The organism is Cellulomonas sp. IC4_254 (assembly GCF_011603975.1).
Classification (GTDB): Bacteria; Actinomycetota; Actinomycetes; order Actinomycetales; family Cellulomonadaceae; genus Cellulomonas.
Genome location: NZ_JAANNB010000002.1, coordinates 1 through 56,817, shown reverse-complemented (window position 1 = coordinate 56,817; position 56,817 = coordinate 1). Strand labels below are relative to the sequence as shown.

The window sequence follows — 56,817 nt, the reverse complement described above, 5'->3', positions numbered from 1 at the left end:
CGCGCGGTCACGGCGTCCGTCGCCCCGGTGCCGGCCGGCACCGCGCGGGTGCCGCGCACCGGCGTCACGCTGCTGGCCTCGTCCCGGTCGCCGGCGGTGCCCGCGCGCTCGTCGGCGCGCTCGTCGGTGTCGTCCGCCGCCGCGTCGTCCGCCGGCGCGGTGGCGTCCGTCGCCGCGTCCTCGTCGGGCACGGCGGCGTCGGGGTCGGCCGCCGCGCGGGCAGCGGCCCGGCGGCCCCGCCGGCGGGCCGGCTCGCCCGCGCGCGCCCAGGCCTCGGGGTCGGGCCACTCCTCGGCGCCCGGGTCCCGCCCGGGCACGCCGCCGCCGTCCTCGGCGCGCGCGGCGGTCGCGAGGCCGGAGAGCACGACGTCGACCTGCTGCGCGCCGACGGCACGCGTCAGCGCGAGCGCCAGCCACGGCAGCGCCGCGTGCACCAGCACCGCCCCCGCCCGGCCCTGGCCCGCGGCGAGCAGCAGGCTCGGCAGCGCGGCCCAGACGACGGCAGCCCAGACCCGCACGCCGACGGACCGGGTGGCGGCGCCGGCGGCGAACCAGGCGCCGAGCCCGGACAGCAGCACCGAGCCGAGCACCAGCACGGCGAGCGCGACGCCGAGGCTGCCGCCGGCGACGACGGTGCCGGGCAGCAGCGCGGTGACGAGCGCGTCGGCCGGCCCGGGCGAGCCGAGGCCCCCGGACACCCAGCCGCTGGTGGCCGCGGCCCAGACGTCGCCGAGGCCGGACGACGCCGCGAGCAGCGCGCCGCCCACCAGCGACTGCCCGGACAGCGTCCCGAGCACGAGCGGCCCGAACGCGGCCGCGGTCACGACGACCAGGGCGACGGCGACCACCGCGAGCCCGGCGCGGCGCCGCAGCGCCAGCGCCGCGAGCTCGCGCAGCTCCAGCTCGCTGGGCGCGCGGACGACCCGGCGGGCCTCGGCGCGGGTCAGCCGGCGGTCGCGCCACTGCCGCCACACGGTGCGCCCGTCGGCCTGCAGCGGCCGCAGCGTGCGGCGCGGCACCGCGCGGGTGCGGCGGGCCTGCGCGCGGGCCCGGACGACGGCGGCGGGGCGGCCGAGGGCGCGCAGGGGCGCGGCGAGCTCGGCGGCGGCGAGGCCCGGCTCCTTGGTCGCGATCCGGACCAGGACGCGGACCAGACCGGCGAGCACGGCCATGACGGCCACGAGCGGGACGATCGGCAGCGGGGCCCAGACCAGGCGCTGGTGCAGCAGCGCGGCGCGGCGGGCGGCGAACGACCGGCGCGGGTCGGCGCCGTCGGGCTCGCCGTCCGCGTCGAGGTCGACGATCGAGGCGGGGTCCGTGCCGGGGTCGCGCAGGCCGTGGTACGCCGCCTGGGCGTGCCGGACGACCGCCGACGGCACCACGAGCACGCGGTGCCCGGCCAGGCGCGCGCGCCGGGACAGGTCGAGGCCGTCGCCGAACGGGCCGAGCGCCGGGTCGGTCCCCCGCAGCTCGGCCCAGACGTCCCGGCGCACCAGCGCGCCGACCAGCCCGACGCCGAGCACGTCCTCGCGCCCGTCGTGCTGGCCCTGGTCGACCTCGCCGGGCTCCATGTCGGTCATGCGCCGACCGGACCGCGAGGTGCGGACGCCGACCTCGAGCAGCCGGGCGGGCGCGGTCCAGGTGCGCTGCTTCACGCCGGCGACGCCGACGGAGGGCGCGGCCTGCACAGCGCGCACCAGCTCGGCCAGCGCGGCCGGGTCCGGGGCGGCGTCGTCGTGCAGCAGCCACAGCCACCGGGAGCCCCCGCCGGGCAGGTCCTCCTCGGCGGCGACGGCGCGGCGCACCGCGTCGCCGAACGTGCGGGCCCCGGGGGCCGTCAGCAGCGTCGTGCTGCCGGCGGGCAGCCCCGCCTCGCGCAGCACGCCGGCGAGGCCGGGGTCGGGGCGGTCGCCGGCGTCGACCAGCAGCACCCGGGCGGGGGCGCGGGGCTGGGCGGCGAGCGCGCGCAGGGTCGTCGCGACGAAGGGGGTGACGCCGCGGGCGACGACCACCGCCGTCACGGGTGCCGCGGCGGGCAGGGACCCGGTGGCGGGCGCGCCGGGGTGCAGCGTGCTGGCGGTCACGACGTCAGGCGCCCCGGCGGGCGCGATCAGACCACACGCCGCTTGAGCTTGCGGCGCTCACGCTCGGACAGCCCGCCCCAGATGCCGAACCGCTCGTCGTTGGCGAGCGCGTACTCGAGGCACTCCGCCCGGACCTCGCAGCCGGTGCAGACCTTCTTGGCCTCGCGGGTCGAGCCGCCCTTCTCGGGGAAGAACGCCTCGGGGTCCGTCTGGGCGCACAGCGCCCGCTCCTGCCACCCCATGATGCCGTCGTCCTCGGGCGTGCCGAAGAGCGGCAGCACGGGCGCGACCGCCTCGGGCTGGGTCGTGCGCGCCTCGGACGGGAAGGGTCCCTCGTCGTCGAGCAGACTCCACATGTGTGCCTCCCCCGTCGTGCTCGTGTCGATGGTCCACCGGTCGTCCGCAGTCCCCCGCGTGCCACCCGTTCCAGGGAATTACACGCGTGTCGTTCCGCGTAGTCAAGCGGAAGACTGGTACTGGAGGCCTGACCGGGCGATATGTCCGGATCCGCGTCAACACGGGCCCCTAGGCTGCTCCCGTGCCCTCCTCGACGCCCCGCCCTGCCGCCTCCGTCGCCGACGTCCTGTCCGCGCTGCTCAGCGAGCCGGGTCGCCCCCGGCTGACCTGGTACGGCCCCGCGGGCGAGCGGATCGAGCTGTCCGGCGCGGTGCTCGACAACTGGGTGAGCAAGACCACCAACCTCCTCGTCGAGGAGCTCGACGCCGGACCGGGGACCCGCGTCCTGCTCGACCTGCCGCCGCACTGGCGGTCCGTGGTCTGGGCGCTGGCGGCCTGGCGGGTCGGCGCGACCGTCGCGACCGACGCGCACGCCGCCGCGGGCACGGCGGACGTGGTGGTCTCGGACCGCCCCGCCGACCTCGGCCTCCCCCGCGGCGCCGGCGTCGTCGCCGTGGCGCTGCCGGCGCTGGCCCGGCGGTTCGACGGCGACCTTCCCGCGGGCGCGCTCGACGCCGCGCAGTCCGTGATGACCTACGGCGACGTCGTCGGCTGGGCCCCGGCCGTCGAGCCGGCGGAGCCCGCCCTGGAGGTCGGCGCGACGCCCGTCCCGCACGCCGGCCTGGTCGCCGCGGCGGCGGGGGCGGCGCCCGTGGACGCGGGGTCGCGCGCGCTGCTGCCGGTGGCCGACGAGCGCGCCGCGACGGCCTCGGTGCTGCTGACCACGCTCGGCGTGCTGGCCGGCGGCGGGTCGGTCGTGCTGCTGCGCCCGGAGCCGGGCGACGCGCCCGACCGGGCGGAGCGGATCGCGACGTCCGAGCGGGTCACCGCCCGCCTCTGACGCGCTCTCAGCCCGCCGGCGCGACGGTGCCGTCCTCCTGCACCAGGCCGACCCACACCTCGCTCCACGTGGTGTCGACGGTCCGCGGGACCCCGGTCAGCGTGCGGCCCAGCGTGGTCGACCCGGTGCCGCCGACGGACGCCGCGGGCGGCACGGTCCACGCGTAGCTGCCCGGGTCGAAGCTGAGCGCCGCGACCGGCCCGCCGCCCCACGCCGCGCGCACGGCGGCGAGGTCGGCCGTGCTCGGCGGGGTCACGAACTCCACCACCTCGACGTCGCACAGGACCCGCAGCGTCGCGAGGTACCGGAACGGGCTGGAGTGCGTCCACACCACGCGGTCGACGCCGAGGTCGGCCAGCTCGTCGCACACGGCGTGCGCCTGCGTCGCCCGGCCGGACAGCTCGACGACCGCGGCGCCCGGCCGCCAGGTGCTGAGCGGGAACGCGACGACCGCGAGCGCGAGCACCCCCGCGGCGACCCGCCGGGCGACGCCCCACGCACCCGCGTGGGACGGGGTGGAGCGTCCTGCCCGACTCGCCGGCGCGTGCCGGGCAGGACGCTCCACCCGAGGCCACCGGCCCGCCAGCGCCGCGAGCGCCGCCGTGGCCGTGAGCAGCAACCCGGGCAGCGTCGCAGGGAGCAGACGGCGCACCGCCCAGATCTGGTCCGGGGTGATGCTGATCCGGACCAGCGGGAACACCGCCGCCACGCCGAGCACCGCGACCAGCAGCGTCGTCGCCGGGTCCCGCCGGGCCACCGCGCGGCGCGCGAGCACCGCCAGCCCGGCGAAGCCGAGCACGACGGCCGGGACGCCCAGGTACCAGCCGACCCAGGCGAGGGTCCGCTCGTCGTAGGACCGGGCGGCGTCCAGCGGCTCCCCCGCCGCGGCCTGCAGCACCTGGACCGCGTAGCCGTAGCCGGACGCCGGGTCGGTGAACCGGCCCTCCCACCACAGCGGCCGGGAGGCCAGCACGACGCCGAGCAGCAGCGCGGCGCCCGCCGCGCACCAGCCGAGCACGGACCCGTTCCGGTGCAGCCGGCGGCGCAGCCACCCGAGCCAGCCGCCGGGCAGCAGCAGCACCACGACGGCCGCCGCCAGGAGCACGGCGGTCGCCGCGAGCAGCGAGGTGAGCTGGGAGTCGTGCTCCCGGACGTACTGAGGGCTCAGCCGCAGCACGTCCAGCATCCCGAGCGTGACCATGGCAGCCCCGGCCCCGATCGCGGCGAGCGCCGCCCGCACCGCGGCCCGCCGGTCCTGCCGGCCGAGCGGCGAGGCCCCGACCAGCAGGTACCCGAGCGCCAGCCCGACGACGGCCACCGCGCCGTCGATGCGCGCCGCGCCGACCGCGCCGACCAGCGCGCCCGCGAGGAGGTGGGGTCCCACGCGCCCGGCCGACCTGCCGCGCCACGCGCCGTGCGCGACGACCAGCCCCGCGCCGAGCAGCGCGACGGTGAGCGGCTCGGTGTAGGCGGCGCGGGTGAAGGTGAGCATCGGCAGGCTCAGCGCGAGCGCGGCGGTGGGCACCAGCGCCCACAGCGGGCCGACGAACGACCGCCCGACCGCGAACACGGCGAGCAGCGCCACCAGCCCGATCACGAGGTTGCCCGCGAGCACCGCGCGCTCGCCGCCGGCCCAGCCCTGCACCGCCAGCAGCGCGGGCAGCATCGAGTTCCCCTGGGCGTACAGGTGCCCGTCCTGCAGCCACCACGCCTCGGTGCCGGCGGCGGCTCGGGCCACGGCGGCGTCGACCGCCGCCGCGCCGCCCACCGGCACCGGCGCGGACGGGTGCCCGGCGAGCCACAGCGCCTTGAGCGTGAGGAACCCGGGGTCGCGGTTCACCACCACGTACTCGGCGACGTACCGGAGGTTCACCAGCAGCCACCCGGTCCCGAGCACCAGGACGCCCGCGACCGCGCCGAGGTGCGCCCGGGTCGGCCGCGGTGCCCGGGGCACCCAGCGCCACGTCACCGCGGCGAGCGCGGCGGCGAGCGGCAGGACCACGACCGGCCGGAACGCCCCGGCCAGGACCGCGAGCAGCGCCGCGAGGCCGAGGCAGCCGAGCAGCACCGGCGCGCGGTCCGGCACGGCGAGCAGGCCGCGGGCGAGCAGGTCCGCCGCCCGCCCGGACGACGGGGACGGCCGGGGCGGCGCTCCGGCCGGGGTCACGCGCCCGGCTCGCCCACGGCGCCCGGCTCGACCGCGGCGCCCCCGGCGCGGCCCGGCAGCGCCAGCACGGCGGTCTCCCGCGGGTAGGGCAGCGACGGCACCCACCCCCGGTACCGCCGCACGACCAGCCCCGACGCGGCGACCGCCGGTGCGTACCGCGGCCGCTGGCTGTCGTCGAGCAGCACGAGGCCGCCCGGTGCGAGCCGCCGCGCCGCCGCCGCCAGGCACGCCCCGCGCGCCCGCCCGTCCACGACCACCAGGTCCAGGTCGCCGTCGACGGCGTCGATCGCCCGGACGTACCGGCCGTAGTCCAGCCCGGCCTCCCCGCGCCGCCCGGACGGCACCACCGGCGCCGTCGACCGCTCGGGCGCGACCTCGAGCAGCTCCAGCCGGTCGGCGACGCCCGCGTCGCGCGCGAGGTCCCGCACCAGCGCGGCGAACCCGGGGTGGTGCTCGACGCTGGTCACCCGCGCGGCCCGCCGGGCGAGCCAGACCGACGACGCCCCCGAGCCGTACTCGAACACCCGCGCCCGGCCGCCGAGCGCGTCGAGGTGCGCGGCGACCCGCGCGGCGGCGCCGTACGTCCACCACGGCACGTCGAGCCGCACCAGGTCGGCGGCGTCGTGGATCGCGAACAGCGACCGCGCGTGCGCCGCCGCGCCCCCGGGCCGGTCCGCGGCGCGCCGGTCGAGCGCGGCGAGCACCCCGGACGCCTCGGCGGCGCGCCGGCCGGACCGCCAGAGCCCCACGTACGCGGAGCGGGCCAGCGAGGACGGTGCGGGCACGGCGGGGCCTTCCTGTCGGGGTGCGAGGCCCGAGCGTAGCCGCCGGGCCGGACGGCTACGCTCGCGGGGTGCGGGGCCGGGTACGACGTCGGGTGCTGGACGCCGCGTTCCTGGTCGTGGCGCTGGCCGGGCTCGGCTGGGCGCTCGCCTCGCAGGCCGGGGCCCTGCGGTCCGCGTGGCACCGGCTCGACGCGGGCGACGTGCTCGCCGCGGCGGGCTGGGCGGCGCTCGGGCTGGTGGCCCAGCTGGTGTCCTGGCGGGCGCTGCTCGCCTCGGCCGGGCCGGTGCCGTCGTTCGCGGACAGCGCCGACGTGTACTTCCGCGCGCAGCTCGGCAAGTACGTGCCCGGCGGCGTGTGGACCGTGGTGGGCCAGGCCCGGTTCGGCGGCGCGCACGGCGTGTCCCGCACCCGCGGCACCGTGGTCGCGCTCGGCGCGCTGGCGGTGCTGCTCGTCGTCGGCGGGGCGGTCGCGGTCGTGGGGCTGCTGGCGGGGTCGCCCGGTGCGGTGACCCGCTGGTGGTGGCTGCTCCCCCTCGTGGCGCTCGGCGCGACGGCGCTCGCCCCGCCGGTGCTCGACCGGCTGCTCGCCCTGGGCCTGCGCGTGCTGCGCCGCCCCGGCGACGCGGTCGAGGTGCACGGCGGCCAGGTGGCCCGCTCCGCCGGCGCGGCGCTGGCGATGTGGGTGGCGTTCGGCCTGCATGCCACCGCGCTGGTGGCGGCGCTGCGCCCGGTGACCGCCGCCGACGCGCTGCTCACCACGGGCGCGTTCGCGCTCGCGTGGGTGGTCGGGCTGCTGGTCGTCGTCGCCCCGGCGGGTGCCGGGGCGCGCGAGGCCGCGCTGGTGGTCGCGCTCGGCCCGCTGCTCGACCGCCCGGACGCCCTGCTCGTGGCGCTGGTCAGCCGGGTGCTCATGGCCGTGCTGGACGCGGCGGCCGCGGGCGTCGCCGCCGGCACCGCGGGTGCGCTCAGGCGCCGGGCCGGCCGTCGTACTGCAGGCGCTTGATCCGCTCCAGCTGCTCCTCCAGCAGCACGCGGTTGGTCCGCAGCAGGTCCGAGAGCACCCCCAGCGCCACCGACAGCAGGCACGCCACCGCCATGATGGCGCCGAAGATCAGCGACTGGACGTTGCCGGCCTCGCCGTTCGCCAGCCACAGCACGAGGAACCGCACCATCGGCACCAGCGCGAGCACCCCGAACACCGCCGCGAGCGTCGCGAACACCACGTACGGCTTGAACATCAGGTACGAGCGCACGATCGCCGACGCGGACCGGGCCATGTGGTGGAACACGTTCCGGAACAGCCGCGACGGGCGGGTCCGCGGGTTGGTCACCACGGGGATGCTGACGATCCGCAGCCGCTTGTGGCCGGCCTGGATGATCGTCTCCATCGCGTAGGAGAACTCGGTGACCACGTTCAGCCGCAGGAGGGCGGACCGGGAGTACGCGCGGAACCCGCTGGCGGCGTCGGGCAGCCGGGTGTCGGCCGCGCCGTTCACCACCGCGCTGCCCAGCCGCTGCATCCGCTTCTTGAACGGCGAGAACTCGGCGATCGTCGCGGTCTGCCGGTCGGCGATCACGACGTCGGCGACGCCGTCCAGGATCGGCCGAACCAGGTCCCCGATCCGGTCCTGCGGGTACTGGTTGTCCCCGTCGGTGTTCACCACGACGTCGGCGCCGTGCGCCAGCGCCCAGTCGACGCCGTCCCGGAACGACCGCGCCAGCCCCATGGTGCGGGTGTGCCGCACCACCGTGGCGCCGTGCGCGCGGGCCACCTCCGCGGTGCGGTCGGACGACCCGTCGTCGACCACGACGACGGCGATCTCGTCGACGCCCTCGATCCGGTCCGGGATCGAGCCCAGCACGGTCGCCAGGGTCTGCTCCTCGTCGAGGCAGGGGACCTGCACGACGACCTTCATGCTGCGCTCACGCCCGCCCACGCCTTCCGCTCCGGGGTCGTCGGTAGCCTAGCCACCGGGTAGGCCGCCCGAGCGGTCGTCGCCCGAGCGCCACGACGAACCGGAGACCACATGGCACGCGCACTGATCACGGGCATCACCGGCCAGGACGGCCTCTACCTCGCCGAGCTGCTGCTCGCCAAGGGGTACGAGGTCTACGGGCTGGTCCGGGGGCAGAACAACCCCAAGATCGCCCTGGTGCGCGAGGCCGTGCCGGACGTGCACGTGCTCACCGGCGACCTCACCGACATGCCGAGCCTGATGGCGGCCCTCGCGACCTCGCAGCCGGACGAGGTCTACAACCTCGGCGCGATCTCCTACGTCGCGTACTCGTGGCAGAACGCGCGGATCACGACCGACGTCACCGGCGCGGGCGTGCTCAACATGCTCGAGGCCGTGCGCCTGCACGCCGGCGACGACCCGGGCCGCGTGCGGTTCTACCAGGCCTCCTCCTCCGAGATGTTCGGCAAGGTGCAGGAGGTCCCGCAGCGCGAGACCACGCTGCTGTGGCCCCGCTCGCCGTACGGCGTCGCCAAGGTGTTCGGCCACTACATGACGATCAACTACCGCGAGTCCTACGGGATGCACGCGTCCTCGGGGATCCTGTTCAACCACGAGTCGCCGCGCCGCGGGCCCGAGTTCGTCACCCGCAAGGTGTCCCAGGCCGTCGCCCGGATCTCGCTCGGCCTGCAGGACGAGCTGGTGCTCGGCAACCTCGAGGCGCGCCGGGACTGGGGCTTCGCCGGCGACTACGTCGACGCCATGTGGCGGATGCTGCAGCAGGACGAGGCGGACGACTACGTGGTCGCCACCGGCGCCACCCACTCGATCCGCGAGCTGCTCGACGCCGCCTTCGGGCACGTCGGCGTCGACGACTGGTCCCACCTGGTGCGCACCGACCCGCAGTTCGTGCGCCCGGCCGAGGTCGACCTGCTGGTGGGCGACGCCTCGAAGGCCCGCGAGCGCCTCGGCTGGGAGCCGAAGGTCGACTTCCGCGGGCTCGTGGCGATGATGGTCGAGCACGACCTGGCCGAGCAGCGCAGGCTCGCCGCGTGACGGTCGCCCTCGTCACCGGCGCCACCGGGCAGGACGGCTCCTACCTGGTCGAGCGGCTGCTCGCCGAGGGCGCCGAGGTGCACGGGCTCGTCCGGCCGGGCGACGACGTCGCCGCCGTCGGCTGGACCCCGCACGCCGTCGACCTCGGCGACCGGCCCGGCCTGCACGCCCTCGTGGCGCGCCTGGCCCCGGACGAGCTGTACAACCTCGGCGGGATCAGCTCGGTCGCCCGGTCCTGGGCCGAGCCCGAGGCCACCGCCGAGCTGTCCGGGCTGGCGCCGCTGGCCCTGCTGGACGCCGCGCTCGCCGTCCAGGACCGCACCGGCCGGCCGGTGCGCGTGGTCCAGGCGTCGTCCGGGGAGATCTTCGGGCACCCCGAGCGCGTGCCGCAGGACGAGACCACGCCGGTCGCGCCGCGGAACCCGTACGGCGCGGCCAAGGCCTTCGCGCACCACCTCGCGGGCGTCTACCGCGAGCGCGGGCTGCACGTCGCGTCCTGCGTGCTGTTCAACCACGAGTCGCCGCGTCGTCCGGAGCAGTTCGTGACCCGGAAGATCACGCGGGGCGCGGCGCGGATCGCGCTGGGCCTCGAGGACCGCCTGGTGCTCGGCAACCTCGCCGCGCGCCGTGACTGGGGCTGGGCGCCGGACTACGTGGACGCGATGGTGCGCGCCGCGCGGCACGACGCCCCGGGTGACTGGGTGGTCGCGACCGGGCAGGCGCACTCCGTCGAGGACTTCGTGCGCGCGGCGTTCGCCCGCGCCGGCGTCCCGGACTGGCGCCGCCACGTCGAGGTCGACCCGGCGTTCCTGCGCCCGGGCGACGCGCCGCTGCTGGTCGGCGACCCCGGTCGGGCCGAGCGGGAGCTCGGCTGGCGGCGCACGCACGACTTCGACGCCCTCGTCGGGGCGATGGTCGACCACGACCTGGCGCTCGCGCGCGCCTGACCGCCGGGCCGCCGGACGGCGAAACCGGTCAGGGCACGTCCGCCTGGACCAGCCGCGCGCACCCCTCGACCTCGAGCGTCCCGTCCGACGCCGGGACGAACGCCGCGTCGCCGCGGCGCAGCGCCACCGACGCCCCGGAGGCCGCGCGCACCGTCGCCTCGCCCTCCAGGCACAGCAGCACCCGGGGGCCGCGGCCGGGCAGCGGGTGGGCGCCCGCGTCCTCGACGCTCGTGATCGACAGCTCGAAGTCGTCGACCGGCGCGTAGTACACCCGGGTCGCGCCGTGGAACCGCTCGGGGGCGATCCGGATCGGGGGCGCCGCGACGTAGTCGACGTTGCGGAGCAGCTCTGCGACGTCGACGTGCTTGGGCGTCAGCCCCGCGCGCAGCACGTTGTCCGAGGACGCCATGATCTCGACCCCGACGCCGCGCAGGTAGGCGTGCACGCCGCCCGCGGGGACGAACAGCGCCTCCCCCGGGTGCAGGGTCACCGGGTTGAGCAGCAGCGACGTGACGACCCCGGGGTCCCCCGGGTACGCCTCGGCGAGCCGGACGACCGTCCGGTCCGCGCGCGGGGACGGCGAGCCGTCGGCCAGCCGGCGGGCGCAGGCGTCGACGACCTGCTGCACCTCGTCCGGGCCGGGCCGGGTGGCCGGGTCGAGCAGCTGCGTGAACGCCGCCTCGATGCCGCTGGCGTCCCGCTGCGCGAACAGCAGGTCGTGCAGCTCCTTGGCGAGCGGGGCGTCCAGCCCGACGAGCAGCTCCGCGGCGCGGCGCGGGGCCCGGAAGCCGCAGACGGCCTCGAACCGGGTCAGCGCGTACACCAGCTCCGGCTTGTGGTTCCGGTCGCGGTAGTTGCGGTGCGGCGCGTCCACCGGGATGCCCGCGGCGTCCTCGCGGTCGAAGCCCTCGGCGGCGGCGGTGAGGTTCGGGTGCACCTGCAGCGACAGCGGGGTGTCGGCGGCGATGACCTTGAGCAGGTAGGGCAGGCGCGCGCCGAACCGGGCCACGACGTCCTCGCCGAGGGCGCGGCGCGGGTCACCGGCGATGGCCTCGCTGAGCGTGCGCGCGGGGGCGTCGTCGGCACCGTCCACGAGCGACGGCCCGGCGTGGTGGGACCCGAACCACGCCTCGGCGACCGGGTCGCCGGTGGCGGGCACGCCGAGCAGCTCCGGGATCGCCGTCGGCGACCCCCACGCGTAGCTCTGCGCGGCACTGCGGATCCGGAACATCACGCTCCCTCGTCTCGATTTCGGACAGATTGGCACAAACCGGACAGGGCGGCCAGCGCCTCACCCGGACGGCCGACCGCCGTTCCTCCATCCGGGCGGGCCGCGGATGCGCCACACTGTATGACCATGCGAGGCATCATCCTGGCCGGTGGATCCGGCACCCGACTGCACCCGATCACCCTCGGCGTGAGCAAGCAGCTCGTCCCGGTCTACGACAAGCCGATGATCTACTACCCGCTCTCGACGCTGATGCTGGCGGGGATCAAGGACGTCCTGGTCATCACCACGCCGCACGACGCCGAGCAGTTCCAGCGCCTCCTCGGCGACGGCTCCCAGTTCGGCATCTCGATCAGCTACACCGTCCAGGCGGAGCCGAACGGGCTGGCGCAGGCGTTCGTGCTCGGCGCGGACTTCGTCGGCGGCGACTCGGCGGCGCTGGTCCTCGGCGACAACATCTTCTACGGGCCCGGCCTCGGCTCCCAGCTCACCCGGTTCGAGGAGATCGACGGCGCCGCCGTGTTCGCCTACCGGGTCGCCGACCCCACCGCCTACGGCGTGGTCGAGTTCGACGCCGACGGCCGCGCGCTGTCCCTGGAGGAGAAGCCGGCGCAGCCGAAGTCGTCCTACGCCGTCCCCGGCCTCTACTTCTACGACAACGACGTGATCGAGATCGCCCGCGACCTGAAGCCGTCCGCGCGCGGGGAGTACGAGATCACGGACGTGAACCGGCACTACCTGGAGCAGGGCCGGCTGCAGGTCGAGGTGCTGCCGCGCGGCACCGCCTGGCTCGACACCGGCACCTTCGACTCGCTGCTCGAGGCCTCGGACTACGTCCGGACCATCGAGAGCCGGCAGGGCCTGAAGATCGGCTCGCCGGAGGAGGTGGCCTGGCGCCGCGGCTTCCTGTCCGACGACGAGCTGCGCACCCGCGCCGAGGGCCTGGTGAAGTCCGGCTACGGCAGCTACCTGCTGGGCCTGCTGGAGTCCGGCGACCGCTGAGCCGCACGACGACGGCCCCGGCCGCGGCGAGGGAGCCGCGACCGGGGCCGTCCGCGTGTCAGAGGTAGTACTTCTGCGCGATGACCAGGACGCTCGTCACGTGCAGCGCGAGCACGCCCACCGCCACCGTCCAGGCCGCGACCGCCGCCGCGGGCCGCCGGCGGCTCAGGCGCTCCGCCAGCAGCGGCGGCAGCGCGAGCAGCGCCGGGACCACCATCAGCAGGTAGCGGCCCTGCAGCAGGTTCGTCAGCCCGGTGGACTGGAAGAACCCGTACTCCACGCCGTACATGCCGAGCAGCACGCCGAGCCCGGAGAGCACGCACAGCGCGATCATCTGGTCGATCCCCCGCACCGCCTCGTCGACCGCCCCGCTCCGGTGCTCGCGGACCAGCAGCACCAGCCAGACGACGGTCGCCAGCGCGAGCACCAGGTAGGTCGCCCAGATCACCTGCTGCGCGCCGAACGGCAGCGGCGTGTTCACCCAGCCGAAGTTGCCCCACAGCTGGTCCACCCACAGCTGGCGGAACTCCGCGAAGTCCGGGCTGACCTGGGAGCGGAAGTACGCGATCGGCCCGCGCGGGCCGTCCTGGGCGCCCTCCGGGAAACCGAGGCCGGTGTCGATGCCCAGCACCCGGGCCGCCACCAGCCACACGCCGTACGTCAGCGCCACACCGACCGCGGCGAGCAGCGGCTCGCCGAGCAGCACCCGCCAGTCGCGCACCCGGTACCGGACCTTGCCGAGCAGCCAGCCCAGCGCGATCGGGATGACGGTCAGCGCCGCGAACGGCTTGCCGAGCGCCGCCGCACCGGCGACGGCGCCCGCGGCGAGCATCCACCACGGCCCGCGGGCCGTCCGCACCAGCCGGGCGCCGATCCACAGCGCGGCGAACCCGGCCGCGATCACCCAGCCGTCGTTGTTCACGAGCGCGAACTGGTGCGCGAGCATCGGCTGCAGCGCGATCGCCGTCACCACGCCCGCGCGGGCCGTGCGGCGGCCGGGCAGCACCTCGCCCGCGAACAGCCAGGCGAAGACGATCGCCCCCACGCCGAGCAGCGCGGACCACAGCCGGACGGCGTACACCTGCGCGACCGTGTCGTCCGGGGCCAGGTGGTAGAAGCCCGCGCCGACCGCGTAGTACGGGGGCGGGTAGGAGGCGGCGGGGCCGGTACCGTCGGACTCGGTGCCCGCGGCGGCGTCCTCGCGCCGCAGCCGCTCGACCGACTCCTCGTCGTAGTCCGGGCGGTCGGTCGGCTGGAACCGCGAGACGCGCATCTCCTGCGCGGCCGCGCCGAGCGAGTCCGAGTAGGCCTGCGAGCGCTCCTCGGTGTTCCAGTTCGGCAGCCGGCCCTCCTCCGCGATGAACTGCACGTTCGCGAAGTGCGCGGGCTCGTCCATGCCCTGCAGCGGCGGGATCAGCACGGTCCACAGCAGGCCGCGGGCCACCACGAGGACGATCACCGTGACCAGGCCCCAGCGGGGTCGCAGCGCCAGCAGCGCCACGCACGCGAGCACCAGCGCCGCGAGGGTCACGACCCAGCCCGGCGAGCCCCAGACGGGCGCGTAGGCGGCGACGCGGTCCAGGACGAGGCCGACCGCGGACAGCATCGGCCGGTCCGGCTCGCCGTACAGCGCGACCGCGGCGGGGTTCCCGTCGAGGGTCTCCCAGATCGCGGGCGGCAGCGGCGAGTCGTCCGAGACGCTCAGCGTGACGGTGAACTCCTCGTCCGCCGAGTCCGGGACCGGGTCGAACTCCACGACCGGGGTGAGCACCGTGTCCGCCAGGTCGGAGCACTCGGTGTCCTGGGACGCGAGCTCGTCGCCGTCGCGGGCGATGGTCGCGGTCAGCGTGCAGTCCGCCGAGTCCGTCCAGGTGCCGAGCACCATGCCGACCGCGCTGAGGTCGTCCTCGGTGGCGGTGAGCTCGAAGCTCACCGGGGCGTCCGGGGCGAGCGAGCCGTCGCCCTCGGTCAGCGTGAAGCCCTGCGTCGCGTCGCCCTGCACCGGGCCGACCCGGGCGGACAGCGCCAGCACGACGCCGAGCAGCGCGATCGCCGCGCACAGGGCCGGCGCGAGCCACCGGCGGCGCCGCGACGGCGCCGGCCGGTCGTCCTCGCGGGGGTCCGCGGTGCGCACCGCGCCGTCGTCAGCGGTCGCCGCCACCTTGCCTCCTCCCGCGCGCGCCCGACAGCACGCACGGCCAGACATCGTGCCACACCGGTGTGCGCGCCCCGGGGAGGCGGCGCGGAGGACGGGTGCGCCGGACCGGCGTCGTCAGGCGGGCCGGGTCGGCGCGGTCGCGGCGCGCGGCGCGTCCGGCACGGCGTCGGCGGCGCCGCGTGCGGCGGGCCCGGCCGGGGCCGCGGGCTCCGCGGGCACCGCTCCCACGGGCTCGGCGGGCGCGGTGCCGACGGGCTCGGCCGGCACCTGCTCCCGGGCGAGCCAGCCGAGCAGCACCGTCCACGCGGCGATCGCCAGGACGGCGCCCACGACGAGCAGCGCCGCCGGCAGCGGCGGCTGCCACGGGTCGGGGACGGGCTCGAACCAGGGCGCCGAGGTGCCGGCGACGTAGCGGCGCAGGTTCTCCGCGAACGACAGCAGCTGCACCACGCCGACGAGCGCGAGCAGCAGCCAGGTCACCCGGCGCGCGACCGCGGCGGCGACCGGCGCCCGGGAGTCGAGCAGCATGCCCGCGATCAGCGGCACCCCCACCGAGACGGCCAGGAGGTACCGGCCCTGCCACGGCAGCCCGACCTGGGTGGCGTTCGGCACCTGCAGCACGACGGGCATGGCGATCACCAGCAGCGCGACGGTCGCGAGCACGAGGGACTCGCGCAGCCGCGCGGCGGCGAGCGCGAGCAGCACGAGCAGGCCGAGCGCGGCCGCGAGCAGCAGGTAGACGCTGCCGGGCGCCGGGGTGTCGTGCCACCCGAACCGGCCGAACTGCTGCTCGACGTACGAGGACGTCAGCCGCAGCACGTCGTTCAGCGCCTTGCGGAGCGTCATGTCCGGGTAGGCGATGATCCCGGCGCCGGAGACGGCCCCCGCGCGCAGGATCCACAGCACCGCGGCGACCGAGCCGAGGACGCCCAGCCCGAGACCGGGCCAGGTGCGCCGGTCGGCCAGCGCGGCGCGCACCCGGCCCCAGCCCGCGAGCACCGCGGCGGCGAGCACGATGATCGCGAGGAACAGCGGGGAGAACGCCTTGGCGTTGACCAGCAGCACGACGAGCAGGCCCGCACGCCACCACCGGCGCGAGGTCAGCGCGGGGTCGGGCTCGCGCAGCGCGAGGACGAGCGTGAGCCACAGCGCGATCCCGGCGGCGGCCTCGACGGAGTTCGGGTTCACGGTGCTGTTCATGAACACGACCATCGGCGTGGTCGCGACGGCGACCGCGGGGACGACCCAGCGCCGGCGGGCCACCTCCGCCACCGAGCGGAGGCCGAGCGCGAGGCAGAACCCGCCGAGCAGCGCGCTCATCAGGCGCATGAGGTACAGCGTGCCCAGGCTCGGCTCCAGCACCGTGGGCAGGCCGACGACCGCGTAGTACAGCGGGTTGTAGTTCCCGGCGGACGTCGTCGCGCCCTGGGTCGCCGTGACGTCGCCCCAGTCGGCGGGCCAGCAGGAGGCGGGCTCGGTGGAGCGGAACGCGTAGCAGCCGGGCATCTCCCCCGTCAGGTAGTAGATGCGCGGCAGCTCCGCCCGCCACACGCCCGTCTGGGCCTCCTCGAGCGGGGCGCCGCGCACGAGCGCCGCGGCGCGCACGATGTGCGCCGGCTCGTCCGGCGACGCGGCCATCGGGCTGGCGAGCGCCCACACGCCCGCCAGCGCCGTGAGCACGGCCCAGGAGAGCCAGAACACCGCGCGCGGCGACCGGGCGCCCGCCGGGCCGGCCGCGAGGCGTCGCCGGCGGCCCTCCGGCACGGGCGTCGTCGGCGCGGGCGTCGTCGCCCGGTCGTCAGCGCTGGTCGTCACCGGTCACGTCCTCCTCCGCCGGGACCGGCGGCACCGCCGGGCGCGGCACGGCCTCGTCGACGGCGATCCGCCGGGCGAGCAGCGTGATCTGCTGCTCCATGTCCCGGAACCGGCGGTAGGTCGTCACCATGTACAGCAGGAACGCCACGATCAGCCCGTAGAGCAGCAGGTCGGTCCCCCGGCCCACCCCCACGAACTCGGCGATCGCGTTCCACGCGTCCGGGAACACCACGGACAGCGTCGCGACCAGGGCCGCCACGACCACGGTCACCCGGCGCAGCGCCAGGTGCCGGGCGCCCGAGGGCGCGCGCAGGCCGAGGACGAACACGGCCGCGATCGCGACCAGGAGCAGGAGCTTGATGAGCACGCGGGTTACCTGTAGATCATCTCGGTCAGGATGTTGACGGCGTTGAACACCGACTGGCCCTTGGAGCGCGAGTAGTCGGTGTACAGGATGTGCACCGGGTGCTCCACCCAGCGCAGCCGCGCTCGGCCCACCTGCTCGATGATCTCCGAGGCGTGCGCCATCCGGTTCTGCCGGATCCGCAGCGTCGACGCGGCGCGGCGGTTCAGCGCCCGCAGGCCGTTGTGCGTGTCGGTCAGGTGCACGCCCGTCGTGGCGTTCGAGTAGACGATCGCGGCCCGCAGCACGGCGCGCTTCACGAGCCCCGGGCGGGTGCGGGCGTCGAGGAACCGGGAGCCGAACACGACGTCGGCCTCCCCGGACCGCAGCCGCGCCACCATGGCCTCGGCGTCGACGCGCTGGTGCTGGCCGTCGGAGTCGAACGTGACCACGTACTCGGCGCCCAGCCGCAGGGCCGTCTCGATGCCGGTCTGCAGCGCCGCGCCCTGCCCCAGGTTGATCGGGTGCTCGACGACGACGGCCCCGGCCGCCCGGGCGACCGCGGCGGAGCCGTCGGTGCTGCCGTCGTCGACGGCGACGACGACCGGGAACGACGTGCGCAGGTCACGGACCACGTCGCCGACGACGGTGGCCTCGTTGTACAGGGGGACGACCACGCACGTGTCGTCGTGCAGGGCCTGGTGGGCCACGGTACGAACTCTTCCCTCGGACGAAGCGGATGCCCCAGGGTACCCGTGACCCGGACCACCCCCACGCGTGCCACCCGCTCCCCGCGCGCCTCGTAGGCTCGGGGCCGTGGAGTCCCAGAATCACTACTACGGCCACAGCAGCGCCCTCGCCCGGTACGCCGGGCTCGACCGCCCCCGGCACCTGCCCGGCCTGCTGCAGCACGGCTGGACGGCGGCGTCGCCGCTGGGCACGCACTTCCGCGACTTCCCCGCGATCGGCACCCCGTCGGGGCCGCGGGACCGCGCGCTGTACGTGTGGTCGCACCGGTCGCGGGCCTGGGACCCCGCGGTCGCCGACCGGCGCAGCGTCGCGCTCGGCGCGCCGTGGCACTACCTGTGCGCCGTCGCCGGGCCCCGGCCGGCCGGGACCGGCACGGTGATCCTGCCCGTGCACGGCATCGCCACCCAGCCGCTGCTCGGCGACCACGCCGCGGTGGCGCGGGCGTGGGCGGACACCGAGGGGCCGGCGACCGTGTGCCTCTACCACGTCGAGGCGCGCGACCCCGCGGTGGTGCGGGCCTACGCGGACGCGGGCCACCGGCTGGTGACGCTCGGCACCCGCACGGACCCCGCGTTCCTCGGCCGGCTGCACACGCTGCTCACCGGCGCGGCGCGCGTGGTGTCCAACCGGCTCTCCACGCCCGTCGTGTACGCCGCCGCCGTCGGCATCGACGCGACGGTGTCCGGCGACGCGATGCGGCTGGCCGGCGAGCGCGCCGACGACGCCGGGACGCTCGCGGAGCGCTGGCCCGAGTTCTACGACGCCGGCACGGCCCTGGCCGAGCGGACCGCGGCAGCGCGCGCGGAGACCGGCGCCGACGACCTGCTGCCCCCGGCGGAGCTGCGCCGGGTGCTCGGCTGGGAGCGCCGGCACGCGGGTCCCTGGCTGGACCACTGGCTGCGGGCGCCCGCGCACCGCGCGGCCACCCAGCTCGGCCGGCGGGCGACCGGGCCCGCGGCCGGCGCCCCCGCCGGGGACGCGCCGTCGCTGTCGTTCGGGCAGTGGTTCGCCGCCGCGACGGAGTACCTGCCGCGCCCGCTCGGGTCCGCCCCGGCGACGCCCGGCGAGCCGCTCGCGGTGCCGGTCCCGGCCTAGGACGCGGGGCGGTCAGCCGCGCGCGACCGCCGCGGCCAGCGCCTCCCGGCGCACGAGGTGCACCGTCTCGACCGCCGCGAACGGGCGCAGGCCGCGGCGGGCCCACGCGCGCTGCACGCGGACGTTCTGCACCTGCGTGGAGATCACCAGGCGCCCGGCCCCGACCGCGGCGGCCCGGGCCTCGACCGCGGCGAGCAGGTCGCCGTACAGCCCCCGGCCCTGCGCGGACGGCACGAGCCCCGCGAGCAGCACCTCGACGTGGTCGTCGGCGCGCTCCAGGGTGGCGACCCCGACCGGCTCGCCGTCCAGCAGCTGCACGAGCACGTCGTCGGGGCCGCGGCGCACCGAGCCAGCGGCCCACTCCTCGTACCCCGCGAGGGCCGCGTCCCGGTCGAGCAGCGGGTCCGCGGTGTAGTGGTTGCCGTACGCGGTGAACGAGTCCCGCACGACCGACCGCACCGCCGCCTCGGCGGCCGCGGGGTCGAGGTCGCCCGAGGGGACGACCACCGTCCGCGCGGGGGCGGCGTCGCCGGCCACGGGCTTCTCCCAGTAGGTGAGGGCACCGGCGGGCAGCACCGCGCGCGAGGTCGACGCCAGCAGCGCCGGGACCTCCTGCCGCGCGACGTCGTACCGGGTGACGAGCACGTCCGCGGTCGAGGACTCGACCAGGTCGACCAGCTCGCTCCCCCGCAGAGCGCCCGGCCCGACGGTCAGCCGGTGCACCTCGACGCCGAACCGCGCGGTGTCCGCCGGGGACGGCGCGCAGACCACACCGGGTGCGGCGAGGGTGTCCCAGGCCACGGGTCAGGCCGCCTCGGGGCGGAACGCCACGACGGCGTCGCGGACCCGCTCGACCGACGACTCCGGCATCCCGGCCCACAGCGGCAGCCGCACCAGGCGTCCGGCGAAGTCGTCGGTCTGCGGGCACGGCGCGGGCGTGCGGCCGAACCGCCGGCCGGCGACGGAGGAGTGCAGCGGGATGTAGTGGAACGTGGCGCCGACGCCGGCCGCGCGCAGGTGGTCCAGCATCGCGTCGCGCGAGCCCGTGCTCGGCGCCAGCAGCCAGAACACGTGCGCCGGGTGCTCGGCCTCCGCCGGCGGCGACATGAGCGTGACCCCGGAGGCCTCCGCCCAGTCCGCGAGCCCGTCCGCGTAGGCGTCCCAGATGGCGTGCCGGCGCTTCTGGACGTCGTCGAACGCCTCGAGCTGCGCCGTGAGCACCGCCGCCGTCAGCTCGCTCGGCAGGTAGCTGGAGCCGCGGTCGATCCAGGAGTACTTGTCGACCTCGCCGCGCAAAAACCGGGACCGGTCGGTGCCCTTCTCGCGCAGCACCTCGGCGCGCGGGCGCAGCGCGAGGTCGTTGATCAGCAGCGCGCCGCCCTCGCCGCACTGGATGTTCTTCGTGGCGTGGAAGCTCTGCGCCGCGAGGACGCCGAACGTCCCGCACTCCCGGCCGGCCCAGCGCGCCCCCAGGCCGTGGGCGTTGTCCTCCACCACGGCGATCCCGGCGGCCTGCGCGATCGCGAGCACCCGGTCCATGTCCGGCGCGACGCCGCCGTAGTGCACGACCGAGACGGCCCGGGTGCGCTCGGTGACCGCCGCCGCGAACGCGTCGACGTCGAGGCTCCCCGTGCGGGGGTCGATGTCGACGAACACGGGGGTGGCACCGGTCATGATGATCGACGCGGCCGTCGTGGAGAACGTGAAGCTCGGCACGACCACCTCGTCCCCGGGCCCGAGGTCGAGCAGCCAGCTCGCCAGCTCCAGGGCGTGCGTGCCCGAGCCGGTGAGCAGGGCGTGCGGCGACCCGGTGATCGCCTCGATCCCGCGGGCGGCCCGCGACGTGAACGGGCCGTCGCCGTGGGTGTGGCCGCTCTCGAGCACCGCGTCCAGGTACTCCAGCTCGCCGGGGGCGCGGAACGGCTTGGAGAACGGGATCCAGGCGTCGGTCATGGTTGACGAGGATAGGCCCCCGGGGGCGGGTGCTCCCGTACACTCGGCGCATGCCCCTCAGCTCGTCCGCGCGCGTCGTCGCGCGCCCGCTCGCGTGACCGCGACGCTCGGGGGGCTCGTCCGCAGCGCCCTCGGCCACGAGCAGATCCGCTACCTGCTGGTGGCCGGCACGACGACGCTCGGGTACCTCGCGCTGCTCGCCGGGCTGCTCGCCACCGGGCTGCCGTACATGTACGCGATCCTGCTCGCGCAGGCCGTCACCATCTCCGTGGCGTTCCCCGCCTACCGCCGGCTGATCTTCCGGTCCACGAACCCGTGGCGCCGCGACCTGCCGCGGTTCGTGGGCGTGTGGGGCGGCGGCTTCGTCGCGGGCGTCGTCGCGACCCCCGCGCTCGTCGAGCTCGCCGGCATCCCCCCGCTGCCCGCGCAGGTGATCGCCGTCGTCGTGGTCGCCGTGCTGTCGTACCTGGGCCACCGGTACCTGAGCTTCGGCGGCCGCCGGTGACCGGGGCGGACGCGTCGGTGCGGCATCCTGGTCCGGTGCAGGTCAGCGTCGTCATCCCGTGCTACCGCTCGCAGGACACGGTCCCCCACGTGGTGGCCGACGTCGTCGAGCTGCTCGGCGCCCCCGGCTCGGGCGTCGACGACTTCGAGGTCGTGCTCGTCGTGGACGGGAGCCCCGACGGCACCGCCCGCGTCGCGCGGGACCTCGCGGCGGCCCGGCCCGACCGGGTCCGCGCGGTCGAGCTCCGGCGCAACTACGGCCAGCACAACGCCCTGATCGCCGGCATCCGCCGCGCCCGCTTCCCGGTGGTCGTGACGATGGACGACGACCGGCAGCACCGCGCCGACCAGATCCCGCTGCTGCTCGCGGCGCTCGGCGACGACGTGGACCTCGTGTACGGCGTCGCGGTCGAGGAGGAGCACGGCGCGCTGCGCTCGCTCGCCTCCCGCCTGGTGAAGCGCACCCTCGCGATGGCCGGGGTGCCCAAGGCCGACGACGTGTCCGCGTTCCGCGCCTTCCGCACCTCGCTGCGGGACACGTTCCGGCACGTGACCGACCCGTACTCGTCGCTCGACGTGCTGCTGTCCTGGGCGACCACCTCGATCGGCCGGGTCGTCGTCCGCATGGACGAGCGCACGGTCGGCACCTCGTCCTACACGCTGCGGTCGCTCGTGCGGCACGCGCTGAACATGGTCACCGGCTACAGCAACGTCCCGCTGCGGATGGTGGCGTGGCTCGGGTGGTTCTGCGCCGCGCTCGGCGTGGTGCTCGGGGCCGTCGTGGTCTGGAAGTTCGCGGCGGGCGACACGACGGTGGCGGGCTTCACGACGATCGCCGCGATGGTCGCGCTGTTCTCCGGCGCGCAGATGCTCTCGCTCGGCGTCATCGGCGAGTACCTCGGCCGGCTGCACACCCGGAGCATGGGCAAGCCCACCTACGCGGTCCGGCGGGACACCGGCGCCGCGCCCGTCGACGAGGACCTGCAGGGGCGCGACGCATGACCGTGGACCCGGCCACGGAGGTCCCGCCCTCCCCCGGGGCGGGCGCCACGCGCCGGTCCCGGCGCACGGCGGCGCCCCGCGCGGGCGGCCTCCCGGCGCTCGCGCTCGCGCGCCTGCCCGCGGCGGTCGCCGTCGCCGGCGTCGCGGCGGTCCTGCACCGCTACGGCACCCCGGTGCCGGTCACGCTCGGCTACCTCGGCTACCTCGGGCTCGCGGCCACGCTGCCGGGTGCCCTCGCCTGGCGCGCCGTGCGGGGGCGGCGCGTCTCGCTCACCGAGGACCTGGCGGTCGGCACCGCGATCGGCCTGGCCGCGCAGGTCCTGCTCGCGTTCGCGCTGGCGCCCCTGCACCTGTCGACCTGGTCCTGGGTGTGGGCGCCGGCCGTCGTCGTCGCGTCGGTGGCCGTGCCCGGCTGGCGGGCGCGCGCCTGGAGCCGTCCCGCCGCCCCCTCGACCGCGGCGTGGTCCGCGTGGGTGCAGGCCGCGACGGTCCTCGCCGCCACCGTGTGGCTCGGGGCGACCGCCCTCGCCGCCAACCCGGTGACCTACGTCGACGGCTGGGGCCCGTGGAGCCGGGCGATCCCCGTGTCCGTGTACGTCGACCTGCCGTTCCACCAGGCGATCGCCGGCGGCGTGGACACCCACTACCCGCTGGTCTACCCGTACCTGTACGACGAGCCGCTGCACTACCACCTGTTCGTCTACGAGCACCTCGCGGCGGCGTCGCACGTGGCGGGGCTCGACCTCACGTGGCTGCTGTACCGGCTGGCGCCCACCGCGCTGCTCGCGCTGGGGGTCGTCCTGGTCGGCGTGCTCGCGCGCCGGCTGACCGGCTCCGCGTGGTCCGCCCCGCTGGCGGCCGCCGTCGTCACCGCCTCCTCGGCCGCCAACGTCTACGGCTGGACAGCCTTCCCGTTCCAGAACCCCGGCCTCCTGCACTTCGCCGTGTACCGGAGCCCGACCCAGACGTTCGGCCTCACCCTGTTCCTCGCCGCGATCACCGCGGCCGTCGTCCTGCTCCGCGAGGGCGCGCTCCGCCGCCACCTGCCGCTGGTCGCGGTGTTCACCGTCCTCGCGTGGGGCGCGGGCGGGTCGAAGTCGACGTTCCTGCCGGTGCTCGGCGCCGGCCTCGGGCTCGCGCTCGTCGCGGCCCTGGTCCGGCGGGCGCGCGCGGCGCGGGTCGCCGCGGTGCTGCTCGGGCTCTGCGTCGCCGGCTTCGGCCTGCTGCTGGTCGTGGTCCTCGGGGGCCAGTCGGGCAGCCTCGCGATCACCCCGCTGACCACCACGCGCGCGTTCGCGGCGGCCCAGCTGGTCGCCGACCCGGCCAGCACGCGGCACACCCTGCTCATCACCGCGCTCGGCCTGGCCTCGTGGCTGTGCGCGAGCGCGGGCGTGCTGCTGCTGGCGCGGCGGGAGACGCTGCGCGACGTCGCGTTCTGGCTGCTGCTGGGCGTCGCCGGCTCGGGCATCGGCGCCTGCCTGCTCACGACGGCCAACGGGCTGAGCCAGCTGTACTTCCTGTACGCCTCCTGGCCGGCGCTGGGCGTCCTCACGGCGTGGGGCGTCGTGGCCGCCACCCGCGCCTGGCCCCGGTGGACGCGCGCGCTGGTGCCCGTGGGCCTGCTCGCCGGGACCGCGCTCGTGTGGGCGGTGCGCCGGGCGGACGGCCTGGAGGCCCCGACCGTCGCGCCCGCGCCCGCGTTCCCCTACCGGGCGATGGCCGGGCCGTGGCTCTGGCTGCTCGGCGCCGCGCTCGTCGCCGCCCTGCTCGTGGCCCTGGTCGTGCGCCTGCGTCGCCGCGACGGGTCCGCCGTCACCCCGGTGACCGCGGGCCTGCTGACCGTCGCGCTGCTCCTGGCGGGGACCTCGCTCTACCAGCGCACCCTGGAGACGGCGCACGCCGCGGTCTCCGTGGTCCGGGACGGGCAGGGCCCCGGCGAGGGGTACCCGGTCCCGCGCGACGGGGCGCTGGCCGCGCTGTTCGTGCGCGACCACTCGGGCACCGACGAGGTCGTCGCGACGAACGCGCACTGCTACGGCCCCGAGGACGCCTGCGACGCGCGGCACTTCTGGGTCTCCGGCCTCACCGAGCGCCGGGTGCTGGTCGAGGGCTGGGCGTACCCCGAGGGGTTCCGGCCCGGCCTGACCCGCACCAGCCCGTTCTGGGACATGGACCGCTACGAGGCCAACGAGGCCGTGTTCGACGACCCGTCGGACGCGGCGGTCGCCCGCCTGCGCGACGAGTGGGGCGTCCGCTGGCTGGTGGTCGACCGGACGATGGGCGTCGAGAGCCCGGAGCTGCGGGAGCACGCGACGCTCGAGCTCGAGCTCGACGACGCCGCGGTCTACCGGATCGACTGAGCCGGACCGCCGGGTGCCCGGCGGCATCGCGCCGGGTGCGGCGGGCTCAGCCGAGCGCCGCGCGCGCCCGGGCCGACCGGCGCACGACGAGCAGCCCGGCGACCGCCAGCGCGGCGGCCGCCGCGACCCGCGCGGCCGACCAGCCGCCGTCGACCGGCAGCACCGCGCCGAGCGCGCTCACGGCGACCCAGAGCAGCAGCACCAGCGGCATCGCCGGCGGCCACCACGGGTGCTCGGCGACCCGCCGCTGCACCGCGGTGGTCCCCGCGGCGAGCAGCAGGTACGCGATGAGGTACCCGGCACCGACCCCCACGAGGCCGGCGGCCGCGGCCAGCACCGCGGCCGCGCCCAGGCCCACCGCGACGGCGAGCGGCGTGCTCAGCGCGAGCCAGCCGGTGCGGCCGCGCGCGAACACGAGGTGCCCGCTGGCCAGGTAGACCACCGACGGCACCGCGGCGGCGGAGGCCAGCGCGACCGCCGGGACCAGCTCGGCCGGCTGGTAGGACGCCGGGGCGGCCAGGCGGACCAGCCAGGGCGCCAGCAGCGCGACGCCGCCCGCGAGCACCGCCGCGACCAGGGCGATGACCCGGGTCGTCTCGTCGAGCACCCGCGCCCGGTCGGCCGGGGCGGCCCGGTACACGACCGGCGCCCACGCGTTGTTCAGGCCCGCGGTCACGACCGTGGCGCCGGCGCCGATCGTCAGCGCGACGTTGGCGCGCCCGCCGTCGCCGAGCACCCGGTCGGCGACCACGACCAGGCCGGCGAGCGCGAGGTAGAGCGAGACCTGGTGCGGCACAGTGGGCGTCCCCACCCGCAGCGCGGCGGCCACCCCGCGGCGGGTGAGCTGCGGCCGGCCGGAGCGGGCGACCAGGACGAGGCCCGCGACGCCGGCCAGCAGGTAGCCGCCCGCCACGCCCGCGAGGTAGACGGCGGCGGTGCGCTCCAGCACGGCGACCGCCACGAGGCCCGCCGCGGGGCCGACCAGGCTGGCGGCCACCGCGAGGAGCACGAACGGACCCGGGCGGTCGGCGCCGCGCAGGTACGACTGCGCGAGCACCATCCACGCGCCCCCGGCGCCGGCGACCAGCGCCAGCAGCACCTCGAGGGTGAACGGCCGCCCGAGCAGCACGGGCGCCCACAGCGGCCCCGCCGCCGCGACGACGGCGGTGAGGACCGTCGCGATCCCCGCCCCCGCCACGACCACGCCGCGCGCACCGGCGGCGCCGTCCGCATCCAGGATGTACTGCCGGGTGATCGCCGCCCCGAGCCCGAGGGCCACCAGGATGTAGGCGACCTGCACCACGACGGTCGCGACGGCGACCAGGTCGTACTGCGCGACCGGCAGCAGCCGGGTGACGACCGGGATGACCGCGAGCGACGCGAGCGCCGGGCCGGCGGTCGCGATCGTGTAGAGCGAGCCCCGGCCCAGGACGGCGCGGGTGGCGGACGGCTCCGCGGCGGGAGCCGGCCCGGCCGGCGGCGCGCCGGCCGCCGGGTCCGGGACGGTCACGGCCTAGCGGCCCGCGACCGCGCGGCGCACCTCGTCGACCACCCGGTCGACCTGCGCGTCCGTGAGGTCGGGGAACAGCGGCAGGGAGATCTCCTGCTCGTAGTACGCCTCGGCGTTCGGGCACTGGCCCCGCTGGTAGCCCAGGTCCGCGAACACCGGGTGCCAGTACGCCGGGATGTAGTTCACCTGCACGCCGATGCCGGCGGCCCGCAGCGCCTCGAACACCTCGCGCCGGCGGCCGTCGAGCACGCGCAGCGGGTACAGGTGCCAGGCGGGCTCGGCCTCGGCGCGCCGCGCCGGGGTCAGCACGCCGTCCAGGTCCCGCAGGCCCTCGTCGTACCGGGCGTGGATCTCAGCGCGCCGGGTCCGGAACGCCTCCAGGCGCCGCAGCTGCGACGTGCCGAGCGCGGCCAGCACGTCGGGCAGCCGGTAGTTCAGGCCGAACTCGTGCACCTCCTGGTGCCACGGGCCCTCGTCCGGGAACCGCTGCCGGTCCCGGTCGCGCACCAGGCCGTGGTTCTTGAAGCCGCGCGCGCGCCGCTCCAGCTCCGGGTCGGCGGTGACGACGGCGCCACCCTCGGCGGTGGTGAGGTTCTTGGTCGGGAAGAACGACAGCGTCGTGAGGTCGGCGAACGAGCCGACCGGTCGGCCGTCCCACAGCGAGCCGATCGAGTGCGCGGCGTCCTCGAGGAACAGCGCGCCGTGCTCGTGGGCGAGCGCGGCGAACGCGTCCGGGCTGGCCGGCAGGCCCGCGTAGTCCACGGCGGCGACGACGCGGGTGCGGTCGGTCACCGCGGCGCGCGCGGCCTCGACGTCCAGGTTGCCGGTGTCCGCCTCGACGTCGGCGAACACGACGGTCGCGCCGTGCAGCGCCGCGGCGGCGGCCGTCGCGACGAACGTCAGCGGGGTGGTCACGACCTCGTCGCCGGGGCCGACGCCGGCCGCCGCGTAGGCGACGTGCAGCGCGGCGGTGCCCGACGTGACGCTCACGGCGGGGGCGCCGCCGACGTGCGCCGAGATCGCCTGCTCGAACGCCTCGACCGCGGGCCCGGTGGTCAGCCAGTCGCTGCGCAGCGCCGCGACGACGGCCTCGACGTCGGCCTCGTCGATCGACTGGCGCCCGTAGGGCAGCACGCCGGCCGCCTCAGGCGAACCGCGCGACCATGTCGCGCAGCTCGTCGGTGCCCAGCCACAGGTCGTTGCTGTCGGACCGGTAGGTCCAGCCGTCCTCGACCGGCTCGCCGCCCGCGGGGGTCTCGTAGCCCCAGCCGCCGACGTACGGCATGACGACGTAGCGGTCGCCGAGGCGGACCGTCCGGCGCGAGTCGTCCGGGGCGATCATCTCCTCGTGCAGCTTCTCCCCCGGGCGGATGCCGATCTCGTGCATCGCGGAGCCCGGGGCGACCGCCTGCGCGAGGTCGGTGACCTTCATGCTGGGGATGCGCGGGACGTAGAGCTCGCCGCCCGTCATCAGCTCGAACGAGTCGAGCACGAACTGCACGGCCTGCGGCAGCGTGATCCAGAACCGCGTCATGCGCAGGTCCGTGATCGGCAGGGACGCGCCCTCCTCGGCCAGCTTGCGGAACACCGGGATGACCGAGCCGCGCGAGCCCATGACGTTGCCGTACCGGACCACGGAGAACCGGGTGTCGTACGCGGCGGCGTAGTTGTTGCCGGACACGAACATGCGGTCGCCGCAGAGCTTGGTGGCGCCGTACAGGTTGATCGGGCTGGACGCCTTGTCCGTCGACAGCGCCACGACCTTCTTGACGCCCGCGTCGATGGAGGCGTCGATGACGTTCTGCGAGCCGTTGACGTTCGTCTGCACGAACTCGAACGGGTTGTACTCCGCGGTGTCCACCTGCTTGAGCGCGGCGGCGTGCACGACGTAGTCGACGCCGTGCATGGCGCGCGTCAGGCGCTGGCGGTCCCGGATGTCGCCGATGAACCAGCGCAGGCGCGGGTCGTCGCCGAGCTGCCGCCGGACCTCGTACTGCTTGAGCTCGTCCCGGCTGAAGACCACGAGGCGCCGCGGGTCGTGGTGGTCCAGCACCTCCTGGAGGAAGGCCTTGCCGAAGGACCCGGTGCCTCCGGTGATGAGGATCGAGGCTCCCGAGAGCAGAGACATGCCGTGGAACTCCAGACGGTCGGGTCGGTGGACGCGGGGTGCCGTCCCCGCCGCACGGGGCGTGGCTCCCGATAGAGCATCATGGCACGGTGCGCCCGGACCCCCAGCCCCGCCCCGCCCGCGTCGTCGCCGTGATCCAGGCCCGCACGGGCTCCTCCCGGCTGCCCGGGAAGGTGCTGCTCCCCCTGGCCGGCCGGCCGGTGCTCGGCTGGGTGGTGCGCGCCGCGCAGGCCGCGCCCGGCGTGGACGACGTGGTGGTGGCGACCTCCACCGCGCCCGGGGACGACGCCGTGGCCGAGCTCGCGGCCGGGCTCGGGGTGACGGTGGTCCGCGGCAGCGAGCTGGACGTGCTGCAGCGGTTCGTCGCGGCGCGGGACGCCTCGGGCGCGGACGCCGTCGTCCGGCTGACCGCGGACTGCCCGCTGCTCGACCCCGCGCTGATCGGGTCCGTGGTCGGCGCCTGGCGCGCGGAGCCCACCCTCGACTACGTGGCGACGACGCTGGTCCGCACGCTCCCCCGCGGGCTGGACGTCGAGCTGGTGTCGTCCGCGGCCCTCGACACCGCGGACGCCGCGGCCCGGGACCACCACCGGGTGCACGTCACCTCCGCGCTGTACGCCACCCCCGGCGAGTACCGGACCCTCGGGCTGGTGGTGGCGCCCGACGCGCACGACCTGCGGGTGACCCTGGACACCGCCGAGGACGCCGCGCTGCTCGACGCCGTCGCCACGACGCTCGGCGACCGGCCGCCCGCGTGGCGGGACCTCGTCGCGCTGCTGCGCTCCCGCCCGGACCTCGTGGCGCTCAACGCCGCGGTCCGGCAGAAGGCGCTCGAGGAGGCGTGATGCGCGCGGTGCTGCGCTGCGACGCCAGCGCGGGCTCGGGCGTCGGCCACCTCGTGCGCTGCCTGGCCCTGGCCGAGGCCGCCGGGGCGCGGGGCTGGGACGTCACGCTGCTCGGCGACGTCGACGCGCCGCTGGGCCGGCGCCTGGTCGCGGCCGCGGGGGTGCCGGTGCGGCCGGCGCCCGCGGACCTGCGCCGCGCCCTCGCCGACGACCCCGGCCTCGCCGGGGCCGACGTGCTGCACGTCGACCACTACGACGTCGCCGGGGACCTGCGCACCGCCGGCGGGCCGCTGGTGTCCTCGATGGAGGACGGCGCGTTCGGGCGCCGCCCGGCGGACGTGGTCGTGGACTCCACGCTCGGCGCGCAGGACGCGGGGCGCCCGGCCGACGGCTCCGGGACCGTGCTGCTCGGGGTGCGGTACGCGCCGCTGCGCGCCGCGGTCCGGGCCGCCCGCCGCGCCGCGGGCGCCGGCCCGGACCGGCCCGGCGACGACGTGCTGGTCGTGATGGGCGGCACCGACGCGTTCGGCGTCAGCGCCGCCGCCGCGCGGCTCGCGGTGCTCGCCGGCGCCTCCCGGGTCCGCGTCGTGGCGTCCGGCCCCGCGGCCGACCGGGTGCGGGCCGAGGTGCCCGAGGCGGAGGTGCTCGGCCCGCAGGACGACCTGCCCGCGCTCGCCGCGACCGCCGGGGTGGTGGTGAGCGCCGCGGGCACGTCGGTGTGGGAGCTCGCATGCCTCGGGGCCCCGACCGCGGTCGTCGCCGTCACCGAGAACCAGCGCACCGGGTACGAGCGCGCGGTCGCGGCCGGGGTCGTCGTGGGCCTCGGCCCGCTGGACGCGGTGCGCGCCGCCGACGACGACGCGGTCGCCGCGCTGCGCTCCCTGATCGGCGACCCGGCGCGACGGGACGCGGTCGCGCGGGCGGGTCGCGCCCTCGTGGACGGCCTCGGCGCCGACCGGGTGCTCGACGCGTGGTGGGCGGGGCTCGGCCGCGCGGTGCTCGCGGCCCGGCCCGCGACCGCGGAGGACGCCGACCTGCTGCTGGACTGGCGCAACGACCCCGCGACCCGGTCCGCGTCGCGGGACCAGGCCGTCGTGCCGCGCGCCGCGCACGTGGCCTGGCTGGACCGCGTGCTCGCGGACCCGGACCGGCTGCTGCTCGTCGTGGCGCACACCGGCCGGCCCGCGGGCACCGTGCGGTTCGACCGCGAGGCCGACGGCCTGTGGGAGGTGTCGATCACGCTCGCCCCGCACGCGCGGGGCCGCGGGCTGGCGGCGGGCGTCCTCGACGCCGGCGAGCGGGCGTGGCGGGAGCGCGTCGGCGAGCGCCCCGCCGTCCTGGCGTGCGTGCGGCCGGACAACGCGGCGTCGGCGCGGCTGTTCGAGGGCGCGGGCTACCGGCGCCGGGCCGAGCCCGCGGCCGACGGGCTGGACGCGTACGTCAAGCCCGGTTCCTGACCGCGCGCCGCGGCGCCCCGCGCAGGGCGCCGCGGCGGCAGGTCAGACCAGGTCCCAGCCGAGCGCGGTGCCGCGCGCGACGTCCGTGCGGAACGTGCGGCCCAGCACGGTGTCGAGGTGCACCGGCTCCAGGCCGCCCGCCGGGCGGATGGACCGGACGTTGTCCTCGGTGACGACGTCGCCCGCGCGCACGTCCGCCACCACGTACAGCGAGCGGCGCAGCCGGCGGCTCTCCGCCTCGCCCGCGGTCGGGTCCAGGCGCACCTCGCCGAGCGCCTGCCAGGCGACCTCGGTCTCGGTTGCCAGGGCGGCCAGCTCGTGCGGCTCCAGCGAGAAGTCGGAGTCGACCCCGCCGTCGGCCCGGGCCAGCGTGACGTGCTTCTCGATCAGGCACGCGCCGAGCGCGACGCCCGCGACCGCGGCGCCGATGCCCTTGGTGTGGTCCGAGAGGCCGACGACCACGTCGAACGTGTCGCGGATGACCGGGATCGAGCGCAGGTTCGACTCGCTCGGCAGCGCCGGGTACGACGAGGTGCACGCGAGGACGACGACCTGGTCGTTGCCCTCGGCGCGGATGGTGCGCACCGCGGTGTCGACGTCGGAGATCGACGCGGCGCCGGTGGAGATCACCATCGGCTTGCCGGTGCGCGCCACCCGGCGCAGCAGCGCGAGGTCGCCGATCTCCAGCGAGGCGATCTTGTACAGCTCGACGTCCAGGTCCTCGAGCAGGTCGACCGCCGTGCCGTCGAACGGGCTGGAGAACGGCACCAGGCCGTGCTCGCGGGCGCGCTCGAAGATCGGCGCGTGCCACTCCCAGGGGGTGTGCGCCTCCTCGTACAGCTGGTAGAGGTTCTTGCCGCCCCACAGCTCGTGGCCGGCGGAGACCCGGAACGCGGGCCCGTCGGCGTCGATCGTGATGGTGTCCGCGCGGTACGTCTGCAGCTTCAGCGCCTGGGCGCCGGACTCCGCGACCGCATCGACGATCGCGAGCGCGCGGCCCAGGTCGCCGTTGTGGTTGCCGGACATCTCCGCCACGACGAACGGGCGGTGGTGGGCGTCGACGGTGTGCGCGCCGACGGTGATCGAACGGTCCGCCATCAGGCGAGCACCTCCTTGGCGGCGGTGGCCCACCGCTCCTGCCAGTCGCCGATCGGCTCGACGCCCGCGGCGCGCAGCGCGTCGTGGCCGAGCACGGAGAACGACGGGCGCGGCGCCGGGCGCACGTAACCCTCGCTCGTGGTGGGCCGCACGATCTCGGGGTCCAGGCCCGCGGCGGCCACGGTGGCCCGCGCGAAGCCGAACCAGGAGGTCCGGCCCGAGGACGTCGCGTGGTAGGTGCCCGCCGGGGCGCCCGCGTCGAGCAGGCGGACCGCGAGGTCCGCCACGTCCACGGTCCAGGTGGGCTGCCCGACCTGGTCGTCCACCACGTCCAGGCCGCCCTTCTCCGCCGCGACGCGCGCGATGGTCTTCGGGAAGCACGAGCCGTGGGCCCCGTAGAGCCACGCGGTCCGCAGGATCAGGTGGTCGGCGCCCGCGGCGCGGACGGCCCACTCCCCCGCGAGCTTGGTGCGGCCGTAGGCCGACCGGGGCGCGGCGAACCCGTCCTCCGCGTACGGCTCGGTGGCGTGCCCGTCGAACACGTAGTCCGTCGAGACCTGCACCAGCCGGGCGCCGTGCCGCGCCGCGGCGCGCGCCAGCGACTGCGGGCCCACGGCGTTCACCGTGAAGGCGTCGGCCTCGCGGGTCTCGGCGTCGTCCACCGCGGTCCACGCGGCGCAGTTCGCCACCACGTCGAACCCGGCGACGGCGTCGAGCACCGCGGCCCCGTCCGTGATGTCGAGCTCCGCGCGGTCCAGCGCGACGACCTCGTGACCGTCCTCGCGCACCCGCGCGACCAGGTCCTGGCCCAGCATCCCCCGGGCTCCCGTGACCAACCAGCGCACCGCATCCTCATCTCGTCGGCGTCAGTCCGACGGCCAGCGTAGTCGGCCCCGGTACTCTGGCTGGCGCCGCGCGCCCGCGCGGAGACCGACCGAAGGAGATCCGCCGTGCAGTACCGCGAGCTCGCCGTCCCCGGGGCGTGGGAGATCACCCCGAAGCAGTTCGGCGACCCGCGCGGGGTGTTCCTCGAGTGGTTCAAGGCCGCGCCGTTCGCGGAGGCCGCCGGCCACGCGTTCGACCTGCAGCAGGCCAACCTGTCGGTCTCGGCCGCCGGCGTCGTCCGCGGCATCCACTTCGCGGACGTCCCCCCGGGGCAGGCCAAGTACGTGACGTGCGCCCGCGGCGCGGTCCTCGACGTGGTGGTGGACATCCGCGTCGGGTCGCCGACGTTCGGCCAGTGGGACTCCGTGCTGCTGGACGACGTCGACCGCCGCGCGATCTACCTGGCCGAGGGCCTGGGCCACGCGTTCATGTCCCTGGAGGACGACTCGACGGTGCTGTACCTGTGCTCCGCCGGGTACGCGCCGGGCCGCGAGCACGGCATCCACCCGCTCGACCCGACCGTCGGCGTCGCGTGGCCGACCACCGGCCGCGACGGCGCGCCGCTGACGCCGCAGCTCTCCGAGAAGGACGAGGCCGCCCCGACGCTCCTCCAGGCGCAGGCCGACGGCCTGCTGCCGCAGCACGCCGACGTCGAGGCGTACCTGGCGAGCCTGCGTGGCTGACGCGGCGCCGGCCGGCGTCGTCGCGGTCGTCGTCACCTTCCACCCCGACGTCGCGGCGACGACGGTGCTGCTGCGCGCCCTCGCGCCGCAGGTCGACCGGGTCGTGCTGGTCGACAACGGCAGCGCCGACGGCGCCGTCGCGGCGCTGCGGGCCGAGCTCGACGCCGTCGGCGGCGAGCTGCTCGCGCTCGGCGCGAACCTCGGCATCGCCGAGGCGCAGAACCGCGGGATCGACCGCGCCCGCGGGATCGGCGCCCGGGCGGTGCTGCTGTCCGACCAGGACTCCGTCCCCGCCCCCGACATGGTCGAGCGGCTCGTCGACGGGCTGGCCCGCGCCCGCGCGGCGCACGGGCCGGTGGCGGCGGTCGGCCCGGTCACGGTGGACGAGCGGAACGCGGGTGCCGCGCTGCTGTTCTCCGACCGCCGCTGGGGGCCGCGGCGCGCCACGGTGCCCGCGCAGGACGGCGCGCTCGTGCCGGCCACGTTCCTCATCGCGTCCGGCTGCCTCGTGGACGCCGACGCGCTGGACGCCGTCGGGCCGATGAACGCCGACTGGTTCATCGACCACATCGACCTGGAGTGGGGCCTGCGTGCGCGCCGCGCCGGCTACGGGCTGTTCGGGGTCGTCGGCGCGCGGCTCGGCCACGCGCTGGGCGACCGGGTGCAGCGCATCCCCGGGCGGGAGCGGGACGTGCACATCCACTCCCCCGTGCGGAACTACTACATGGCGCGGAACACCGTGCTGCTGGTGCGCTCGGGCCTGCTGCCCGTCGCCTGGCGGGTCGGGTACCTCGCGTGGATCACCAAGTACACCGGGTTCTACGTGCTCGCGGTCGCCCCGCGCGCGCGCCGGGCGGGGCTGCTGCTGCGCGGCCTCGCCGACGGCGTGCGCGGGCGCACGGGCGCGCTGCGGGAGGGCTGATGACCGAACCGACCACCACGCCGGCCGCCGACGTCCTGATGCTGGCGTTCGGCCCCGAGCACTACCTGCACGAGGCCGTCGCCGCGGTGCTCGCCTCCGAGGGCGTCGACGTCCGCGTCGTGCTGGTGGACAACGGGTGCACCACCGACGCCGTCGCCACGCTGCCGCCCGACCCCCGGGTCCGGCTGATCGTGCCGGGCACCAACCTGGGCTTCACCGGCGGGATGAACGCCGCCGCCGCGGCGACCTCCGGGCGCCCGGTCGTCCTGGTCAACTCGGACGCGGTGGTCGCGCCGGACGCCGTCGCCACGCTGGTCGGGGCGCTCGCCGCCGACCCGCGGCTGGGCGTCGCGGGCGGCCTGGTCCGGCTCGCCTCCGACCCCGAGCGCGTGAACTCGGCCGGCAACCCGCTGCACGTCCTCGGGCTGTGCTGGGCCGGCGGCCTCGAGGAGCCCGTGTCCGCGCACGCGACCGGGCGCGAGGTCGCGTCCGCCAGCGGCGCGCTGGTGGCCGTGGACCGCGCCCTGTGGGACGAGCTCGGCGGGTTCCCCGAGGAGTTCTTCGCCTACATGGAGGACCTGGAGCTGTCCTGGCGGGCCTGGCAGCACGGCCGCACCGTGCGGTACGTGCCGGAGGCCAGCGCGGTCCACCACTTCGAGTTCAGCCGCTCGCCGCTCAAGATGTACCTGCTCGAGCGCAACCGGCTGCTGTTCGTGCTCACGACCTACCAGGCGCGGACGCTCGCCCTGCTGGCGGTGCCGCTGCTCGCGTTCGAGGTCGCGATGCTCGCGGTCGCGACCGCGCAGGGCTGGGGCCGGCAGAAGGTGCGCGGCTGGGGCTGGGTGCTGCGGCACCCGGGTGCGGTCGCCCGCCGGCGCCGGACGGTGCAGGCGTCCCGCACGGTCCCCGACCGCGACCTGGCGCACCTCATGACCGACACGTTCGACTCGGCCCAGTTCCCGCTTCCCGCGGCCGCCGCGCCCGTGCAGGGCGTCCTGCGGCTGTGGTGGCGGCTCGCCCGGAGGGCCCTGTGAGCGCCGGCGTCACCGCGGTCGTCACCGCGTTCCGGCCGGACGCCCGGCTGGCGGACGTGGTCCGCTCGGCCGCCGGGCAGTGCGACCGGGTCGTCGTGGTGGACAACACCCCGGCCGGCGAGCCGGGGGCCGACACCCTGCCCGGGCTCGCCGACGACGCCGTGCTGCTGCGCCCCGGCACGAACCTCGGCCTGGCGGCCGCGCTGAACGCGGGCGTGCGCGAGGCCGGCCCCGAGGACGACCTGCTCCTGCTCGACCAGGACTCGGTGGTGCCCGCGGGGCTCGTCGCGGGCCTCGCCGCCCGGCTGGCCGCCGACCCGCGGGTCGGCGTCGCGGCACCCGTGCCGTGGGACGCCGCCGCGGACCGCCCGCTCGACCCGCGCGCCGCGCACCGCCCCGAGGTGGCCGACCTGCCGGTCGTCATCACCTCCGGGATGGTCGTGCGCCGGGCGGCGCTGGACGCGGCCGGGCCGTTCCGCGAGGACTTCTTCGTCGACTGCGTGGACCAGGACTTCTGCCTGCGGGTGCGGCGCGCCGGCTGGCGCGTGGTCCAGGACGCGCGCGTCCGGCTCCCGCACAGCCTCGGCGAGACCCGCTGGCGCGGCGTCGGCCCGCTGCGGCTGCGCTCGACCGCGCACGCCACCTGGCGGCTGTACTGGACGGCGCGCAACGGCACCGTGCTGACGCGGGAGAACTGGCGGCGCGAGCCCGCGTGGGTCGCGACCTCCGCGGCGCTGCAGGCCTACGTCGCGCTGACCGTGCTGCTGTTCGAGCCGCCGCGGCTGCGCCGGCTGGCGACGCTCGCGCGCGGCGCACGGGACGGCTGGGCCGGGCGCACCGACCCCGCGATGCGCCCCGGGGGCGCCGCGTGACCACCCCCACCACCCCGGCGACCTCCTACCGGCGCGACGCGCTGCTGGTGGCGGTCGCGCGGATGGCGCCGCTCGGCGTGCAGCTGCTCGCGACGCCGCTGGTGCTCGACCGGCTGGGCGACTCCGCCTACGCCGCGTGGGCGCTCATGATGACGACGATCAACCTGCTGCTCACGGCGGACCTCGGCGTGGTCGGGATCATGCAGCGCTACCACGGCGTGGCCCGCGGGCAGCAGGACGTGCGGCTGGGCGGCCGGATCACCGCGTCCGTGCTGCTGGTGCTCGGGGCGCTGCTGGTGCTGGTGGTCGCCCTCGGCCCGCTGATCTCCCGGGGCGTGCTGGCCGTGGTGCGGGTCCCGGACTCGGTGCACGCGGACGCCGCGCTGCTGTTCCGGCACGCCGGCACCCTCGCCGTGCTGCAGCTGATCGCCCTCGCGTTCAGCTCGTACCTGGCCGCGCACTCCCGGTTCGTGGCGGTGGCCGTCCAGTCGCTGACCGCGCGCGCCGTCCTCGCGGGCGGCATCGCCTGGGCGCTGGTCACCGACCAGGGGCTGCCCGGCCTGCTGCTCGCCTCGTTCGCCGACGCCGGCGTCGCCGTGCTGCTCGGCGTCGTGCTGTGCCGGCGGCACCTGCTGCGCGAGGTCCGCCGCCCCACCGACCGGGCGCAGACCCGCGAGCTCTGGGCGTACTCGTGGCGCAACCAGCTCTCGGCCCTCGGCTTCGTCGCCCAGCGCGAGCTCGACGTGGTGCTGGCCGGGATCCTGCTGCCCACCGCCGCGCTCGCGAGCGTCTCCGCCTCGGCGCCCCTGACGGCCGCGGTGTGCCTCGCGCCCACCGTGCTGCTGACGCCGGTGTTCACCTCGCTCAGCGTGCAGGCCGGACGCGACCCGGCCGGGCTGCCGGAGGCCGGCGCCCGGGCCGAGCAGGGCTGGCTGAAGCTGGTCCTGCCGTTCGCCGCGCTGGCGCTCGGCGTGCTGCCGTTCGCCGCCGCGGAGTGGCTGGGCCCGGAGGTGTCCCTCATCACGCCGCTCACCGCGGTGCTCGCCGCCGGCTTCGTCGTCTCGCTCGCCGGCAACGCGCGCGCCGTCCTGGTGCGCGCCGCCGGCCGCCCCGGCATCGAGACCCGGTCCTACGTCGTGTACGCCGCGGTGAAGATCGTCGCGGGCGTGGCGCTCGCGCTGGTCGGCGGCATGCTCGGCCTCGCCGCCGCCGGGATCCTCGCCGCCGCGGCCGCGCTCGCCGTCCTGCTGCGCGGGTCGCGCGGCCTCGTCGCGCCCGGGTCCTGGGTCGGTCGACGTGCGGTGCTGGGCGCCGCCGCCCTCGCGGCCGGCACCGGTGCGGCGTCGTTCGCCGTGAGCCGGGTCGTCGACGGCCGCTGGACCACGCTGGCCTGCCTGGTCGTCGTCGGCCTGCTCGGCGCCGCGGCGGCGGCCCTGCCGGTGCTGCGCGCGCGCCGCGCCGTCGCGGCCTGACCCGATCTCGTCCCGGGCCCCCGGGCGGCCTAGTACGCTGCTCGGGTGTCAGCCCCGAGCCCCGACCGCGTGCTCGTGGTCATCCCGGCCTGGAACGAGGAGGACGCCCTTCCCGGCGTCCTCCGCGAGATCCGGGCCGTCTGCGCCGCCGAGCCCACCCTGTCCGCCACGGACGTCGTCGTCGTCTCCGACGGCTCCCGCGACCGCACCGCGGAGGTCGCCCGCGCCCAGGGGGTGCCGGTGCTCGACCTGCCGATCAACCTCGGCGTCGGCGGTGCGATGCGCGCGGGCTTCAAGTACGCCCTGCGGCACCGCTACGACGCCGTCGTCCAGCTGGACGCCGACGGCCAGCACGACCCGGCCGCGATCCCGCAGCTGCTCGCCGCGGCGCGCGAGCACGACGCCGACGTGGTGATCGGCGCCCGGTTCGCCGGCGCCGGCACCTACACGGCGCGCGGCCCCCGCCGGGCCGCCATGCGCGTGCTCGCCGGCGTGCTGTCCCGGGTCACCGGGACCCGGCTGACCGACACCACGTCGGGCTTCAAGCTCGCGGGCCCGCGCGCGGTCCCGCTGTTCGCGTCCGAGTACCCCGCCGAGTACCTGGGCGACACCGTGGAGTCGCTCGTGATCGCCGCCCGCGCCGGCCTCGTCGTCGCCCAGGTGCCCGTGTCCATGCGCGAGCGCCAGGGCGGCCGGCCGTCGCACAGCCCCGTGAAGGCGGCGGTGTTCCTCGGCCGCGCGGTCCTCGCGCTCGGCATCGCCCTGAGCCGCCCGTCCAACCGCACCGCCCGGGCGCGGTTCCACGCGGCGGCGGAGGTCAAGGGATGAGCGGCTACCTGACCGCGCTGGTCGTGTGCGCGGTGACCGTCGGCACCATCGGCTACCTGCTGCGCTCCCGCCGGATCCGCGAGAAGTACGCGGCGGCCTGGATCGCGCTGGCCGTGGCCGTCGTGGCGGTCGGCGCCGTGCCGTCCGTGCTGACCTGGCTCGCCCGGCTGCTCGGCGTGCAGACGCCCGTCAACCTGCTGTTCCTCGTGAGCGGCGTCGTGCTGCTCATCGTGTGCGTGCAGTTCAGCGTCGAGATCTCCCAGCTGGAGGAGGAGACCCGCACGCTGGCCGAGGAGATCGCGCTGCTGCGGCTCGACGTCGAGGACCTGCGCGACCGCGGCGTGCGCCCGGGCGGCGACGCCGACGTGCGGCCCCCGCCGCCCGCACCGCCCGCCTGAGAGCGAGCACGACGGGCCGGGAACCCCCGCGGGGGTTCCCGGCCCGTCGTGCGTCCGGGGGCGGCGGGGCCGCCCGCCGGTCAGCGGAAGTACCCCGCCACGTCCAGCACGACGTGCGTGCTGCCCTGGTCGTTGTAGAGCCGGACCGCTCCCCCGTCGCCCACTCGGACGACGACCGCGTTCGCCTGGGTGAACCCGCGCGTCGCGTTGAGGTCCGAGGTGCCGGTGAGCGGCCGCCCGGCCGGCCACACCCGCAGGTGCGTCCACGGGGCGGTGTGGTTCACGGCCGTGACCGTGCCGACCACGGCGGTGGCGTCCGCCGGGACCGCGCCGCCGGTGACGGTGGCCTGCACCTGCCCCGCGGGCCCGACCGGCGCGCCGGAGCGGGTGTCCAGGACCCGGGAGGGCTGGACCGGGGTGAACAGCGCGCCGGTCGCCGCGCCGCGGACGCCGTACCAGCCGACGACGTCGACCAGCACGTGGCTGTACGAGCCGGCCGCCGCGACCGTGATCTTGCCGCCGACCACCGGGACGACCGCGCGGTTCGCGATGTCCGCGCCGGCCACGAGGTTCACCGTCGACGACGAGGGCAGGGCGCCGGAGCCGTAGGCGACCACGTAGCCGTTGCCGGTGGCGCGCGTGGTGGTGACGTTCACGGTGACCGCGCTGAGCGAGGAGGCGGGGACGCCGAGGGCCGCCGCGACGTCGACGGTGCGGGTGGTCCCCGGGGCCACGGAGGCGCCCGAGCGGGAGTCCATCGCCCGGACCGGGTCGATCGCGGTGTACCGGGCGGACGCGGCGGTGTCGGTGGTGTAGTAGCCGAGCACGTCGACCAGGTAGTGCGTGGTGCCGATGGCGTTGTAGACGCTCACGGAGCCGTTGCCGCCCACGCCGACCGTCACCTGGCTGGCCTGGGTGCGCCCGGGGGCGGTGTTCAGCACCGAGGCGTTGGGCATCGCGGCGCCCGCGGGCCAGACCCGCAGGTGGCCCGCGACGCTCGTCCCCACGGCCGTCACGTTGAGCACGACGGCGGTGACGCCGGACGCGGGCACGCCGCCGCGGCCCAGGACCGGCACCTCGGCGCGGCTGCCGGACCCGAGGGCCTGGAACGTCGTGCGGGTGTCGACCAGCCGGGTGGGGGTGAGCGGGACGTACCCGCCGTTCCCGACCAGGGCGACGGCCGGCGGTGCGGCCGCGTCCGCGGGCTGCCGGACGGTGACCGTGGTGGACACCGTGTTCGAGGTCCGCCCCGAGGCGTCGGTGCCGACGAGCGTCAGGGCGTAGCTGCCCGGCCCGACGTACACCGGGTCGGCGGCGGTGCGGCCGTCGTAGGTGCCGAACCAGGTCGCGTTGAACCGGACCCCGGCCTGGGCGCTGCCGGTCGTGCGGATCACCTGGCGGTTGGTGCTGCGGTCCACGACCGTGAGCGCCCAGGTCATCGCGAGGTTCGGCGTCACGCCGATGCTCATCTGGCCGCCGTGGTCGATCGTGGTGGCCGACACCGCGACCGAGCCGAGCACCGGGGTGGTCGCCCGCGGCTTCCACCAGCTGGAGCGCAGGCCGAACGCCGGGCTGTTGACGGTGGCGTTGCCCGTCGAGCACTCGAGCCGGACCTGGGAGATGCGGCCGCCGAGCGGCCCGTTGCCGGTGCGGCCCGTCACGACCAGGTTCCGCAGCGTCCCGCCGGACGGGCAGGACTGCGCCACGCGCGCCACCGTGAGCTCGGCGGTCCACGAGGTGACCGTGTCGCCGGGCGCGGTGCCGGTCCAGGGGTCGGCCTTCGCCACCTGGTACGGGACGGAGCCCGCGGCGGTCCAGCCGCCGTTGGACGAGGAGAACTCGGTGAACGCGACGGCGCCGTTCCACAGCCGGATCTGCCCGCCGGTCGCGGCGATCGCGGCGTCGGTGCGGCTGTCCTCGTAGGAAGTGGTGAGCGAGCCGGCCGCGTTCGCGTCGCCGCGCCCGTAGTAGACCTGGCAGGTGGTGGTGTCGCACAGGGTCTGGCCGTTGGTGACCTTCCACCACGCGTACGAGCGCGCGGCCACGGCCTGGGCCTGGAGCGCCGCGGCCTGCCACGAGGCCGGGGACTCGCGCGGCACCACGCTGCGCAGGTAGTCCTCCATCGGGAGGCTGTTGGTCACGTTGAACGCGACGCCCGAGGTCGGCTCGATCCGCAGGTCGCCCCGGTACCACCGGCCGGTGGTGTCAGTCTGGTTCTTCGCGATGACCATGCCGTACTCGTTCTGCGACTCCAGCCGCAGGACGCCGGTGTACTGCCGGGTGTCGACGACCGGGCCGTTCACCATGGTCCGCTTCACCGCGGTGACCGTCTGGCCGGAGACGGTGATCGTCCAGCGGCCCGGCGACAGGACCTGCTCGCCGTTGAGCGGCCCCATCCGGATGTTCCGGTTCTCCGGGCTCCAGATGGTCACCGTGCTCGACGGCGCGTACGCCGCGAGCGTGGTCTTGACGTACTGCCCGGAGATCGAGCCCGTCGAGGTCCCCGGGTAGTAGAAGGCGAGGATCTCCGCCGCCGTGCGGCCCTGCAGCGCCGCGCCCTGGGCGCCCCACTGCGAGAGGCCGCGGCCGTGCCCGTACGCGCGGCCGTCGACCGTCCACGACCCGGAGGCCGGCGCGGGGTAGACCTCCTCCGCGGCCGAGGCCGCCGGCGCGACCGCGACCAGCCCCGTCCCGGCGAGGACGGCGGCGACCACCGTGGCTGTCAGGCGGCGCAGGAGTGTCACGGCGGGTCCTCGGGAGGTGCGGCGGTGGGGACCGCCTCAGGATAGGGACCCCGGGTCCCGTTCCGGGGGCCCCTCGCCAACCCCGGGCGGATCGCCCCGAAATGTCCGATCCGCCCCGCCCGGGACCGTCAGCGGGTGCGGACCCGGGACGCCACCTTGCGCGCGAGCGCCGACGGCCCGCCCGCGCGGAGCACCCGCGCGGCCGCCACGGCCTGCCGCCCGCCGGGCAGCCCCGCCGCCCGGGCGATCAGCTGGGCCCGGCGGTCGTCCGGGATCCCCGGGTGCGCGTCGATCCAGCCCTCGGCGACGTCGAACGGCTCGTCGTCCTGCACCGGCACCCAGCCGGTCGCCTGCCGCGGCCCGTGGGCGCGCCGGACGGCGGCCGCGCCGCGCAGGGCGTCCAGGTAGGCGCCGGCCTGCGCGTGCGGGCCCCAGCGCAGCAGCGCCTCGCGGCGGGCGGCGGCGCCCACCCGGCGGCGCAGCAGGGCGTCGTCCAGCAGCGCGCCGACCGCGCGCTCCCAGCCGGCCTCGTCCGTCGCGAGGAACCCGGTGCGCCCGTCGTCGACCGCCTCGCGGAACGGCTGCGTGGGCGAGGCGACCGTGGGGGTCTCGACCAGCGCCGCCTCGAGCCACTTGATGGCGGACTTGGCCTCGTTGAACGTGTTCTCGAGCACGAGCGGCGCGAGGTTGACGTCCACGTCGCGCAGCCGGCCCGGCAGCTCGTACCAGGGCAGCATCGGCAGCCGGCGCACCCGGTCCGCGAACGGCTCCAGCGCGGGCCCGGTGGTGAGGAACCCGCCTAGCCACAGCTCGACGTCCGGACGCGCCGCGAGCACCCGCGCGACCGCGGGCTCGACGACCGCCCAGTCCGCGTCGTGCGTGTTCGTGCCGCTGAAGTAGCCGATCCGCAGGGGCCCCGGGGTGCGCGCGCGGGCGCGGGCGCGGTCGCTCTGCTTCGCGAGGTCGACGCCGACGCCGTTGGCGAACCGGAACGCCGGCAGCCCGGTGGTCGCGGTGGCGTGCTCGCACAGCCGCTCGGTGCTGCCGACGTAGGCGTCCGCGAGCTCCATCGTGGTGCGGTACCGCGCGACGCCGCGCCACCACAGCGCGTGCTCCTCCGGGGACAGCACGTCGAGGCCGTGCACCTGCCCCTCGAGCGCGGGGTCGAAGATCAGGTCGTCGATGTCGAACAGCACCGGCACCGGCCGGGGCCGCGCGCGCACGTCCTCGACCACCTGGGTGATCTGCGGCGTCGCCGGCACCCGGTAGAGCACCAGCGCGTCGGCGCGGGCCGCGAGCGCCGGCACCTCGGGGTCGCGGTAGTGCCGGACGTCCGCGTGCACCCCGCGCAGCCGCAGCGCCTCCGCGGGCAGGAACCCCCGGTAGCGCAGGGCCGCCCCCCGGATGCCCACCACGAACAGCACCCGCTGCAGCAGCGCGTCCTCGGCCTCGAGCGCGTCCTGCTCCGACATGCGGTCCTCCTCCTCGTGCGACGGCGCGACCAGGCCGGCGTACAGCTCCTCCAGCCCGTCGAGCTGGTCGGTGAACTCGCGGATCGCCACGTCGTCGTGCCCCTCGCGGAGCCGGGCGACCAGCGCCGGGTCGGCGGCGAGCCGCGCGAGGGCGGCGCCGAGCGCCTCGGGGTCGGCGGCGGGGACGACCATCCCGTTGACGCCGTCCTCGACCACCTCCTGCGGGCCGAGCGTGTCCGTGCAGACCACGGCCAGGCCGGCGGCCAGCGCCTCCCGGGTGACGATCGAGTGCGACTCGCGCATGACCGACGGCAGCACCAGCACGTCGTGCGCGGCCATCACGTCGGCGACGGTCGTCCGGTCGTAGGCCGGCGGGAACCGCACCGCGGCGGGCAGCGGCCCGGCGCCGCGCGCCGCCGCGGGGTCCACGCCGTACAGGTCGAGGGTCCAGCCGTCGCCGGGCAGCGCCGCGAGCGACTCCAGCAGGACCGGCAGGCCCTTCATCGGGTCGGCGCCGCCGGCGAACATGAACCGGACCGGACCGCCCGGCTCGCGCGCGGCGGGCGGCCCGGCCTGCGGCGCTCGGTCGCCCTGCGGGACCCCGTTCTCGTCCACGACCAGCCGGGCCGGGTCCACGCCGTTGGCCGCGAGCACCTGCGCGGCGCTCGTCGAGGGCGCGAGCACGACGTCCGCGTGCTCCAGCTCGGCGTGCAGCCGCGCGTTGCGGCGCTCCAGCCAGTCGTGCGACACCGCGCACGGGCAGGTGCCGCAGTCGACGACCAGGCTGCACGGCCGCATGTCCGGCGCGACCAGGAACTGGCGCGCGCACGACCACCAGAAGTCGTGCATGGTCACCACGACCCGGGCGCCGGAGCGGTGGGCCGCCCCGACCAGCCCCGCGCCGAGCGTCTGCAGCGAGTGCAGGTGCACCACGTCCGGCCGGACCTCCGCGAGCCAGCGCTCGAAGTCCGCCGTCACGGCGGGGTTCAGGCTGTTGCGCGGGTCGGACCAGGCGGTCCACGGCGTCGTGACGACCCAGCGCACCGACACCCCGTGGCCGTCGTCCTCGGTCCAGGTGCTCAGCGGTTCGCGGTCCTCGTCCAGGTACCCCGCGTACACGTGCACGTCGTGCCCCCGGTCGGCCAGGCCGCGGGCGATGCGCTGCGGGACCAGCGTGCCCCCGCTCACCAGGTTCGGCGGGAAGTGGGCAGACACCTGGACGACACGCACCCGGCCGAGTCTAGACGCTGGGGCGTCGCTGCCGTCCCGGGCCCCGGATGCTCTAGTGTTCCCGCCATGTCCGATTCGCCGACCCGTGCGCCGTGGCACGCCGACCTCGCGCGACGCGACCGGGCGGCCCACGAGCGGATGGCCGAGCGCGCCGCCGCGACGGCCGAGCCCCTCCTCCAGCAGCGCTTCGACGCCGTGACCGCGGAGCTGCACGTGCTCCGCGCGGCCGTCGCGCGCCGCGACGCGCTGCTCCGCGAGCAGACCCACGCCCTGCGCGAGCGCGAGGCGTACGTCCGCGAGCTCGAGGCGCAGGTCCAGCAGCGCCCGGCCTCCGCGGCCGGCCTGCTCCGGAAGGCGGTCCGGCGCGCCCGGTCGGTCGCCGGCCGCTACGTGCGCGCGGGGCTGTCCCAGCGATGAGCCCCGTCCTGTCCGTCGTCCTGCTCGGGGGCGGCGACGACGCCACCGTGCTCCGCACCGCCCGGAGCCTGGCCCTCGACCCCGGCGCGCCGGCCCGGCTGGTCGCCGACCCGGGCAGCGTCTCCCCGCAGGGCCGCGAGGCCGTCGACGCCGCGCTGCCCCGCCGGGTCGAGTGGGTCGGCGGCCCGCTCGGCGCCCGCGCGGCCGGCGCCGGCGGCGACTACCTCGGCCTGCTCGCGCCCGGCGACGAGCTGGAGCCGGGCGTGCTGTCCGCCGCCGCGGAGTACCTGGCGGCCCGGCCCGAGGCCGACGTGCTGTACGTCGACGAGCAGTGGGACGCCCCCGGGATCGAGGGCATCCACACCAAGCCCGGCTGGGCGCCGCACTACCTCGAGGGCTGGGACTACCTCGGCCGGCTCTGCCTGGTCCGCCGCACGCTGGCCGAGCGGGTCGGCGGCGTCGCCGACGACGAGCGCGCCGCCGAGTGGGACCTGCACCTGCGGGTCACCGAGGCCACCGACCGCGTCGAGCACCTGCCGGTCATCGGCGTGACCCGGCTGCGCCCGCCGTCCACGGACCCCGCAGACGTCGAGGCCGGCCGGCGCGCCGTCGCCGCCCGGTACGAGCGGCTCGGCGTCCCCGCGACGGTCGAGGTCGCGGACCCGGCGGGCTACCTGCGGGTCTGGCGGACGCTGCCGGAGCCGCCGCCCCTGGTCTCGGTCGTGATCCCGACCGGCGGCGGCCGGCGCGACGTCCGCGGCGAGTCGACGCTCGTCGTCGAGACCGCCGTGCGCTCCCTGGTCGAGCGGACCACCTACCCGCGGTGGGAGATCGTGCTCGTCGCGAGCGAGAACACCCCGGAGGGGGTCGTGGACGTGGTCCGCGACCTGGCCGGCGACCGGCTGACGGTCGCCCCCGTGACCGGCGAGTTCTCGTTCTCGCACTCGGTCAACGAGGGCGTGCGGGTCGCGCGCGGCGACCTGGTGGTGCTGCTGAACGACGACACCGAGGTGGTGGAGCCGCGCTGGCTCGACCGCATGGTCGCCGTCGCGCAGGACCCGGGCGTCGGGGCCGTGGGCGCCAAGCTGCTGTTCGAGGACGGCACCATCCAGCACGTCGGGATCGTGCACGACGACGCGTGGCTGCCCGTGCACGCGCACCGGGTGGGCGCCGACGACGCGAGCCACTTCGGCGCGAAGATCGTCGACGTCGACTACCTCGCCGTGACCGCCGCGTGCGTGCTGGTCCCCCGCGACCTCTACCTCGAGCTCGGCGGCTTCAGCGAGGAGCTGCCGATGGCGTTCAACGACGTCGACTTCTGCCACAAGGTGGTGGCCGCCGGGCGGTCGGTGGTGTGCACGCCGTTCGCGACGCTGTTCCACTACGAGAGCTCCAGCCGGGTGGCCGACGTGCGGCCGTTCGAGCGGCAGTACCTGGTGGAGAAGACGGTCGAGCTCGCGAAGCACGACCCGCACGTGAACCACCGCTCGGTGCGCTGACGCGCGGCGCCCGCGCGGGCAGCGGTGCCCGCGGGGGCACCGGTCCGTTGGGCGCCGACGCGGTCAGCGGCGGCGGGCGAGCCGCCAGCGCACCTTCGCGACCACCTGGCGCACGCCGCCGGCCCGCAGGTGCCGCCAGACGGCGCCCGCGTCGGTGCGCAGCGCGCGCAGCCGGCCGACCCGCGGCACCGCGACCGGCACCGGCGCGGCCGGGTCGGACGTGGCGAGCCGGTGCGCGTCGGCCGCCCGGCGCGGCGCGCGGCAGAACTCGACCAGCGGCGCCAGCACCACGGGCCAGGTGAACTCGCGGGCCGTCTCCGCGACGGCGGCGCGCGCGGCCGCCGCGGCGTCCGCGTCGGTCAGCAGCTCGGCGAGCGCGTCCGCCAGCGCGTCCACGTCCTCCGGCGGCACCGCGCGGCCCAGGCCCCGCTCGCGCACGAGGTCGGCGAACCCGTCGCCCTCGGTCGACACGATCGGCAGCCCGGCCCACAGGTAGTCCAGGATGCGCGTCCGGAACGAGAACTCGGTCTCCACGTGCGGGAAGTGGCAGCTGACGCCCACGTCCGCGTCCACCAGGTAGTCCGCGCGGGTCTCGTACGGCACCCAGTCGTCGTTGAAGAACACGTGCGAGCCGGTCAGGCCGAGCTCGTCGGCGAGGTCCCGGGTGCGGGTGGCCACGGCCATCTCCGGCACGTCGGGGTTGGGGTGCTTCATGCCGAGGAAGTACAGCCGCACCTCCGGCACCCGGGCGCGCACCCGGTCGACCGCGCGGATCAGCGTCAGCGGGTCGAACCAGTTGTAGACGCCGCCGCCCCACAGCACGACCTTGTCGTCCGGGCCGATCCCGGGCGTGGCGCCCTTGATGGCGTGCCGCGCCTGCACGGGCGCCTCGGGCGCGGTGCCGAACGGGACGATCGTGAGCAGCGACGCGAGGCTCGGGTCGGCGTCGTAGGTGTCCGGGTTGATCCGGCCGGCGGCCGAGAGGTGCCCGAACCACAGGTCGCGCTGCCGGCGGGACGCGCACAGGAACAGGTCGCCGCGGCGCAGCTGGTCGCGGAGCTCGCCCAGCGCGAACGCCAGGGCCCGCTCGCGCTCGGCGGCGGGCTTGTACCGGTCGACCTCGAGCGTCTCGATCTGGAACGGGTCGTACAGGTCGACCACGATCACCTGCGGGCAGTCCTGCAGCCACGCGAACGCGTTGAACACGAAGCCCTGGACGACCACCACGTCCGCGGCGTCGACGTCCGCGCGGAACGCCTCGACGGTCGTGTGCTCGGCCCGGAAGCCGACGCCGTCGCGGCTGCACCGGCCGAAGGTGACGAGCCGGACGTCGTGCTCCTCGCTCAGCGCCCGGGAGATCTCCCAGGCGCGGATCGCGGGGCCGGCCATCCGGTCGGCGATCGTGTCCAGCGTGACGACGAGGACCCGCTGCCGGGTGCCCGCCGGCGCCGGCGCGGTCACGACCAGCGCCCGTCGAGCGCCAGGTAGCCGCCGGACTCCACCGGCGTGCCGAAGTCCACCACCAGCCGCGCGCCCTCGCGCACGTAGTCGTAGACGTGCGTCGTGGACTGGTCGACCACCGACGCCATCACCTGGAAGGTGCCCGGCTGCAGCGCGAGCCGCGGGATGGTGCACTCGACGACGCCGGAGCCCTCGATGGCGTCGATGCGGTGGCCGAGGTCCCGGGTGTTGTTCGCCCACAGGTAGACGCCGTCGTGCGACTCCAGCGCCAGGCCGAACACGGGGTTCTCGATGCGCTCCCGCGCGGTGTACCGGAGCCGGATGGTCACCTCGTCACCGGTGCGGAACGAGGCGGCGGGGCCGGACGGGCCGACCAGCTCGACGGCGTCGATCTGCGCCTCGCCGGAGCCCCAGCGGACCTCGCCGTCCCGGCCGGTCCGCTGGTCCGTGCGGGTGGAGTCGAGGTAGCGCTCGAGGATCGGCTTCGCCTCGCCCGTCTCGACCAGCTTGCCGTGCGACAGCCACGCGACGTTGTCGCACATGTTGCGCAGCGACGGCATCGAGTGGCTGACCACGACGACCGTGCGGCCGTCCCGGCGGAACTCGACGAACTTCTCGGTGCACTTCTCCTGGAACGCGGCGTCGCCCACGGCGAGCACCTCGTCGACCAGCAGGATCTCGGGGTCGACGTGGATCGCGACCGAGAACCCGAGCCGCACGTACATGCCGGAGGAGTAGTTCTTCACCGGCTGGTCGATGAACTGCTCGACGCCGGAGAAGTCGACGATCGCGTCGAACTTGCGGTCGATCTCCTCGCGGCTCATCCCGAGGATCGAGCCGTTCAGGTAGACGTTGTCCCGGCCGGAAAGCTCGGGGTGGAACCCGGAGCCGACCTCGAGCAGCGCGGCGACCCGCCCGCGGGTGACCACGTCGCCGGAGTCCGGGTACAGGATCCGCGCCAGGCACTTGAGCAGGGTCGACTTGCCGGAGCCGTTGTCCCCCACCAGGCCGAACGTGCTGCCCTGCGGGATCTCGAAGCCCACGTCGTCCAGGGCCAGGAAGTCCTCGTAGACCGACCGCCGGCGCCGCATGACCGCGGCCTTCAGCGTCTGGTTCCGCTCGTGGTACACCCGGAACTTCTTCGTCACGGAGTCCACCGTGACGGCTGCCTCGCTCACAGCGCCTCCGCCAGCTTCTTCTCGTGCCGGCTGAACACCCACACGCCGAGCAGCACCGACCCCACGGCCCACGCGACGCAGTACAGCGTCGAGTCGAGCGGCGGCCAGGTGTTGTCGTACAGCGGCGCGCGGAACAGCTCCACGAACCGCTCCATCGGGTTCAGCCGGTACACGTCGTACAGGGTCACCGAGCCCAGCAGCGGGCCGAGCTTCTCGGACTGCTCCAGCACCAGCGACGTCGGGTACACGATCGGCGTCGCGTAGAACCACGCCTGCGTCAGGATCCCGACGAAGTGCTGGGTGTCGCGGAAGTACACGTTCGCGACGGAGAGCATCAGCGAGACCCCGAACGCGAACAGGAACAGCAGGGCCATCACGACGACGACCGCCGGGGTCCACAGCAGCGACGCGGCACCGAGCAGCGTCAGGGCGATCAGCAGCACCACCATCTCGATGGACCACGAGAACACCAGCGACAGCGCGTTGGACAGCGGCAGCGCCGCCCGCGGGAACGCGACCTTCTTGATGAGGTTCTCGTTGCCGACCAGCGAGCCCATGCCGCCGTTCAGCACGTTGACGAAGAAGCCCCACGGCAGCAGGCCGCACAGCAGGTAGACGGCGAAGTTGTGCAGCCCGGACGGGTCGCCCGTCGGGATCGGCACCCGCAGCACGAACGAGAACACCGCCGTGAAGATGAGCATCTGCGCCAGCGGGTTCACCAGCGACCAGAGCTGACCCAGGACGGTCCGCTTGTACTTGCCCTTGACCTCGCGGCGGGTCAGGTTCGCCAGGAGCTCCGGCGCCTGCCGGAGCTCGCGCACCATGGTGATCACCGGGCGCCCCCGCGGACCTTGCCGTACAGGGACCGGGGCACGCGCAGCAGCCGCCAGCCCAGCGTGCCCTGCACCTCGCGCAGCGAGGCCACGGCGGCGTCGCGCTCGGCGCGGGCGCGCTCCGCGGTGTCCCGCAGCGTCGCGACCTGCGACCGCAGCGACTCGCGCTCGGCCACCGCGCGGCTGAGGGCGGCGTCGGCGTCGTCCCGGACCGCGCGCAGCACGAACTGGAACGTGGTGGCGTCCTCCTGGGCGCGGACCCAGTCCACGACCCCGGGTGGCAGCGCGGCCGCGTCGATCTCCACGTCCGCGTCGAGCGGGTCGCGGAACGTGGTGCGCAGGTCCGCGGCCGCCAGGCCGGTCTCGGCCAGCAGCTCGAGCACCGAGCGCCGCGTGAAGAACCGGATGTGCGTCCGGTCCAGCAGGCCGACCTCGGTGTACTGCCAGCGGCCCTGCAGCAGCGCCAGGCGCAGCGAGCCGTGCGCGACGTTCGGGATGGACATGACGACCGAGCCGCCCGGGCGCAGCAGCGTCAGCAGGCGGCGCAGCACGTCGGCGGGGTCGGCGACGTGCTCCAGGACGTCGGCGAACACGAGGACGTCGTACGTCCGGTCCCCGAACTCCGCCGCGACGTCCATCGTGCTGAGGTCGCCGACGACGAGGTGCTGCAGGTGCGGGCGCGCCTTCTCGGCGGCCTCGGGGTCGTACTCGACGCCGCTGACGGTGCAGCCGCGCGCGGTCAGCGCCTCGGCGAGGTAGCCGGTGGCGCACCCGACGTCGAGCACGTCGCTGCCCGCCGGGACCAGGCTGAGCACCTGCGCGTGGCTGGTGTTCGACACCGACAGGTCGAGCGTCGTGTCGTACTGCGACATGGGAAGACTTCCGATCGTCCGGGGGCGCGAGCGCCGCGTCAGCATACCCGCGGTCGCCCGCGCCCCCGTCGGACCGGCTCAGTCGGCGAAGTACCCGAACACGTCCGCGACCACGTGGCTCGTGCCCAGGTTGTTGTACACGTTGACCCGCCCGGCGCTCGGGGCGACGTACACCTGGTTGGCCTGGTCACGCCCGGCGCCCGCGTTCAGGTCCGACGTCCCGGGCCGCGCGCCGGCGCCCCAGACCGTCAGGTACGTGGCCGCCGCGGAGGCGTTGGTCGACGTGAGGTTCATCGCCACCGACGAGGCACCCGCGGGCAGCCCCGCCACGTTGAGCGAGCGGGTCTCCCCCGCGCCCAGCGGCGCACCCGAGCGGGTGTCGAACGCCCGCACCGGGGCGATGGGCGTGAAGGTGGCCGACGCGGACGAGCCGTACCAGCCGACGACGTCGACCACGACCTGCTGCGCGACGCCGTCGACGTACACGTCCAGCTTGCCCCCGGTCAGCGTGACCACGGCGCGGTTCGCCACGTCGCGGCCCGGCTGGTTGTTCACCGTGGACGTGCTGCCCACGGCGGCCCCGCTCGGGACCACCGCGACGTAGCCGTAGCCGCCCGGCCGCACCGACACGACGTTCACCGCCACCGCCGTCGCGTCGGCCGGCACGCCACCGGTGCCCGCCACCTGCACGGTGCGTCGGGTGCGCGGCTGCACGGCGCCGCCGGACTGCCGGGTGTCGAGCACGCGGGTGGCGCTGCCGAGCGCCTCGTAGCCGGTGCCGGACGCGCTCGTGTAGTACCCCGTCACGTCCACCAGGAGGTGGGTGCTGCCGAGGTTGTTCCACAGGCTGACCTTGCCCTCGCCCCCGACGCCGACCACGAGCGAGCCCGCCGTGGTGCGGCCGGGGTCGGTGTTGAGCACCGAGGCGTTGGGCATGGTCTGCCCGGCGGGCCAGGCCCGGATGTGCGTGATCGTCGAGGAGTTGACCGCCGTGACGGTCAGCGCGACGGCCTTGGCATCCGCCGGGATGCCGGACACGCCCGCGACCTTGACGTCCACGCGGGAGGCCGCGCCGAGCGAGGCCGCGGACGGACGGGTGTCGAGCACCCGGGTCGGCGTCATCGGGACGAACCCGAGGTCCCCGGTGAGCGCCACCGGCGCCACGGTCGGCGGGTTCTGGCTGCCGGTGACGGTGACGTTCGCCGTGTAGGGCACGAGCGTCGTCGCCCCGTACGTGCCGGTCAGGGTCAGCCGGTAGGTGCCGGGTCCCGCGGCGTTGCCCGCCGAGGACGTGCCGTTCCAGGTCGCGATCGCGCCGCCGCCGGAGGCGCCGGAGCTGCCGTTCACGCGCTGCACGATGATGCCGGTGCGGGTGTCGGTGACCGCCAGCGACCAGTTCGCGCCGGTGATGACGCCGCCGGTGACCGAGACCGACCCGCCGATGCCGATGGACGAGGCGGTCGCCGCCGGGTTGACGAAGCCGGCGCCGATGATCGCGCGGGCCCGGTTCTTGATCGCGCCCAGCACGGCGTAGCCGGCGTTGCCCGGGCACGCGGTGTACGCGGTGTCCCGGTGGCCGACGACGACCGGCAGCGCGAGCGACGTGCCCGCGGGGTACCGCGAGTTCTCGCCGCCGAGGGTGGTGTAGCCGACGGTGCTCGTGGGGTCGCGGTGGTACTGCGACAGCCGCCAGGCGATCAGCCGGGCCACGGACTCCTGCGTGCCGGCGGACGGCGTGATCGAGCTGTAGTCGCCGAGCATCGAGATGCCGACCGTCGAGGTGTTGAACCCGCCGGCGTGCACGCCGATCACGGGCTGGGTGCCGGAGTTCGCCCGGCCCTCGTACACGTTGCCCCACTTGTCGACGAGGAAGTTGTAGCCGATGTCGCACCAGCCGCGACCGGTGATGTGGTACGCCTGGTCGTTCCGGATCTGCTGCATCGCCTGGGCGACCGACGTGTAGGAGTTGCTGCCGGCCGTGTGGTGCACGACGGCCGCGAGCAGCGTGCGCGCCACGTCCGGGGTGCACGACGGGGCGCGGGCGCCCCACTCGGCCCGGGAGTACACCCGCGGCGCGTCCACCGCGGCCGGCACGACAGCGGCAGCGGTGCGGATCACGGCGTCGCCGGTGGACGCGGCACCCTCGACGCTCGCCGCGGCGTCGTCCTGGGCGCCCGCGACGGCGGGCTCCTCCTCGGGCGAGCTCACCTGCACGAAGGTCATGTCCTGCGGGCCGCCCTCGGCGGTGGCGGCGAACGACAGCTGCACCGCCTCGGCCTCGCCGATCCACAGGGCGTCGGTCCCGCCGCGCAGCTCGTGCTCGGCGTCGACCCCGCCGGCGTCCGCCGCGAGGTCGGAGGCCTCCAGGTCGGTCCAGCCGGACCAGGTGCCGTCCGACAGCGTGCGGGCCTGCGGCGCCAGGTCGGCCGCCTCGGCGCCGGCCGGCCAGGTCACGCCCACGGTCTGGGCGCCGGTGGTGTCGACCGGCGGGGTCACGACCCGCTCCGGCTCGGTGGCGTCCAGCAGGTCGGCGACGACCGGCTCGTCCGCGGCGTCGACCGCGGGCAGGTCCTCGGGGGCGGGCGCGGCGTCGGCGGCGTCGGGCTCGGCGGCGTCGGGCTCGGCTGCGTCGGGCTCGGCGCCCTGCGCCGTGCGGGCCGCGGCGTCCGGGGCGACCGGCTCGGCGTCGGCCTGCGGGGCCACGACGAGCGTGGCCTCCTGCACGGTCGTGCCGACGGCGGGCTCCGCCGCGTCGGGCTCGGCGCCGGGCGTCCCGAGGGTCGCCTGCAGCGACTCCTCCGACACCCCGATCGGGTCGGCGGCCACCGCGGTGGCCGGGGCGGGTGCTGCGGCGGCCGCGGCCGGCGGGAGCCCCGCCGGGACGGCGGTCGCGGCGGCGACCGCGAGAGCGAGGAGGAGGCGCGAAGGCATGGCGGAGGTCCCGTGGTGGACGACGGCGGACCCTCGCAGGGTCAGCCACGGAGTGACTGCAGTCAAGGACGGCCTCCGCGTGTCCCCCCGCGGCGTCCGGTTGGTCCCGGTACGCCCGGGCCCCCGGCGTGATCGGTACGCTGGGTGCCGCCCACTTTCACCTCGGAGGTCCTCTCGTGCGCATGCTCGTCACCGGCGGAGCCGGTTTCATCGGCTCCAACTTCGTGCACCAGGTCGTGCGCGAGCACCCGGAGGTGCAGGTCACCGTCCTGGACGCGCTCACCTACGCGGGTGACGAGAAGAGCCTGGCCCCGGTGTGGGACCAGGTGACCTTCGCCAAGGGCAGCCTCACGGACCACGACATCGTCGACGACCTGGTGAAGAACAGCGACGTCGTCGTGCACTTCGCCGCCGAGTCGCACAACGACAACTCGCTGCACGACCCGTGGCCGTTCGTGCACACCAACGTCATCGGCACGTACACGCTGCTCGAGGCGGTGCGCCGGTACGACGTGCGCTACCACCACATCTCCACCGACGAGGTCTACGGCGACCTCGAGCTGGACGACCCGGCCAAGTTCACGCCGGACACCCCGTACAACCCGTCGAGCCCGTACTCGTCCACCAAGGCGTCCTCGGACCTGCTGGTGCGCGCGTGGGCGCGGTCGTTCGGCGTGCGCGCCACGATCTCGAACTGCTCGAACAACTACGGCCCGTACCAGCACGTCGAGAAGTTCATCCCGCGCCAGATCACCAACGTGATCGACGGCGTGCGGCCGAAGCTCTACGGCACCGGCGAGAACGTCCGCGACTGGATCCACGTCGAGGACCACAACTCGGCCGTCTGGGACATCATCACGAAGGGCCGCCTCGGCGAGACCTACCTGATCGGCGCGGACGGCGAGGAGAACAACAAGACCGTCGTCGAGCTGATCCTCGAGCTGACCGGCCAGGCGCCCGACGCCTACGACCTGGTGAGCGACCGCCCGGGCCACGACCTGCGGTACGCGATCGACGCGACCAAGCTCCGCACCGAGCTCGGCTGGGAGCCGCGGTACACGACGTTCCGCGACGGCCTCGCCGCCACGATCGAGTGGTACCAGGCCAACGAGGCCTGGTGGCGTCCGCAGAAGGACGCGACCGAGGCGAAGTACGCGCAGCTCGGCCGCTGACGCACCGACGACGCCCCCGTCCGGGTCACCGGGCGGGGGCGTCGTCGTGCTGCGGGGCCGCGGCCCGCTCCGGGTCAGGGGCGGGCGTGCCGCCAGGCGTCCCACGCGCTGGCGAGCGTGCTGGCGAGCGTCTCCTGCGCGCGCCAGCCGAGCACCCGCTCGATCGCGGCGGGGTCCGCCACCACCTCGGCCGGGTCCCCGGCCCGCCGGCCGACCACCTCGGTCGCGATCGGCGTGCCCATCGCGGCCGCCAGCCCCTCGACGACCTGGAGCACGGACGTGCCGGTCCCGGTGCCGACGTTGAGGCAGCGGTACGGCTCGGCGTCGTCGGCCATCGCGTCCAGCGCAGCGACGTGGGCGCGCGCGAGGTCCATCACGTGCACGTAGTCGCGGACCCCGGAGCCGTCGGGGGTCGGGAAGTCGGTGCCGAACACCCGCGGCCGCTCGCCCCGCCCGACCGCGTCCAGCACACGCGTCACCAGGTTGGCGACCGCCGGGTCGCCGAGGTCCGGCCAGCCCGCGCCGGCGACGTTGAAGTACCGCAGCGCGGTCCCGCGCAGCGCGCCCGTGGCGGCCACGTCCCGCAGCATCCACTCGCCGACCAGCTTGGTCCGCCCGTACGGGTTCACCGGGGCGGTGGGGGCGTCCTCGCGGACCAGCCCGCCGGCGACGTCCCCGTACACCGCGGCGGACGACGAGAACACCACCGACCGCACGCCCTCCGCGACGCCCGCCGCGAGCACCGCGCCGAGGCCGTCGAGGTTCTGCGCGTAGTAGCGCAGCGGGTCCGTCACCGACTCGTCGACCCGCTTGCGGGCCGCGAAGTGCACGACGTCGGTCACGCCGCGGCGGCGCACCAGGCGCCCCAGGGCCTCCGCGGCACCCGGGCCCGCGACGTCCAGGCGGACGAGCTCCGCCCCGCCGACGCGCTCCGCCGTGCCGGACGAGAGGTCGTCGACGACCACGACGTCCCGGCCGGACCCCACGAGCAGGCGGACGACGTGCGCCCCGATGTAGCCGGCGCCGCCGGTGACGAGCACGGTCATGCGCGCCAGCCTAACCAGCCCCACCTGCACACATCCTCCACCGGCTCACCCCCGTGGTTACCCCTGCGGGCGCGGGTGTGCTCCTATGCTCGTCCCTCGTGACCTCCCGCCATGCCGCTCCGCCGCGCCCGCGTGCCGTCCGCCACGGCCGCCCCCGGCGCAGCCACGGCGTCCTGCGCGGCGCCGCCCTGGCCGTCGTGGCGGTGCTGTGCTTCGGCGCCTCCGGGGCGGCGGCGCTGTACGTCCAGCTCAACAGCAACATCAACACGATCGACGCGAGCGACCTGATCCAGGCGCTGCCCGAGCCCGCCGTGACCGCCACCGGCCCCGCCGACCCGGACGACCCGGCGAGCGGCCGCGACGTCAACATCCTGCTGATGGGCTCGGACGAGCGGGACGGCGAGAACGAGGCGATCGGCGGCTACGTCGGCGGCATGCGCTCGGACACCACGATCGTCGCGCACATCTCGGCGGACCGGACCCGGGTGGAGCTCATCTCCATCCCGCGCGACTCCCTGGTCACGATCCCGTCCTGCACGATGAGCAACGGCTCGACCACCGGGGTCCAGAAGAACGCGATGTTCAACTCCGCGTTCTCGATCGGCGCCGACAACGGCGGTGACATCGCCTCGGCCGCGGCCTGCACCGTCAACACCGTGCAGCAGAACACCGGCGTGCGGATCGACCACTTCGTCGTCGTCGACTTCGCGGGGTTCACCAAGATGGTCGACGCCATCGGCGGCGTCCCGATCTGCATCCCCAACGACATGGACGCCCCGAAGGCCGGCCTGCAGCTGACCGCCGGCCAGCAGACGCTCGACGGCACCCAGGCGCTGGCGTTCGCCCGGGCGCGGACCGGCGTCGGCGTCGGCGACGGGTCGGACACGAACCGCCTCGGCCGCCAGCAGGAGCTGCTGGCCGCCGTCGTGCGCGAGCTGCTGAGCAAGAACATGCTCACCGACATCACGCAGCTGATCCGGTTCCTCGACTCGGCCACCGAGTCGCTGTCGATCGACTCCGGGTTCAGCTCGATCTCCGACATGGCCGGGCTCGCCTACAGCCTGCGGGGCGCGTCGGCTGACAACATCTCCTTCATGACGATCCCGTTCGCCGCAGCGCCGAGCGACCCGAACCGGGTGGTGTGGACCTCCGAGGCCGACGCGATCTGGGCGAACGTCGCGGCCGACCAGCCGATGCTGTCCGGCACCAGCCAGGACACCGCGGCGGGCGGCGACACCGGTGCCGGGACGGGCGACACGGGCACCGGCGACACCGGCACCGGCACCGGCGACACGGGCACCGGCGACACCGCGACCGGGGACCCCGCC

General features: G+C 76.1%; 47 protein-coding genes. 22 read left to right on the top strand and 25 right to left on the bottom strand.

Translation table 11 applies throughout. The annotated features are described in order from the left end of the window. Together G6556_RS00555 and G6556_RS00550 are read right to left on the bottom strand one after the other, a co-directional pair. Window positions 1-2,084 (bottom strand): glycosyltransferase (locus G6556_RS00555; protein WP_166937627.1); only part of this gene is annotated, 2,084 nt, incomplete at its 3' end. Between the two features lie 26 nt (window positions 2,085-2,110). Next, a complete protein-coding gene (locus G6556_RS00550) occupies window positions 2,111-2,440 on the bottom strand; it encodes a WhiB family transcriptional regulator (protein ID WP_277344637.1) in 330 nt (109 codons plus the stop codon). A 182-nt stretch (window positions 2,441-2,622) separates the two neighbouring features. Here G6556_RS00550 and G6556_RS00545 point away from each other — a divergent pair, with 182 nt between their 5' ends. Next, window positions 2,623-3,381 carry a TIGR03089 family protein gene (locus G6556_RS00545; protein WP_346774635.1) on the top strand — a complete coding sequence of 253 codons (759 nt, stop codon included), beginning with the start codon at window positions 2,623-2,625 and terminating at the stop codon, window positions 3,379-3,381. A gap of 7 nt (window positions 3,382-3,388) precedes the next feature. On the opposite strand, the gene G6556_RS00540 is transcribed toward G6556_RS00545, so the two are convergent. Both G6556_RS00540 and G6556_RS00535 read right to left on the bottom strand, forming a co-directional pair. After that, window positions 3,389-5,548: a hypothetical protein gene (locus tag G6556_RS00540; protein ID WP_166937626.1), complete on the bottom strand. Its 2,160-nt coding sequence runs from the start codon at window positions 5,546-5,548 to the stop codon at window positions 3,389-3,391. Then, window positions 5,545-6,333: a class I SAM-dependent methyltransferase gene (locus tag G6556_RS00535; protein WP_166937625.1), complete on the bottom strand. Its 789-nt coding sequence runs from the start codon at window positions 6,331-6,333 to the stop codon at window positions 5,545-5,547. Before G6556_RS00535 ends, G6556_RS00540 begins: the two co-directional genes overlap by 4 nt. 92 nt (window positions 6,334-6,425) lie before the next feature. Between G6556_RS00535 and G6556_RS00530 the strand changes: the two genes are divergently transcribed. Further along, a complete protein-coding gene (locus G6556_RS00530) occupies window positions 6,426-7,337 on the top strand; it encodes a lysylphosphatidylglycerol synthase domain-containing protein (protein WP_166937624.1) in 912 nt (303 codons plus the stop codon). Here the strand turns inward: G6556_RS00530 and G6556_RS00525 are convergent. Further along, entirely contained in the window at window positions 7,300-8,250 is a 951-nt protein-coding gene (locus G6556_RS00525; RefSeq protein ID WP_166937623.1) for a glycosyltransferase family 2 protein, read from the bottom strand. The two genes, G6556_RS00530 and G6556_RS00525, sit on opposite strands and share 38 nt — an antisense overlap. Window positions 8,251-8,361: 111 nt before the next feature. Between G6556_RS00525 and G6556_RS00520 the strand changes: the two genes are divergently transcribed. Further along, the gene (locus tag G6556_RS00520; RefSeq protein ID WP_166937622.1) at window positions 8,362-9,345 is read left to right on the top strand and encodes a GDP-mannose 4,6-dehydratase; all 984 of its coding nucleotides are present in this window, start codon (window positions 8,362-8,364) and stop codon (window positions 9,343-9,345) included. Further along, window positions 9,342-10,292 (top strand): GDP-mannose 4,6-dehydratase, encoded by a 951-nt coding sequence (locus G6556_RS00515; protein ID WP_166937621.1) that lies wholly within the window; start codon window positions 9,342-9,344, stop codon window positions 10,290-10,292. The genes G6556_RS00520 and G6556_RS00515 overlap by 4 nt, the downstream gene beginning before the upstream one ends. 28 nt (window positions 10,293-10,320) lie before the next feature. Here the strand turns inward: G6556_RS00515 and manA are convergent, their stop codons facing one another. After that, window positions 10,321-11,523 (bottom strand): mannose-6-phosphate isomerase, class I, encoded by a 1,203-nt coding sequence (gene manA, locus G6556_RS00510; RefSeq protein WP_166937620.1) that lies wholly within the window; start codon window positions 11,521-11,523, stop codon window positions 10,321-10,323. Between the two features lie 126 nt (window positions 11,524-11,649). On the opposite strand from manA, the gene rfbA reads away from it, so the two are divergent. After that, entirely contained in the window at window positions 11,650-12,522 is an 873-nt protein-coding gene (gene rfbA, locus G6556_RS00505; protein ID WP_166937619.1) for a glucose-1-phosphate thymidylyltransferase RfbA, read from the top strand. A 58-nt stretch (window positions 12,523-12,580) separates the two neighbouring features. Here rfbA and G6556_RS19270 read toward each other — a convergent pair whose 3' ends face one another. The 4 genes from G6556_RS19270 to G6556_RS00485 form a co-directional block, all read right to left on the bottom strand. Then, window positions 12,581-14,683 carry a DUF2142 domain-containing protein gene (locus G6556_RS19270; RefSeq protein ID WP_166937618.1) on the bottom strand — a complete coding sequence of 701 codons (2,103 nt, stop codon included), beginning with the start codon at window positions 14,681-14,683 and terminating at the stop codon, window positions 12,581-12,583. Between the two features lie 111 nt (window positions 14,684-14,794). Further along, on the bottom strand, window positions 14,795-16,495 hold the full coding sequence (locus G6556_RS00495; protein WP_166937617.1) for a DUF2142 domain-containing protein: 1,701 nt from the start codon (window positions 16,493-16,495) through the stop codon (window positions 14,795-14,797). After that, complete coding sequence (locus tag G6556_RS00490) at window positions 16,479-16,862, bottom strand: DUF2304 domain-containing protein (protein ID WP_166937616.1); 384 nt, start codon at window positions 16,860-16,862, stop codon at window positions 16,479-16,481. The genes G6556_RS00495 and G6556_RS00490 overlap by 17 nt, the downstream gene beginning before the upstream one ends. Window positions 16,863-16,867: 5 nt before the next feature. Next, window positions 16,868-17,548: a glycosyltransferase family 2 protein gene (locus G6556_RS00485; RefSeq protein ID WP_346774634.1), complete on the bottom strand. Its 681-nt coding sequence runs from the start codon at window positions 17,546-17,548 to the stop codon at window positions 16,868-16,870. Between the two features lie 106 nt (window positions 17,549-17,654). Here G6556_RS00485 and G6556_RS00480 point away from each other — a divergent pair, with 106 nt between their 5' ends. Continuing rightward, window positions 17,655-18,683, top strand: coding sequence for a hypothetical protein (locus G6556_RS00480; protein WP_166937615.1), 1,029 nt, complete (start codon window positions 17,655-17,657; stop codon window positions 18,681-18,683). Between the two features lie 12 nt (window positions 18,684-18,695). Here G6556_RS00480 and G6556_RS20080 read toward each other — a convergent pair whose 3' ends face one another. Further along, a complete protein-coding gene (locus G6556_RS20080) occupies window positions 18,696-19,484 on the bottom strand; it encodes a GNAT family N-acetyltransferase (protein ID WP_166937614.1) in 789 nt (262 codons plus the stop codon). 3 nt (window positions 19,485-19,487) lie between these two features. Continuing rightward, window positions 19,488-20,636 (bottom strand): dTDP-4-amino-4,6-dideoxygalactose transaminase, encoded by a 1,149-nt coding sequence (gene rffA, locus G6556_RS00470; protein WP_166937613.1) that lies wholly within the window; start codon window positions 20,634-20,636, stop codon window positions 19,488-19,490. Between the two features lie 94 nt (window positions 20,637-20,730). Here rffA and G6556_RS00465 point away from each other — a divergent pair, with 94 nt between their 5' ends. The 3 genes from G6556_RS00465 to G6556_RS00455 are packed head-to-tail and all read left to right on the top strand — an operon-like array spanning window position 20,731 to window position 24,502. Further along, complete coding sequence (locus G6556_RS00465; protein WP_166937612.1) at window positions 20,731-21,141, top strand: GtrA family protein; 411 nt, start codon at window positions 20,731-20,733, stop codon at window positions 21,139-21,141. 35 nt (window positions 21,142-21,176) lie between these two features. Beyond that, window positions 21,177-22,142 (top strand): glycosyltransferase family 2 protein, encoded by a 966-nt coding sequence (locus G6556_RS00460; protein ID WP_166937611.1) that lies wholly within the window; start codon window positions 21,177-21,179, stop codon window positions 22,140-22,142. Beyond that, window positions 22,139-24,502 (top strand): hypothetical protein, encoded by a 2,364-nt coding sequence (locus G6556_RS00455; RefSeq protein ID WP_166937610.1) that lies wholly within the window; start codon window positions 22,139-22,141, stop codon window positions 24,500-24,502. The genes G6556_RS00460 and G6556_RS00455 overlap by 4 nt, the downstream gene beginning before the upstream one ends. Before the next feature lie 46 nt (window positions 24,503-24,548). Here G6556_RS00455 and G6556_RS00450 read toward each other — a convergent pair whose 3' ends face one another. Genes G6556_RS00450 through pseB form a run of 3 tightly spaced genes read right to left on the bottom strand, consistent with a single transcriptional unit; the run spans window position 24,549 to window position 28,140 of the window. After that, window positions 24,549-26,012 (bottom strand): oligosaccharide flippase family protein, encoded by a 1,464-nt coding sequence (locus G6556_RS00450; RefSeq protein ID WP_166937609.1) that lies wholly within the window; start codon window positions 26,010-26,012, stop codon window positions 24,549-24,551. Window positions 26,013-26,015: 3 nt separating this feature from the next. Beyond that, window positions 26,016-27,146: a UDP-4-amino-4,6-dideoxy-N-acetyl-beta-L-altrosamine transaminase gene (pseC, locus tag G6556_RS00445; protein WP_166937608.1), complete on the bottom strand. Its 1,131-nt coding sequence runs from the start codon at window positions 27,144-27,146 to the stop codon at window positions 26,016-26,018. A 10-nt stretch (window positions 27,147-27,156) separates the two neighbouring features. After that, the gene (pseB, locus tag G6556_RS00440) at window positions 27,157-28,140 is read right to left on the bottom strand and encodes a UDP-N-acetylglucosamine 4,6-dehydratase (inverting) (protein ID WP_166937607.1); all 984 of its coding nucleotides are present in this window, start codon (window positions 28,138-28,140) and stop codon (window positions 27,157-27,159) included. 89 nt (window positions 28,141-28,229) lie between these two features. On the opposite strand from pseB, the gene G6556_RS00435 reads away from it, so the two are divergent. Together G6556_RS00435 and G6556_RS00430 are read left to right on the top strand one after the other, a co-directional pair. After that, complete coding sequence (locus G6556_RS00435) at window positions 28,230-28,985, top strand: glycosyltransferase family protein (protein WP_346774633.1); 756 nt, start codon at window positions 28,230-28,232, stop codon at window positions 28,983-28,985. Beyond that, window positions 28,985-30,442 carry a bifunctional UDP-2,4-diacetamido-2,4,6-trideoxy-beta-L-altropyranose hydrolase/GNAT family N-acetyltransferase gene (locus G6556_RS00430; RefSeq protein ID WP_166937606.1) on the top strand — a complete coding sequence of 486 codons (1,458 nt, stop codon included), beginning with the start codon at window positions 28,985-28,987 and terminating at the stop codon, window positions 30,440-30,442. Before G6556_RS00435 ends, G6556_RS00430 begins: the two co-directional genes overlap by 1 nt. 42 nt (window positions 30,443-30,484) lie before the next feature. Here G6556_RS00430 and pseI read toward each other — a convergent pair whose 3' ends face one another. Next, window positions 30,485-31,540, bottom strand: coding sequence for a pseudaminic acid synthase (gene pseI / locus G6556_RS00425; RefSeq protein ID WP_166937605.1), 1,056 nt, complete (start codon window positions 31,538-31,540; stop codon window positions 30,485-30,487). Then, window positions 31,540-32,385, bottom strand: a complete 846-nt coding sequence (gene rfbD / locus G6556_RS00420) for a dTDP-4-dehydrorhamnose reductase (protein WP_166937604.1) — start codon at window positions 32,383-32,385, stop codon at window positions 31,540-31,542. The genes pseI and rfbD overlap by 1 nt, the downstream gene beginning before the upstream one ends. A 105-nt stretch (window positions 32,386-32,490) precedes the next feature. Here rfbD and rfbC point away from each other — a divergent pair, with 105 nt between their 5' ends. From rfbC to G6556_RS00385, 7 genes are read left to right on the top strand one after another with little or no spacing between them, the layout of a single operon-like run. Beyond that, window positions 32,491-33,108 carry a dTDP-4-dehydrorhamnose 3,5-epimerase gene (gene rfbC / locus G6556_RS00415; protein ID WP_166937603.1) on the top strand — a complete coding sequence of 206 codons (618 nt, stop codon included), beginning with the start codon at window positions 32,491-32,493 and terminating at the stop codon, window positions 33,106-33,108. After that, window positions 33,101-34,030, top strand: a complete 930-nt coding sequence (locus tag G6556_RS00410) for a glycosyltransferase family 2 protein (protein WP_166937602.1) — start codon at window positions 33,101-33,103, stop codon at window positions 34,028-34,030. The genes rfbC and G6556_RS00410 overlap by 8 nt, the downstream gene beginning before the upstream one ends. Then, window positions 34,030-35,064, top strand: a complete 1,035-nt coding sequence (locus G6556_RS00405) for a glycosyltransferase family 2 protein (RefSeq protein ID WP_166937601.1) — start codon at window positions 34,030-34,032, stop codon at window positions 35,062-35,064. Before G6556_RS00410 ends, G6556_RS00405 begins: the two co-directional genes overlap by 1 nt. Next, window positions 35,061-35,936: a glycosyltransferase gene (locus G6556_RS00400; RefSeq protein ID WP_166937600.1), complete on the top strand. Its 876-nt coding sequence runs from the start codon at window positions 35,061-35,063 to the stop codon at window positions 35,934-35,936. The genes G6556_RS00405 and G6556_RS00400 overlap by 4 nt, the downstream gene beginning before the upstream one ends. Then, complete coding sequence (locus G6556_RS00395) at window positions 35,933-37,408, top strand: hypothetical protein (RefSeq protein ID WP_166937599.1); 1,476 nt, start codon at window positions 35,933-35,935, stop codon at window positions 37,406-37,408. The genes G6556_RS00400 and G6556_RS00395 overlap by 4 nt, the downstream gene beginning before the upstream one ends. Before the next feature lie 45 nt (window positions 37,409-37,453). After that, window positions 37,454-38,236 carry a glycosyltransferase family 2 protein gene (locus G6556_RS00390; protein ID WP_166937598.1) on the top strand — a complete coding sequence of 261 codons (783 nt, stop codon included), beginning with the start codon at window positions 37,454-37,456 and terminating at the stop codon, window positions 38,234-38,236. After that, window positions 38,233-38,634 (top strand): DUF2304 domain-containing protein, encoded by a 402-nt coding sequence (locus tag G6556_RS00385; RefSeq protein WP_166937597.1) that lies wholly within the window; start codon window positions 38,233-38,235, stop codon window positions 38,632-38,634. Before G6556_RS00390 ends, G6556_RS00385 begins: the two co-directional genes overlap by 4 nt. A gap of 80 nt (window positions 38,635-38,714) precedes the next feature. Here the strand turns inward: G6556_RS00385 and G6556_RS00380 are convergent, their stop codons facing one another. After that, complete coding sequence (locus G6556_RS00380; RefSeq protein ID WP_166937596.1) at window positions 38,715-41,378, bottom strand: SpoIID/LytB domain-containing protein; 2,664 nt, start codon at window positions 41,376-41,378, stop codon at window positions 38,715-38,717. A 128-nt stretch (window positions 41,379-41,506) separates the two neighbouring features. Continuing rightward, a complete protein-coding gene (locus G6556_RS00375) occupies window positions 41,507-44,080 on the bottom strand; it encodes a glycosyltransferase (protein WP_166937595.1) in 2,574 nt (857 codons plus the stop codon). 66 nt (window positions 44,081-44,146) lie between these two features. Between G6556_RS00375 and G6556_RS00370 the strand changes: the two genes are divergently transcribed. After that, window positions 44,147-44,497: a hypothetical protein gene (locus G6556_RS00370; RefSeq protein ID WP_166937594.1), complete on the top strand. Its 351-nt coding sequence runs from the start codon at window positions 44,147-44,149 to the stop codon at window positions 44,495-44,497. After that, on the top strand, window positions 44,494-45,996 hold the full coding sequence (locus G6556_RS00365; protein WP_166937593.1) for a glycosyltransferase: 1,503 nt from the start codon (window positions 44,494-44,496) through the stop codon (window positions 45,994-45,996). The genes G6556_RS00370 and G6556_RS00365 overlap by 4 nt, the downstream gene beginning before the upstream one ends. Before the next feature lie 63 nt (window positions 45,997-46,059). Here the strand turns inward: G6556_RS00365 and G6556_RS00360 are convergent, their stop codons facing one another. The 5 genes from G6556_RS00360 to G6556_RS00340 all read right to left on the bottom strand — a co-directional run bounded on the left by G6556_RS00360 (window position 46,060) and on the right by G6556_RS00340 (window position 53,271). Beyond that, window positions 46,060-47,457, bottom strand: a complete 1,398-nt coding sequence (locus tag G6556_RS00360) for a glycosyltransferase (RefSeq protein WP_346774632.1) — start codon at window positions 47,455-47,457, stop codon at window positions 46,060-46,062. After that, on the bottom strand, window positions 47,454-48,635 hold the full coding sequence (locus G6556_RS00355; RefSeq protein ID WP_346774631.1) for an ABC transporter ATP-binding protein: 1,182 nt from the start codon (window positions 48,633-48,635) through the stop codon (window positions 47,454-47,456). The genes G6556_RS00360 and G6556_RS00355 overlap by 4 nt, the downstream gene beginning before the upstream one ends. Continuing rightward, window positions 48,632-49,459 (bottom strand): ABC transporter permease, encoded by an 828-nt coding sequence (locus tag G6556_RS00350; RefSeq protein WP_166937630.1) that lies wholly within the window; start codon window positions 49,457-49,459, stop codon window positions 48,632-48,634. Before G6556_RS00350 ends, G6556_RS00355 begins: the two co-directional genes overlap by 4 nt. Window positions 49,460-49,464: 5 nt before the next feature. Continuing rightward, entirely contained in the window at window positions 49,465-50,340 is an 876-nt protein-coding gene (locus G6556_RS00345; protein WP_166937592.1) for a class I SAM-dependent methyltransferase, read from the bottom strand. A gap of 78 nt (window positions 50,341-50,418) precedes the next feature. Then, window positions 50,419-53,271 carry a peptidoglycan recognition protein gene (locus G6556_RS00340; RefSeq protein ID WP_166937591.1) on the bottom strand — a complete coding sequence of 951 codons (2,853 nt, stop codon included), beginning with the start codon at window positions 53,269-53,271 and terminating at the stop codon, window positions 50,419-50,421. 176 nt (window positions 53,272-53,447) lie between these two features. Here G6556_RS00340 and rfbB point away from each other — a divergent pair, with 176 nt between their 5' ends. Then, window positions 53,448-54,443 (top strand): dTDP-glucose 4,6-dehydratase, encoded by a 996-nt coding sequence (rfbB, locus tag G6556_RS00335; protein WP_166937590.1) that lies wholly within the window; start codon window positions 53,448-53,450, stop codon window positions 54,441-54,443. Window positions 54,444-54,517: 74 nt separating this feature from the next. Here rfbB and galE read toward each other — a convergent pair whose 3' ends face one another. Then, on the bottom strand, window positions 54,518-55,489 hold the full coding sequence (gene galE / locus G6556_RS00330) for a UDP-glucose 4-epimerase GalE (RefSeq protein WP_166937589.1): 972 nt from the start codon (window positions 55,487-55,489) through the stop codon (window positions 54,518-54,520). A gap of 98 nt (window positions 55,490-55,587) precedes the next feature. Between galE and G6556_RS00325 the strand changes: the two genes are divergently transcribed. After that, the coding region (locus tag G6556_RS00325) for an LCP family protein (protein WP_346774630.1) at window positions 55,588-56,817 on the top strand (1,230 nt) is incomplete at its 3' end.

What these genes read in the sequence shown, in the direction of transcription:
- G6556_RS00550 (WP_277344637.1), bottom strand. Translation starts at nt 2,440, where the DNA reads ATGTGGAGTCTGCTCGACGACGAGGGACCCTTCCCGTCCGAGGCGCGC.
- G6556_RS00525 (WP_166937623.1), bottom strand. Translation starts at nt 8,250, where the DNA reads ATGAAGGTCGTCGTGCAGGTCCCCTGCCTCGACGAGGAGCAGACCCTG.
- G6556_RS00520 (WP_166937622.1), top strand. Translation starts at nt 8,362, where the DNA reads ATGGCACGCGCACTGATCACGGGCATCACCGGCCAGGACGGCCTCTAC.
- manA (WP_166937620.1), bottom strand. Translation starts at nt 11,523, where the DNA reads ATGTTCCGGATCCGCAGTGCCGCGCAGAGCTACGCGTGGGGGTCGCCG.
- rfbA (WP_166937619.1), top strand. Translation starts at nt 11,650, where the DNA reads ATGCGAGGCATCATCCTGGCCGGTGGATCCGGCACCCGACTGCACCCG.
- rffA (WP_166937613.1), bottom strand. Translation starts at nt 20,636, where the DNA reads ATGACCGACGCCTGGATCCCGTTCTCCAAGCCGTTCCGCGCCCCCGGC.
- G6556_RS00455 (WP_166937610.1), top strand. Translation starts at nt 22,139, where the DNA reads ATGACCGTGGACCCGGCCACGGAGGTCCCGCCCTCCCCCGGGGCGGGC.
- pseB (WP_166937607.1), bottom strand. Translation starts at nt 28,140, where the DNA reads ATGTCTCTGCTCTCGGGAGCCTCGATCCTCATCACCGGAGGCACCGGG.
- G6556_RS00430 (WP_166937606.1), top strand. Translation starts at nt 28,985, where the DNA reads ATGCGCGCGGTGCTGCGCTGCGACGCCAGCGCGGGCTCGGGCGTCGGC.
- pseI (WP_166937605.1), bottom strand. Translation starts at nt 31,540, where the DNA reads ATGGCGGACCGTTCGATCACCGTCGGCGCGCACACCGTCGACGCCCAC.
- G6556_RS00405 (WP_166937601.1), top strand. Translation starts at nt 34,030, where the DNA reads ATGACCGAACCGACCACCACGCCGGCCGCCGACGTCCTGATGCTGGCG.
- G6556_RS00385 (WP_166937597.1), top strand. Translation starts at nt 38,233, where the DNA reads ATGAGCGGCTACCTGACCGCGCTGGTCGTGTGCGCGGTGACCGTCGGC.
- G6556_RS00370 (WP_166937594.1), top strand. Translation starts at nt 44,147, where the DNA reads ATGTCCGATTCGCCGACCCGTGCGCCGTGGCACGCCGACCTCGCGCGA.
- G6556_RS00365 (WP_166937593.1), top strand. Translation starts at nt 44,494, where the DNA reads ATGAGCCCCGTCCTGTCCGTCGTCCTGCTCGGGGGCGGCGACGACGCC.
- G6556_RS00350 (WP_166937630.1), bottom strand. Translation starts at nt 49,459, where the DNA reads ATGGTGCGCGAGCTCCGGCAGGCGCCGGAGCTCCTGGCGAACCTGACC.
- G6556_RS00345 (WP_166937592.1), bottom strand. Translation starts at nt 50,340, where the DNA reads ATGTCGCAGTACGACACGACGCTCGACCTGTCGGTGTCGAACACCAGC.
- G6556_RS00340 (WP_166937591.1), bottom strand. Translation starts at nt 53,271, where the DNA reads ATGCCTTCGCGCCTCCTCCTCGCTCTCGCGGTCGCCGCCGCGACCGCC.
- galE (WP_166937589.1), bottom strand. Translation starts at nt 55,489, where the DNA reads ATGACCGTGCTCGTCACCGGCGGCGCCGGCTACATCGGGGCGCACGTC.